59 protein-coding genes (2 of these 59 only partly in view) are annotated in these 57,272 nt (G+C 68.8%); 35 read left to right on the top strand and 24 right to left on the bottom strand.

Annotation, left to right across the window (positions count from 1 at the left end; genetic code table 11):
- Positions 1-377 carry the 5' portion of an amino acid ABC transporter ATP-binding protein gene (locus PV646_RS43390; protein ID WP_189159489.1) on the bottom strand. Its footprint begins 352 nt before the window's first position, so only the first 377 of its 729 coding nucleotides appear in the window; it begins with the start codon at positions 375-377; its stop codon lies beyond the left edge, outside the window.
- 160 nt (positions 378-537) lie between these two features.
- Between PV646_RS43390 and PV646_RS43385 the strand changes: the two genes are divergently transcribed.
- Together PV646_RS43385 and PV646_RS43380 are read left to right on the top strand one after the other, a co-directional pair.
- The gene (locus PV646_RS43385; RefSeq protein ID WP_500348862.1) at positions 538-1,212 is read left to right on the top strand and encodes a response regulator transcription factor; all 675 of its coding nucleotides are present in this window, start codon (positions 538-540) and stop codon (positions 1,210-1,212) included.
- Positions 1,213-1,269: 57 nt separating this feature from the next.
- On the top strand, positions 1,270-2,655 hold the full coding sequence (locus PV646_RS43380; RefSeq protein WP_500348861.1) for a sensor histidine kinase: 1,386 nt from the start codon (positions 1,270-1,272) through the stop codon (positions 2,653-2,655).
- On the opposite strand, the gene PV646_RS43375 is transcribed toward PV646_RS43380, so the two are convergent.
- Positions 2,656-3,570 carry a TAXI family TRAP transporter solute-binding subunit gene (locus tag PV646_RS43375; RefSeq protein ID WP_500348859.1) on the bottom strand — a complete coding sequence of 305 codons (915 nt, stop codon included), beginning with the start codon at positions 3,568-3,570 and terminating at the stop codon, positions 2,656-2,658.
- Positions 3,571-3,700: 130 nt separating this feature from the next.
- Here PV646_RS43375 and miaB point away from each other — a divergent pair, with 130 nt between their 5' ends.
- Positions 3,701-5,182 (top strand): tRNA (N6-isopentenyl adenosine(37)-C2)-methylthiotransferase MiaB, encoded by a 1,482-nt coding sequence (gene miaB / locus PV646_RS43370; protein WP_500348858.1) that lies wholly within the window; start codon positions 3,701-3,703, stop codon positions 5,180-5,182.
- 26 nt (positions 5,183-5,208) lie between these two features.
- Entirely contained in the window at positions 5,209-5,658 is a 450-nt protein-coding gene (locus PV646_RS43365) for an Rv2732c family membrane protein (RefSeq protein ID WP_500348857.1), read from the top strand.
- Positions 5,659-5,794: 136 nt separating this feature from the next.
- Here the strand turns inward: PV646_RS43365 and PV646_RS43360 are convergent, their stop codons facing one another.
- A complete protein-coding gene (locus PV646_RS43360) occupies positions 5,795-7,144 on the bottom strand; it encodes a DUF349 domain-containing protein (protein WP_500348856.1) in 1,350 nt (449 codons plus the stop codon).
- Positions 7,145-7,314: 170 nt separating this feature from the next.
- Between PV646_RS43360 and PV646_RS43355 the strand changes: the two genes are divergently transcribed.
- Genes PV646_RS43355 through dapF form a run of 3 tightly spaced genes read left to right on the top strand, consistent with a single transcriptional unit; the run spans position 7,315 to position 9,694 of the window.
- Positions 7,315-7,995, top strand: a complete 681-nt coding sequence (locus PV646_RS43355) for a class III extradiol ring-cleavage dioxygenase family protein (RefSeq protein WP_500348854.1) — start codon at positions 7,315-7,317, stop codon at positions 7,993-7,995.
- On the top strand, positions 7,980-8,900 hold the full coding sequence (gene miaA, locus PV646_RS43350; protein ID WP_500348989.1) for a tRNA (adenosine(37)-N6)-dimethylallyltransferase MiaA: 921 nt from the start codon (positions 7,980-7,982) through the stop codon (positions 8,898-8,900). The genes PV646_RS43355 and miaA overlap by 16 nt, the downstream gene beginning before the upstream one ends.
- Complete coding sequence (dapF, locus tag PV646_RS43345; RefSeq protein ID WP_500348853.1) at positions 8,888-9,694, top strand: diaminopimelate epimerase; 807 nt, start codon at positions 8,888-8,890, stop codon at positions 9,692-9,694. The genes miaA and dapF overlap by 13 nt, the downstream gene beginning before the upstream one ends.
- Before the next feature lie 30 nt (positions 9,695-9,724).
- Here the strand turns inward: dapF and PV646_RS43340 are convergent, their stop codons facing one another.
- Both PV646_RS43340 and PV646_RS43335 read right to left on the bottom strand, forming a co-directional pair.
- Positions 9,725-10,606 carry an SMP-30/gluconolactonase/LRE family protein gene (locus PV646_RS43340; protein ID WP_500348851.1) on the bottom strand — a complete coding sequence of 294 codons (882 nt, stop codon included), beginning with the start codon at positions 10,604-10,606 and terminating at the stop codon, positions 9,725-9,727.
- The gene (locus PV646_RS43335; protein WP_500348849.1) at positions 10,599-11,840 is read right to left on the bottom strand and encodes an MFS transporter; all 1,242 of its coding nucleotides are present in this window, start codon (positions 11,838-11,840) and stop codon (positions 10,599-10,601) included. Before PV646_RS43335 ends, PV646_RS43340 begins: the two co-directional genes overlap by 8 nt.
- 58 nt (positions 11,841-11,898) lie before the next feature.
- Here PV646_RS43335 and PV646_RS43330 point away from each other — a divergent pair, with 58 nt between their 5' ends.
- The 3 genes from PV646_RS43330 to PV646_RS43320 are packed head-to-tail and all read left to right on the top strand — an operon-like array spanning position 11,899 to position 14,838.
- Positions 11,899-12,399, top strand: a complete 501-nt coding sequence (locus PV646_RS43330) for an ArsR/SmtB family transcription factor (RefSeq protein ID WP_500348847.1) — start codon at positions 11,899-11,901, stop codon at positions 12,397-12,399.
- A 25-nt stretch (positions 12,400-12,424) separates the two neighbouring features.
- Positions 12,425-13,885: a GTPase HflX gene (gene hflX, locus PV646_RS43325; RefSeq protein WP_500348845.1), complete on the top strand. Its 1,461-nt coding sequence runs from the start codon at positions 12,425-12,427 to the stop codon at positions 13,883-13,885.
- Positions 13,882-14,838, top strand: coding sequence for an SdiA-regulated/phytase-like domain-containing protein (locus PV646_RS43320; RefSeq protein WP_500348844.1), 957 nt, complete (start codon positions 13,882-13,884; stop codon positions 14,836-14,838). Before hflX ends, PV646_RS43320 begins: the two co-directional genes overlap by 4 nt.
- 24 nt (positions 14,839-14,862) lie before the next feature.
- Here the strand turns inward: PV646_RS43320 and PV646_RS43315 are convergent, their stop codons facing one another.
- Positions 14,863-15,972: a cytochrome P450 gene (locus PV646_RS43315; RefSeq protein ID WP_500348843.1), complete on the bottom strand. Its 1,110-nt coding sequence runs from the start codon at positions 15,970-15,972 to the stop codon at positions 14,863-14,865.
- Positions 15,973-16,082: 110 nt separating this feature from the next.
- On the opposite strand from PV646_RS43315, the gene PV646_RS43310 reads away from it, so the two are divergent.
- On the top strand, positions 16,083-16,823 hold the full coding sequence (locus PV646_RS43310) for a GbsR/MarR family transcriptional regulator (RefSeq protein WP_500348842.1): 741 nt from the start codon (positions 16,083-16,085) through the stop codon (positions 16,821-16,823).
- On the opposite strand, the gene lexA is transcribed toward PV646_RS43310, so the two are convergent.
- On the bottom strand, positions 16,807-17,451 hold the full coding sequence (gene lexA, locus PV646_RS43305; RefSeq protein WP_500348987.1) for a transcriptional repressor LexA: 645 nt from the start codon (positions 17,449-17,451) through the stop codon (positions 16,807-16,809). The two genes, PV646_RS43310 and lexA, sit on opposite strands and share 17 nt — an antisense overlap.
- A gap of 255 nt (positions 17,452-17,706) precedes the next feature.
- Between lexA and PV646_RS43300 the strand changes: the two genes are divergently transcribed.
- From PV646_RS43300 to PV646_RS43285, 4 genes are all read left to right on the top strand, one after another.
- The gene (locus tag PV646_RS43300; RefSeq protein ID WP_452254443.1) at positions 17,707-17,991 is read left to right on the top strand and encodes a hypothetical protein; all 285 of its coding nucleotides are present in this window, start codon (positions 17,707-17,709) and stop codon (positions 17,989-17,991) included.
- Positions 17,992-18,252: 261 nt separating this feature from the next.
- On the top strand, positions 18,253-18,723 hold the full coding sequence (nrdR, locus tag PV646_RS43295) for a transcriptional regulator NrdR (RefSeq protein WP_089924179.1): 471 nt from the start codon (positions 18,253-18,255) through the stop codon (positions 18,721-18,723).
- Between the two features lie 65 nt (positions 18,724-18,788).
- A complete protein-coding gene (locus PV646_RS43290; RefSeq protein WP_500348840.1) occupies positions 18,789-21,620 on the top strand; it encodes a vitamin B12-dependent ribonucleotide reductase in 2,832 nt (943 codons plus the stop codon).
- Positions 21,621-21,688: 68 nt separating this feature from the next.
- Positions 21,689-22,288 (top strand): hypothetical protein, encoded by a 600-nt coding sequence (locus PV646_RS43285; protein WP_500348838.1) that lies wholly within the window; start codon positions 21,689-21,691, stop codon positions 22,286-22,288.
- On the opposite strand, the gene PV646_RS43280 is transcribed toward PV646_RS43285, so the two are convergent.
- The gene (locus PV646_RS43280; protein WP_500348837.1) at positions 22,275-22,796 is read right to left on the bottom strand and encodes an HNH endonuclease; all 522 of its coding nucleotides are present in this window, start codon (positions 22,794-22,796) and stop codon (positions 22,275-22,277) included. The genes PV646_RS43285 and PV646_RS43280 overlap by 14 nt on opposite strands.
- A gap of 98 nt (positions 22,797-22,894) precedes the next feature.
- Here PV646_RS43280 and PV646_RS43275 point away from each other — a divergent pair, with 98 nt between their 5' ends.
- The 5 genes from PV646_RS43275 (at position 22,895) to PV646_RS43255 (ending at position 27,711) form a co-directional block, all read left to right on the top strand.
- Positions 22,895-23,446, top strand: a complete 552-nt coding sequence (locus PV646_RS43275) for a hypothetical protein (protein WP_500348836.1) — start codon at positions 22,895-22,897, stop codon at positions 23,444-23,446.
- 95 nt (positions 23,447-23,541) lie between these two features.
- Positions 23,542-24,438, top strand: coding sequence for an ADP-ribosylglycohydrolase family protein (locus PV646_RS43270; RefSeq protein ID WP_500348834.1), 897 nt, complete (start codon positions 23,542-23,544; stop codon positions 24,436-24,438).
- A gap of 88 nt (positions 24,439-24,526) precedes the next feature.
- Entirely contained in the window at positions 24,527-26,899 is a 2,373-nt protein-coding gene (locus PV646_RS43265; RefSeq protein WP_500348833.1) for a PEP/pyruvate-binding domain-containing protein, read from the top strand.
- A complete protein-coding gene (locus tag PV646_RS43260) occupies positions 26,889-27,026 on the top strand; it encodes a PEP-utilizing enzyme (protein ID WP_500348832.1) in 138 nt (45 codons plus the stop codon). The genes PV646_RS43265 and PV646_RS43260 overlap by 11 nt, the downstream gene beginning before the upstream one ends.
- Positions 27,013-27,711 (top strand): EcsC family protein, encoded by a 699-nt coding sequence (locus tag PV646_RS43255; protein WP_500348830.1) that lies wholly within the window; start codon positions 27,013-27,015, stop codon positions 27,709-27,711. The genes PV646_RS43260 and PV646_RS43255 overlap by 14 nt, the downstream gene beginning before the upstream one ends.
- Here the strand turns inward: PV646_RS43255 and PV646_RS43250 are convergent.
- Positions 27,708-28,466: a bestrophin-like domain gene (locus tag PV646_RS43250; protein WP_500348828.1), complete on the bottom strand. Its 759-nt coding sequence runs from the start codon at positions 28,464-28,466 to the stop codon at positions 27,708-27,710. The two genes, PV646_RS43255 and PV646_RS43250, sit on opposite strands and share 4 nt — an antisense overlap.
- 316 nt (positions 28,467-28,782) lie before the next feature.
- On the opposite strand from PV646_RS43250, the gene PV646_RS43245 reads away from it, so the two are divergent.
- The 3 genes from PV646_RS43245 (at position 28,783) to PV646_RS43235 (ending at position 30,721) form a co-directional block, all read left to right on the top strand.
- On the top strand, positions 28,783-29,751 hold the full coding sequence (locus tag PV646_RS43245) for a DUF6923 family protein (RefSeq protein ID WP_500348826.1): 969 nt from the start codon (positions 28,783-28,785) through the stop codon (positions 29,749-29,751).
- Between the two features lie 193 nt (positions 29,752-29,944).
- Complete coding sequence (locus PV646_RS43240) at positions 29,945-30,148, top strand: hypothetical protein (protein ID WP_500348824.1); 204 nt, start codon at positions 29,945-29,947, stop codon at positions 30,146-30,148.
- A gap of 144 nt (positions 30,149-30,292) precedes the next feature.
- Complete coding sequence (locus tag PV646_RS43235) at positions 30,293-30,721, top strand: CBS domain-containing protein (RefSeq protein ID WP_500348822.1); 429 nt, start codon at positions 30,293-30,295, stop codon at positions 30,719-30,721.
- A gap of 16 nt (positions 30,722-30,737) precedes the next feature.
- On the opposite strand, the gene PV646_RS43230 is transcribed toward PV646_RS43235, so the two are convergent.
- From PV646_RS43230 to PV646_RS43220, 3 genes are all read right to left on the bottom strand, one after another.
- A complete protein-coding gene (locus PV646_RS43230; RefSeq protein ID WP_500348820.1) occupies positions 30,738-30,905 on the bottom strand; it encodes a hypothetical protein in 168 nt (55 codons plus the stop codon).
- A 381-nt stretch (positions 30,906-31,286) separates the two neighbouring features.
- Complete coding sequence (locus PV646_RS43225; protein WP_500348818.1) at positions 31,287-31,823, bottom strand: SRPBCC domain-containing protein; 537 nt, start codon at positions 31,821-31,823, stop codon at positions 31,287-31,289.
- A complete protein-coding gene (locus PV646_RS43220; protein ID WP_500348816.1) occupies positions 31,816-32,163 on the bottom strand; it encodes an ArsR/SmtB family transcription factor in 348 nt (115 codons plus the stop codon). The genes PV646_RS43225 and PV646_RS43220 overlap by 8 nt, the downstream gene beginning before the upstream one ends.
- A gap of 77 nt (positions 32,164-32,240) precedes the next feature.
- On the opposite strand from PV646_RS43220, the gene PV646_RS43215 reads away from it, so the two are divergent.
- The gene (locus tag PV646_RS43215) at positions 32,241-33,206 is read left to right on the top strand and encodes a DUF3500 domain-containing protein (RefSeq protein WP_500348814.1); all 966 of its coding nucleotides are present in this window, start codon (positions 32,241-32,243) and stop codon (positions 33,204-33,206) included.
- A complete protein-coding gene (locus PV646_RS43210) occupies positions 33,184-33,849 on the top strand; it encodes an endonuclease V (RefSeq protein WP_500348813.1) in 666 nt (221 codons plus the stop codon). The genes PV646_RS43215 and PV646_RS43210 overlap by 23 nt, the downstream gene beginning before the upstream one ends.
- On the opposite strand, the gene lspA is transcribed toward PV646_RS43210, so the two are convergent.
- The 3 genes from lspA to PV646_RS43195 are packed head-to-tail and all read right to left on the bottom strand — an operon-like array spanning position 33,821 to position 36,126.
- Entirely contained in the window at positions 33,821-34,306 is a 486-nt protein-coding gene (gene lspA / locus PV646_RS43205; protein ID WP_500348812.1) for a signal peptidase II, read from the bottom strand. The genes PV646_RS43210 and lspA overlap by 29 nt on opposite strands.
- A 49-nt stretch (positions 34,307-34,355) precedes the next feature.
- Positions 34,356-34,823 carry a YybH family protein gene (locus tag PV646_RS43200; protein ID WP_500348810.1) on the bottom strand — a complete coding sequence of 156 codons (468 nt, stop codon included), beginning with the start codon at positions 34,821-34,823 and terminating at the stop codon, positions 34,356-34,358.
- Between the two features lie 4 nt (positions 34,824-34,827).
- Positions 34,828-36,126, bottom strand: coding sequence for a 6-phospho-beta-glucosidase (locus PV646_RS43195; RefSeq protein ID WP_500348809.1), 1,299 nt, complete (start codon positions 36,124-36,126; stop codon positions 34,828-34,830).
- Positions 36,127-36,415: 289 nt separating this feature from the next.
- Between PV646_RS43195 and PV646_RS43190 the strand changes: the two genes are divergently transcribed.
- Positions 36,416-38,440, top strand: a complete 2,025-nt coding sequence (locus PV646_RS43190) for an ATP-dependent DNA helicase (RefSeq protein ID WP_500348808.1) — start codon at positions 36,416-36,418, stop codon at positions 38,438-38,440.
- Here PV646_RS43190 and cutA read toward each other — a convergent pair.
- Positions 38,423-38,734, bottom strand: a complete 312-nt coding sequence (gene cutA, locus PV646_RS43185; RefSeq protein WP_500348807.1) for a divalent-cation tolerance protein CutA — start codon at positions 38,732-38,734, stop codon at positions 38,423-38,425. The two genes, PV646_RS43190 and cutA, sit on opposite strands and share 18 nt — an antisense overlap.
- On the bottom strand, positions 38,731-39,732 hold the full coding sequence (gene add / locus PV646_RS43180; protein ID WP_500348806.1) for an adenosine deaminase: 1,002 nt from the start codon (positions 39,730-39,732) through the stop codon (positions 38,731-38,733). The genes cutA and add overlap by 4 nt, the downstream gene beginning before the upstream one ends.
- 143 nt (positions 39,733-39,875) lie before the next feature.
- Between add and PV646_RS43175 the strand changes: the two genes are divergently transcribed.
- A complete protein-coding gene (locus tag PV646_RS43175) occupies positions 39,876-41,639 on the top strand; it encodes a Xaa-Pro dipeptidyl-peptidase (protein WP_500348804.1) in 1,764 nt (587 codons plus the stop codon).
- A 174-nt stretch (positions 41,640-41,813) separates the two neighbouring features.
- The gene (locus PV646_RS43170; protein ID WP_500348802.1) at positions 41,814-42,854 is read left to right on the top strand and encodes a DUF4192 domain-containing protein; all 1,041 of its coding nucleotides are present in this window, start codon (positions 41,814-41,816) and stop codon (positions 42,852-42,854) included.
- On the opposite strand, the gene PV646_RS43165 is transcribed toward PV646_RS43170, so the two are convergent.
- From PV646_RS43165 to PV646_RS43150, 4 genes are read right to left on the bottom strand one after another with little or no spacing between them, the layout of a single operon-like run.
- Positions 42,824-44,827, bottom strand: coding sequence for a S9 family peptidase (locus PV646_RS43165; protein ID WP_500348801.1), 2,004 nt, complete (start codon positions 44,825-44,827; stop codon positions 42,824-42,826). The two genes, PV646_RS43170 and PV646_RS43165, sit on opposite strands and share 31 nt — an antisense overlap.
- A 6-nt stretch (positions 44,828-44,833) precedes the next feature.
- Positions 44,834-45,796: a UDP-glucose 4-epimerase GalE gene (galE, locus tag PV646_RS43160; protein ID WP_500348800.1), complete on the bottom strand. Its 963-nt coding sequence runs from the start codon at positions 45,794-45,796 to the stop codon at positions 44,834-44,836.
- Positions 45,797-45,832: 36 nt separating this feature from the next.
- Positions 45,833-47,008 (bottom strand): galactokinase, encoded by a 1,176-nt coding sequence (galK, locus tag PV646_RS43155; protein ID WP_500348798.1) that lies wholly within the window; start codon positions 47,006-47,008, stop codon positions 45,833-45,835.
- On the bottom strand, positions 47,005-47,700 hold the full coding sequence (locus PV646_RS43150) for an iron-dependent transcriptional repressor DtxR (RefSeq protein ID WP_189159431.1): 696 nt from the start codon (positions 47,698-47,700) through the stop codon (positions 47,005-47,007). Before PV646_RS43150 ends, galK begins: the two co-directional genes overlap by 4 nt.
- A gap of 78 nt (positions 47,701-47,778) precedes the next feature.
- Here PV646_RS43150 and PV646_RS43145 point away from each other — a divergent pair, with 78 nt between their 5' ends.
- Positions 47,779-48,630, top strand: a complete 852-nt coding sequence (locus PV646_RS43145) for a sulfurtransferase (protein ID WP_500348797.1) — start codon at positions 47,779-47,781, stop codon at positions 48,628-48,630.
- Between the two features lie 16 nt (positions 48,631-48,646).
- Here PV646_RS43145 and PV646_RS43140 read toward each other — a convergent pair whose 3' ends face one another.
- Complete coding sequence (locus PV646_RS43140) at positions 48,647-49,252, bottom strand: DUF3558 domain-containing protein (protein WP_500348795.1); 606 nt, start codon at positions 49,250-49,252, stop codon at positions 48,647-48,649.
- A 61-nt stretch (positions 49,253-49,313) separates the two neighbouring features.
- Between PV646_RS43140 and PV646_RS43135 the strand changes: the two genes are divergently transcribed.
- From PV646_RS43135 to PV646_RS43110, 6 genes are all read left to right on the top strand, one after another.
- The gene (locus PV646_RS43135) at positions 49,314-50,486 is read left to right on the top strand and encodes an acetoin utilization protein AcuC (protein ID WP_500348793.1); all 1,173 of its coding nucleotides are present in this window, start codon (positions 49,314-49,316) and stop codon (positions 50,484-50,486) included.
- Positions 50,487-50,491: 5 nt separating this feature from the next.
- Positions 50,492-53,146: a bifunctional acetate--CoA ligase family protein/GNAT family N-acetyltransferase gene (locus tag PV646_RS43130; RefSeq protein ID WP_500348791.1), complete on the top strand. Its 2,655-nt coding sequence runs from the start codon at positions 50,492-50,494 to the stop codon at positions 53,144-53,146.
- A gap of 174 nt (positions 53,147-53,320) precedes the next feature.
- Positions 53,321-54,154, top strand: a complete 834-nt coding sequence (locus tag PV646_RS43125) for a glutamate ABC transporter substrate-binding protein (protein WP_500348790.1) — start codon at positions 53,321-53,323, stop codon at positions 54,152-54,154.
- A 31-nt stretch (positions 54,155-54,185) separates the two neighbouring features.
- Positions 54,186-54,953: a GntR family transcriptional regulator gene (locus tag PV646_RS43120; protein WP_319978268.1), complete on the top strand. Its 768-nt coding sequence runs from the start codon at positions 54,186-54,188 to the stop codon at positions 54,951-54,953.
- 425 nt (positions 54,954-55,378) lie between these two features.
- Entirely contained in the window at positions 55,379-55,540 is a 162-nt protein-coding gene (locus tag PV646_RS43115; RefSeq protein ID WP_500348788.1) for a hypothetical protein, read from the top strand.
- 153 nt (positions 55,541-55,693) lie between these two features.
- Positions 55,694-56,035, top strand: a complete 342-nt coding sequence (locus PV646_RS43110) for a hypothetical protein (protein ID WP_093599595.1) — start codon at positions 55,694-55,696, stop codon at positions 56,033-56,035.
- Between the two features lie 69 nt (positions 56,036-56,104).
- Here the strand turns inward: PV646_RS43110 and PV646_RS43105 are convergent, their stop codons facing one another.
- Both PV646_RS43105 and PV646_RS43100 read right to left on the bottom strand, forming a co-directional pair.
- The gene (locus PV646_RS43105) at positions 56,105-56,728 is read right to left on the bottom strand and encodes a hypothetical protein (protein WP_500348787.1); all 624 of its coding nucleotides are present in this window, start codon (positions 56,726-56,728) and stop codon (positions 56,105-56,107) included.
- Positions 56,721-57,272, bottom strand: the 3' portion of a protein-coding gene (locus PV646_RS43100) for a hypothetical protein (protein WP_500348785.1). 36 nt of this gene lie beyond the right edge of the window; 552 of the gene's 588 nt are visible here — the last part of the coding sequence; its start codon lies beyond the right edge, outside the window; it ends in the stop codon at positions 56,721-56,723. The genes PV646_RS43105 and PV646_RS43100 overlap by 8 nt, the downstream gene beginning before the upstream one ends.

Raw genomic sequence — 57,272 nt, 5'->3', positions numbered from 1 at the left:
ATCCCGACTCGCTCCAGCAGCTCCATCGCGGTCTTGCGGGCGTCGGCGGCCGGAGTCTTGCGCACCTTCATGGGCGCGAGCATCACGTTCTCGCCGATGGTCTTGTGCGCGAAAAGGTTGAAGGACTGGAACACCATGCCGACATCGGCACGGAGGCGGGCCAGTTCTTTTCCTTCGGCGGGAAGTGGTTGCCCGTCGACCTCGATGACGCCCGAATCGATCGGCTCGAGGCGGTTGATGGTCCGGCACAGGGTCGACTTACCGGAACCCGACGGCCCCAGCACGACCACGACCTGCCCCTTCGGCACTTCCAGCTGCACGTTCTTGAGCACGTGCAACGGGCCGAAGAACTTGTCCACACCCGCCACACGAATCATCGGCGGGGCAGAGGCGGCAGTCATCCAGTCCTCCATTTGGGGGTCGTCGGCGTTGGCGGAAACCTAGGTGTCCGCCACCACACCAGTCCAGGACATTGAGCAAGACTTAGGGTCTCAACTCTGTCACAGGCAGACATCGGTTGCCCGGGAGGTAGCGAAAGTGCGCGTGCTGCTCGTCGAGGACGACGACAGGGTCGCCGAGGCCTTGGTCCCAGCCCTGACCAGACGGGGTTTCCACGTGGACCGGCAGGCCACGGGCCGCGGCACGCTCGACCGGCTCGCCGGCGTCGACGTGGTGCTGCTCGACCTCGGCCTGCCCGACATGGACGGAGTGACGCTGTGCCGTGCCATCAGGGCCGCGTCGGACGTCGCGATCATCGTGGTGTCCGCGAGAGGGGAGATCGACGACCGGATCCTCGGCCTGCACGCCGGGGCCGACGACTACCTGGTCAAGCCTTATGACGTGGGAGAACTCGTCGCGCGGGTGCACGCCGTGAGGCGTCGCCGCGGTGCCGATCCGGTCGGTGTGGGCGCGGTGTCCACAGAGGTGTTCGAGACCGGTGACGTGCGGGTCGACCTGGGACGTCACGAGGTCACGGTCGCGGGGCAGTCGGTCGCCCTGTCCCGCAAGGAGTTCCAGGTGCTCGCCCTGGTCATGGCCGCGGGTGGCGCGGTGTGCACGCGGGAGCGGATCCTCGCGGAGGTGTGGGGCCGCACGTGGTCCGGCGCGAACCGCACGCTCGACGTGCACGTCGCCACGTTGCGGACCAAGCTCGGCAGGCCCGCGTTGCTGGAGACCGTGCGGGGCGTCGGATATCGGCTGGGGCAGGTGTGATCTCGATTGGGTGATGTTCTTCCGTCGGCGTGTCGCGACCGGGTGGGGTGACGGGCTGTGAGGTCTCGGCTGCTGGGCGTGGTGCTCGCGCTCATCGTGCTGGTCCTGGTGGGACTGGGCGTGCCGCTGGGCCGCGGCGTGGCTTCCGCGGAACAGCAGGAGATGTTCCTCGACCGGCTCACCGACACCAGCCGGTTCGCGTCGCTGGCGCAACGGCCGTTGATCGACGACAGCCCGCACCTGCTCCGGCCGGAGCTGGAGCGCTACGACGAGCTGTACGACATCGGCGTCGCCGTGGTGGCCCGCGACGCGCCGACCGTGCCGCTGGTGGCGTCGCGCAACGACCTGGCACTCGGGGACAGCACCGTGCAGGACCTGGTCAGCAAGGCGCTGGCCGGGCGCCTGCCGGTCGCTCCGCCGCTGTTCATGCCGTGGAGCGACACGATGGTCGTGCTCGCCGAGCCGGTGCTGGTCGACGGTGAGGTGCGGGGCGCGGTGATCACGTTCTCACCGACGGCCAAGACCCGGTTCGAGGTGCTCGCGTGGTGGGCCCTGCTGCTGGCCACGAGCCTGCTGGTGCTGGCGCTCGCGGTGCTGCTGGCGCTGCCGGTGGTGCGCTGGACGCTGCGGCCGGTGCAGGCGCTCGACGACGCGACCGGGAAGCTCCTCGCGGCGGTGGTGTCGGGCCGGCCGGTGCCTCCGGTGGGCGCGGAGTCCGGGCCGCCGGAACTGCGCCAGCTCTCGCGGTCGTTCGACCAGATGGCCGCGAACGTGAGCGACGTGCTTGCCGCGCAACGGGCCTTCGTCGCCGACGCCTCGCACCAGCTGCGCAACCCGTTGACGGCGCTGAAACTCCGGCTGTCCAATCTGGAGGGTCACGTCGACGCGGAGGCGGAGGTGCACCAGGTCGAGGCGCTGAGCGAGACCGACCGCCTCAACCGCATCCTCGACGAGCTGCTCTCCATGGCGCGCGCCGAGTCCAGTTCCGTGGACCCGGTCCCGGTCGACGTCGACAAGTCCGTGGCGGCACGGCTCTCGGCGTGGTCGTCGGCCGCGGCGGCGAAGGAGGTCCACCTCGTGCTCGACGGGGAACGGGTCGGCATGGCCCTCGTCCCGCCGCGCGGGGTGGAGACGATCCTGGACGCGCTGCTCGACAACGCGCTCAAGTTCACCGCGGAGGGCACGCTGATCGTGGTCGACGCCCGCAAGACCGGCGGGATGGTCCGGCTCTCCGTCGCCGACCACGGGCCCGGCCTGCAGGCCGACGAGCTCGAACGGGCCACCGACCGGTTCTGGCGCAGCCCGGCTCACCAGAACGTGCCGGGCTCCGGGCTGGGGCTGTCGATCGTGCGGCTGCTCGTCGAACGCGTCGACGGCACCGTCGACCTCGAATCCCCCGCGGACGGCGGGCTGAAGGTCGTGATCACGCTCCCGGCGGTCTGATCAGACCTTGGCCTCGCGGTAGTAGCGCATGGCGCCGTTGTGCAGCGGCACCGGCGACGTCTCGATCGCGGATCTCTGCTCGATCGTGCGCGCCGCCGAGTGCGCCTTCACGAGATCGGGCTGACCGTCGAAGAGCTGCCGCACCAGCGCCTCGGCCACGTCGTCGGGCATCGACTCGGTGACGAGCAGGAAGTTGCGCACCACCAGCGTGATGACCGGGCCGGAGCGCAGGTTGTAGATCGAGGCGGGCAGCGTCGCCGACCCGTACACGGGGTACTGCTGGCGGAACGCCGGCAGCTCGTCCTTCAGGTCGAGCATCCGCACGCCGAGGCCCTTGGTGAGGTCGGTGATCCGGCCCGTCGGCAGGCCGCCCGACCAGAAGAACGCGTCGATCCTGCCCTCCTGCATGGCCTGCGCCGAGTCGTCGAGGCCGAGGTTCACGGCCTGGGGCGTGACGTTGCGGGCCCGCAGCAGCCGGCTCGCGATGATCTCGACACCCGAGCCCGTCGCGCCGATCGACACGCGCAGCCCCGACAGTTCGCCGAGCTTCGTCACCGGCAGGTCGGCGCGGACGATGACCTGCAGGTAGTCGTCGTGCATGCGGGCCAGCGCGCGCAGCTTCGACGCGCCTTCCATCCCCTCGACCGCGTCGGCCTGCGAGAAGCCGACCTCGGCCTGGCCGGTGACGAGCCGGGTGACGTTGTCCTTCGACCCGTCGGTCCGGACGACCTGGGGCCGCGCGATGCCGAGACGGCCGCTCCAGATGTCCGCGAGGCCACTGCCGAGCGCGTAGTAGACGCCGGTCTCGCTGCCCGTCGCCATCGTGATCTTGATGTTCGACACCGAGCTGCTACAGCCCGTCAGGACCGTTGCGGCGGTCAGCAGGCTCACGGCGACATGCACTCGTCCGAACACCAGCGCATCGTGCCACGGGGGCGGGCCGGGCCTGCACCCGACGAAGGTCCTGCCTGGTCAACGCGCGGATGGGGCCGCCTTTGCCCGGTCCGCGAGACTCGGGCGTGTGACCAGGGGTTATCGTGTTCCTGTGAGTACCGCGCAAGTTCGCAAAAGCTTCCAGATCCGCACGTTCGGGTGTCAGATGAACGTGCACGACTCCGAGCGGCTCGCCGGTCTGCTGGAAGACGCGGGCTACGCGCGTGCCACCGAGGACGAGCAGGCGGACGTCGTCGTCTTCAACACCTGCGCGGTCCGTGAGAACGCGGACAACAAGCTGTACGGCACGCTGGGCCACCTGGCCCCGCAGAAGACGGCGAATCCGAACATGCAGATCGCCGTCGGCGGCTGCCTCGCGCAGAAGGACCGCAGCGAGATCGTCCGGCGCGCGCCGTGGGTGGACGTCGTGTTCGGCACGCACAACATCGGGTCGCTGCCGGTGCTGCTCGAACGCGCCCGCCACAACTCCGAGGCACAGGTCGAGATCCTCGACTCGCTGGAGACGTTCCCGTCGTCGCTGCCGGCCGCGCGCGACTCCGCCTACTCGGGATGGGTGTCGATCTCGGTGGGCTGCAACAACACCTGCACGTTCTGCATCGTGCCCTCGTTGCGCGGCAAGGAGAAGGACCGCCGTCCCGGCGACGTGCTCGCCGAGGTGCAGACGCTCGTCGACGAGGGTGTGCTGGAGGTGACGCTGCTGGGGCAGAACGTCAACTCCTACGGCGTCGAGTTCGGCGACAGGCTGGCGTTCGGCAAGCTGCTGCGCGCCTGCGGCGAGATCGACGGGCTGGAGCGCGTGCGCTTCACCTCCCCGCACCCCAAGGACTTCACCGACGACGTCATCGCCGCCATGGCCGAGACGCCCGCGGTGTGCCCCAGCCTGCACATGCCGCTGCAGTCCGGTTCGGACCGTCTGCTCAAGGCGATGCGCCGCTCGTACCGCACCGAGAAGTACCTGGGGATCATCGAGAAGGTCCGTGCCGCGATGCCGGACGCCGCGATCACCACGGACATCATCGTGGGCTTCCCCGGCGAGACCGAGGAGGACTTCCAGGGCACGCTCGACGTGGTGCGCCAGGCGCGGTTCTCCTCCGCGTTCACGTTCCAGTACTCGAAGCGCCCCGGCACCCCGGCCGCCGACCTGCCGGACCAGTTGCCCAAGGCCGTCGTGCAGGAGCGCTTCGACCGGCTCGTGGCGCTGCAGAACGAGATGACGCACTCGTTGAACATCGAGCAGGTCGGCCGCACGGTCGAGGTCCTCGTCGCGACCGGTGAGGGCAAGCGCGACGCCGAGACCCAGCGGATGAGCGGCCGTGCGCGCGACGGCCGTCTCGTGCACTTCACTCCTGGCGCGACGGCTCCGCGTCCCGGCGACGTCGTCGAGACCGTCGTGACGTACGCGGCCCCGCACTACCTCGTCGCGGACGGCGAACCGCTGACGTGGCGCCGCACCAAGGCCGGCGACCGCTCCGAGGCCGGCATCAAGCCCAAGACCGCGGGCATCGGCCTGGGTCTGCCCTCGTTCGGAGCGCCCGCGCCGTTGCCCGCTGTCTCGGGGTGCGCGGCTCAGTGAGTGATCCAAGAGAATCGGACGACTTCTTGCGCAAGGAAATCGACTCGGTGGAGCACGAAGCGGCCAAGCGCATCGATCCCGGTCAGGGCGCGCTGACGATCTCGATCGCGGTGCTCGCGATCCTGGTGTCGCTGGTCCTGCCGTGGATCGGCGAGTACACGGGCCTGCAGGTCGTGCTCGGCGAGTCGGCGCTGTTCCTCCCGAAGCTGTTCTCGTACCTGGCTCTCGGCTTCGGCGTCGTCGGTTCCGGCGTCACGCTCGCGGTGCGGCGCTGGGGCCTCACGTGGGTGTGCTCGCTGGGGCTGTTCGCGGGGTCGATCATCGGTGTGCTGTCGATCTGGACGCAGCAGACCACGACGAGCAACAAGACGATCGGTCCCGGCCCGGGGCTCGGGCTGATCATCGCGGTGATCGCCGTGATCGTGCTGCTGGTCAAGTGGGTGAAGATCGCGGCCTCGCGCCCGCCCCAGCTGTGATCGGACCGCTGTGAGAACGGCACCTGGCTGATCGGTGTCGCTGCTCGGCGGCGACGACCAGAAGTGGCGAACTTCCCGCTGAGAACGTCTGAGGGCCCCTCTCCACTGGGAGAGGGGCCCTCAGACGTTAGAACCTCTAGCGGGTCGCCAGCGCCTGCTCAGCGGCGGCGAGCCACTCACGCCACTGGGCGGCCTGAGCCTCGGCCTGCTCGGTGCGGCGCTTGTCGCCCGCGGCACGGGCCTTGGCGGCCTGCGCCTCGAACTGCTCCACGCGCTCGCGGAACTGGGCCACGCGGGCCTCGGCCTCGGGGTCGGACCGGCGCCACTGGGCGTCGACCGCGCCGCGGACCCGCTCCTCGATGGAGCGGAGCTTGCCCTCGAGGTCGCGGATGCGCTCACGCGGCACCTTGCCGATGGCGTCCCAGCGTTCCTGGATCTTGTAGAGGGCGTTGCGGGCCGCCTCGAGGTCACCCGACGGGTCGATGCCCTCGGCCTCGGCGAGCAGCTCCTCCTTCAGCTTCGCGTTGGCCGAGAACTCGGCGTCCCGCTCGCTGAACGCCTCGGAACGCTTCTGGAAGAACGCGTCCTGCGCCGCCCGGAACCGCTGCCACAGCGCGTCGTCGGCCTCCTTGGGCGCACGCCCGGCGGCCTTCCACTCGACCATCAGCTCCTTGTAACGACCGGCCGTGGGGCCCCAGTCGTCGGAGTCGACGAGCTTCTCGGCCTCGTCGACGAGCGCCTGCTTGGAGCCCTTCGCGACCGAACGCTGGCGGTCGAGGTCCGCGAAGTGCGAGCCGCGACGGCGGTTGAACGCGTCACGGGCCTTCGAGAACCGGCGCCACAACTGCTCGTCGGTCTTGCGGTCGACGCCGCGGATGGTCTTCCACTCGTCGAGGATCTGGCGCAGCCGGTCGCCCGCGACCTTCCACTGCGTCGACTCGTTCGCGATCGACTCGGCCTCGTCGACGAGCGCCTGCTTGCGCGCCACGGACTGGGCTCGGGCGGCCTCCTTGGCCTCCTTCGCCTTCTCCATGCCGGCCTCGGCCTGCACCAGCACGTGCTCGACACGGGCGGCCAGCGCCTTCAGGTCGCCGACGACGGCGGCCTCGGCGAGCTGCTCCTTGACGTGCTTCGCGCTGGTGAGGGCGTGCTTGGGGTCGCCGGCGCCGGACTTGAGCCGCGACACGAGCAGCTCGACCTCGGTGCGCAGGTCGTCGAAGCGCCGCGCGAAGTGCGCGAGACCCTCGACCGGCTCACCGGCCTGCCACGACCCGACAGCACGTTCGCCGTCCTCGGTCTTCACGTACACGGTGCCGTCGGCGTCCACGCGCCCCCAGCGGTCAGGGTGGTCCGACGCCACGGGGACGGCCGGAGGCGACGCCTGCGGCGGGGTCTCCTTCGGCGTTTCCTCGACCCCGCCCTCGGCTGCGACCGCCACTGGAGCGGTCTCGGCCACGGCCTCCGGTGTGCTGTCCTGCTCCGACATCGCCGGTTCCTCCCATCTGACGCCCGTGCCTGCCACGGGCGCCCCGCCAGAAGCGGGGCCGATGCAATACGGGCGCTGGAGGGTCTCCCGTCCCCAGTTCCCCGCGCGCATTCAAACAGGTCAGAGCTCGACTCGGTACTGGGAGTCCACGATAGGTAGCCTGGTTCGTTGTGATCACCCGCGCTGTGGTGGTGCCGCACCCACCTCTTCTGGTGCCAGAACTGGTCGTGGGAGCCGCCGCCGAAACCGAGTCCGTGCGCGCCGCAACCCTTGCCGCAGCAGGAAAACTGCCCGGTCCGTGGGTCGCGGTGGCAGTGGACGACGGTGGCCGTGCGACCTACGTGCCTCCGTTGTCGGGAAGTTTTCTCGGTTATGGGGTCGATCTGCCCGCGTCACTCGGCGGTGACCTGGCCCCGGACGCCCGGATTCCGTTGCCAGTGCTAATCACCGCGTGGCTTCGGGAACGCTGCGCAGTCGAGGTGTCACGCGTCGAACTCGTACCGCGTGACCTGCCCGTCTCCGATTGTGTCTCGTTTGGACAACAACTCGCGTCCGAGGACGCCGGCCTCCTCGTTCTGGGCGACGGCTCGACCCGGCACGGCCCGCGCTCACCCGGATCGGACGACGAGCGTTCGGGACCTTTTGATTCTTTGGTCCACACTCTGCTTGCCGCGGCCGACGTGGACGGCCTGCTCGCCCTCGACCTCGACCTCGCCCGCGAACTCGGCGCGCAGGGCCGTGCGGCGTGGCAGGTCCTCGCCGGCGTGCCCGGACCGTGGCGTTGCGCCAGTGCCGAGTTCTTCGCACCGTTCGGCGTGGGCTACCACGTCGCTGTCTGGGAGCGCCCGTGATCACCCCCATCGCAGTCGTCGGACCCACCGCGACCGGCAAGTCCGACCTGGCCGTCGCGCTCGCGGAACGGTTCGGGGGAGAGGTCGTCAACGCCGACGCCATGCAGCTCTACCGCGGCATGGACATCGGCACGGCCAAGATGCCCGTCGCCGAACGCCGGGGCGTGCCGCACCACCTGTTCGACGTCCTGTCCGTCACGGAGACCGCGTCCGTGGCCGCCTACCAGCGCGAGACGCGGGCCGTCGTCGAGGACCTGCTCGCCGCGGGCCGCACCCCGGTGCTCGTCGGTGGTTCGGGGCTCTACGTGCAGGCGGTGCTGGACGACCTGAAGTTCCCCGGCACCGACGACGCCGTGCGCCTGCGCTTCGAGGCCGAACTGGCGTCCTCGGGCTCCGAGGCGTTGCACCGGCGCCTGCAGGAGCTCGACCCGGCCGCCGCGATCGCGATCCTGCCGTCCAACGGCCGCCGCATCGTGCGCGCGCTGGAGGTCATCGAGCTGACGGGGCAACCGTTCTCGGCGAACCTGCCCAAGCCCGGCCCCGCCCGGTACGGCACCGTCCAGATCGGCGTCGACCGCGAGGTGTCCGAACTGGACTCCCGGGTCGACCTGAGGGTGGACCAGATGTTCGCGTCCGGCCTGGAGGCCGAGGTGCGCGCCCTCGTCCGGATCGGCCTGCGTGACGGCAAGACCGCGTCCCGCGCCCTCGGCTACCAGCAGGTGCTGTCCGCAATGGACGGAGCCTGCACGATCGACTTCGCCGCCGAGGAGACCAAACGCGCCACCCGCCGGTTCGTGCGGCGGCAGCGGTCGTGGTTCCGGCGTGACCAGCGCATCACCTGGCTCGACGGTGCTCGCCCGGATCTTTTGGACGCCGCCGGTAGCCTTGTCCCGTGGAGTTCGTGAAGGGGCACGGCACGGAGAACGACTTCGTCATCCTGCCCGACCTCGATGACCAGCTGGACCTGACCGTCGCGCGCGTGCAGGCGCTGTGCGACCGGCAGCGCGGCCTGGGCGCCGACGGCGTGCTGCGCGTCGTCCGGTCCGATGGCACCTCCGGCGGCAAGTGGTTCATGGACTACCGCAACGCCGACGGCTCCATCGCCGAGATGTGCGGCAACGGCCTGCGCGTCTTCGCCCGCTACCTCGTCGACGCGGGCCACCAGCCGCAGGGCGAGTTCGTGGTGGGGACCCGCGCCGGTGACCGGACGGTGACGACGCACCCGGACGGCTCCGTCACGAACGACATGGGTCCCGCACGCGTCACCGGCACGTCCATCGCCGCGGTCGACGGCGCCGGCATCGGCGGCTTCGCGGTCGACGTGGGCAACCCGCACCTGGCGTGCGTCACCGACGTCCCGGTCGAGGGCTTCGACCTCACCGTGCCGCCCGGCTTCGACCCGGTGATGTTCCCGCACGGCGTGAACGTCGAGCTCATCAACGTGATCGGCGACGCCGCGCTGCGCATGCGCGTCTACGAGCGCGGCGTGGGGGAGACCCGCTCGTGCGGCACCGGCACCGTCGCGTCCGTCGCCTCGTGGCTCGCGGGCCAGGGCAGGACCACCGGCTCGGCGACCGTCGACGTCCTCGGCGGCCAGGTCGTCGTGACCATCGAGCCGACGACGTCGACCCTCACCGGACCTGCCGTGCTCGTCGCGCGCGGCGAGCTCGACAAGTCCTGGTGGGACGCCCTCGCCTGAGCTTTGAGGCGCTAACTGATATATCGCATATCAGTGCAGCGGGTAGACCTCGATCTTCCCGAGCCGCTCGGGCTTGACCACGGACGGGTTCGAGTCCGGCGCCGTCAGGCACACGAGGTGGTCGTCGACGACGGCGACGGCGAACACCGTCTGCGTCGTCTCGACCCGATGTGTGATCTTGCCGCCCTCCGTCACCCGGAACGCCGCGGGCTGCAACGCCGGCGCCACCCACACGCCGTCCCCGTCACCCGCGATCCCGTCCGGCGCGATCCCGAACTCCTTCACATCGGCCCACACCCTGCGGTTTTGCAACGATCCGTTGCGGTCGACCGAAAACGAAGTGAGCTGAAACGCAACGGTCTCGGCGACGACGAGGATGCTGCCGCTCTCCGACTCGCCCGTCGGGTCGGGCAGCAGCGCCATGCCGTTCGGGAACTTGAGGTCCTCGGCGACGACGCTGACCGAACCATCGGGCTGAACGAGTGCCAGCGCGGCGCCCTGCGGGTCGAAGTCCGGTTCGAGCAGTCGCGGGATGCCGACCTCGTCGATCAGCCCGTGCAGGTCGAAGCCGAAGTTGCCGACGTACGCGCGGCCCTCGCCGTCGACGAGCATGTCGTTGGCGTGGAACGTCGCGATATCCGATATATCAGCGTGCAGGACGAGGTCGTCGCCTTCGAGACGGCGGACCGTGCGGTCGAGCATCGAGACGACCAGCAATCGGCCGTCGGGCAGCCAGCCGAGGCCCGAGGGCTGACCGTCGAAGGCCACGACGACCTCGTCGTCACCGGTCGTCAGGTCGAGGGCGTGCACCTCGCCCGCGTAGAAGTCGGAGTAGTAGAGGCGGCCGTCGGGACCGCGTCGCGGCCCCTCGCCGAAGTGGAGACCTTCCCGCACAACCCTCGTGTCAGCCATGGGCCTCGACGCTAGACGCGGCCGGCAGGTCCCGCATAGTCCGCAACGGCGAGAACAGCACCCACAACATCCCGGCCACCGAGCCGATCAGGGACACCCACAGCGTCGGCACGATCCCGATCCACGTGCCGAGCCCGCCGCCCAGCAGCGCGCCCAGCGGCGTCGCGCCCCACACCACCCAGCGGATCGAGGCGTTCATCCGGCCCAGCAGGTGATCAGGGCAGATCGCCTGCCGGTAGCTCACCTGGCCGACGTTGTAGACGACGACGCCGAACGCGCTGATCGCGAGCCCTGCCATCGCGAACGTGATGCCCCAGCCAGGCTTCGTGAGCGGCATCAGCAGCACGAAAGGCCAGGTCAGCATCGGCACGAGCCAGATCAGGCGAGCCTGTCCGATCAGCACGCCGAGTCGGTGCGCGACCATGGCGCCGAGCACGCCGCCGACACCGCTGGCGCTGAAGACCAGACCCGCCGTGCCCTCGCTCAGCCCCGCGACCCGCAGCAGGAACAGCACGCTCACGGCGTTCTGGATACCGTGGAAGAAGTTCGACGTACCGGTGCAGGCCACGATCTTGCGCAGGGTGGGGTTGCCGAAGACGAACCGCAGCCCCTCCATGATCTCGCGCCGCAGGTGCGGGTCGGGGTGGCGTTCCGGCGTGGTCTCCACCGTCCTGATCCGGAACAGGAAGAACGCCGAGCTCAGGTAACCGAGGCCCGTCGCGAGCACGCCGTTGGCCGCGCCGAGGAACTGCGCCACGTACCCGCCGATCGCCGGTCCCGACACGTCCGCCACGGACATGCTGGCCTGCAGTTTCGAGTTGCCCTCGACCAGCTGGTCGCGTCCCACGAGCGACGGCAGGTACGACTGGTACGCGACGTCGAAGAAGACGGTGCACACGCCGATCGCGAGACTCACGACGATCAGCTGCGGCAGGTCGAGCACACCCATCCACCCCGCGACGGGCACGCTCAGCATCAGCGCGGCGCGGGCGACGTCCATCGCGATCATCAGCGGCTTGCGGTGCATGCGGTCGACCCAGACGCCCGCCGGAAGCCCGATCAGCAGGAACGCCACGGTGCTCGCGGCGGCGAGCAGTCCCATCTCGAACGGTGTCGCGTGCAGCGCGCCTGCCGCGAGCAGCGGGATGACCGTGATGCCGATGCTCACACCGAACTGGCTGATCGTGTCGCCGATCCACAGCCGGCGGAAGTCGTGATGCCCCCAAAGCGTCATGGCGGGGAGTCTGCGCCGAGTGATTGGAAACTGTCAATCACTCAACTAGACTGGGCCCGTGCCACTCTCCCGGAAGCGACGTCCCGCGACGAGTCAGGAAGCCGCCGCCCTGAGCTCTGACCTGCGGTTGCGGATGATCCGCATGACGTTCGAGCGCCCGCTCACCAACAAGGAGCTGGCGCAACGCCTGGGCAAGGACCCGGCCACGACGCTGCACCACGTGCGCAAGCTCGTCGCCGCCGGATTCCTGGAGGCGATGCCGTCACGCGCGGGCAACCGGGGCGCGAAAGAGATCCCCTATCGGTCGACAGGGCTGTCCTGGCAGCTCGACAACAGCGAAAATGCGGTCGCCGTCGGCGAGGCGATGTTGCACGCTTTCCTCGGCGAGGTCGCCGACATCGGGCTCAGTGACGTGGATCAGAGCCGTCTGGTCGTGACCGTCGACCCGGAGGAACTAAAGCAGCGGCTCGCTTCGTTGATGGATGAGCTGGCCGCGCAACCGGTCAATCCGGATGTTCCCCGTGTGGCGATCTACCTCGCGGTGTATCCGGGGGACTAACTGTCCGTGGGACGATGAAGGGCAAATGACGGAAAACATCCAGAGCACAGAGTTCGACCCCGAGTTCGACACCACCTGGGAAGAGGAAGAACTCTCCACCGGTGACTTCGAACGCGTCGAGCGCGCGGCATTGCGCCGCGTCGCGGGGCTGTCCACCGAGCTCGAGGACGTCACCGAGGTCGAGTACCGCCAGCTTCGCCTGGAGCGGGTCGTGCTCGTCGGGGTGTGGACCGAGGGCACGGCAGCGGACTCCGACGCGTCGATGGCCGAGCTCGCGCGCCTCGCCGAGACCGCCGGCTCCGAGGTGCTCGAAGGCGTGGTGCAGCGCCGTGACAAGCCGGACGCGGCGACGTACATCGGCTCCGGCAAGGTCTCGGAGCTGCGGGACGTCGTGCAGTCGACCGGCGCGGACACGGTGATCTGCGACGGTGAGCTCTCGCCCGGCCAGCTGCGTCAGCTGGAGGAGAAGCTCAAGGTCAAGGTCATCGACCGCACCGCGCTCATCCTGGACATCTTCGCGCAGCACGCGCAGTCCAAGGAGGGCAAGGCGCAGGTCGAGCTGGCCCAGCTGCAGTACCTGATGCCGCGACTGCGCGGTTGGGGTGAGTCGCTGTCGAGGCAGGCCGGCGGTCGTGCCGGTGGCGGCAACGGCGGCGTGGGTCTGCGCGGTCCCGGTGAGACCAAGATCGAGACCGACCGCCGACGGATCCGCGCGCGCATCGCCAAACTGCGCCGCGAGATCGCCGCGATCGGCGTCGTCCGCGAGACCAAGCGGGGCCGCCGCACGGCGAACGAGATCCCGAGCATCGCGATCGCGGGCTACACCAACGCGGGCAAGTCGTCGCTGCTCAACGCGCTGACGGGCGCCGGTGTACTGGTGGAGGACGCGCTGTTCGCCACCCTCGACCCGACGACGCGCCGCGCGCTGACGCCCGATGGCCTGCCGTACACGCTGACGGACACGGTCGGCTTCGTCCGGCACCTGCCGCACCAGCTGGTCGAGGCGTTCCGCTCCACGCTGGAGGAGGTCGGCCAGTCCGACCTGCTCGTGCACGTGGTCGACGGTTCCGACGGCATGCCGGAGAAGCAGGTCAAGGCCGTGCGGGAGGTCCTCGCCGAGATCAACGACGAGTCCGGCACGCCGATGCCGCGTGAGCTGCTCGTCGTGAACAAGATCGACGCCGTGGGCGACCTGGGCATGGCCCGGCTGCGGCACCTGTTCCCGGACGCCGAGTTCGTGTCGGCGCACTCGGGCCTCGGCATCGAGGAGCTGCGGGTCCGCATCGCCGAGCTGATGCCACGTCCTGAGGTCGTGGTCGAGGCCCTCGTGCCGTACGCGCGCGGCGAGGTCGTCGCCCGCGTGCACCGCGACGGCGAGGTGCTGTCCGAGAAGCACACGGAGTCGGGCACTCTGCTCAACGCCCGTGTGCGTCCGGACCTCGCCGGCGTGCTCGAGGAGTTCGCGACGAACGGGACGCCTGCTTGATCCTCCCGCCTCCACCGGTGGACGTGTGCCCGGTAGCCATGCAGGAGCTCTCCGGGCTCACGTCCGACGGCAAGCAGTTCTTCGCCGTCAGCGACAGCGACAACGGGACGCTGCGCATCCAGGTCATGGGCCGAGACTGCGTGGTGACACGCACGATCACCGCGCCCGTCGACCCGTACGACGTCGAGGACCTGGCGATGACGCCGGACGGCACCCTCTGGGCGTCCGACACCGGCGACAACGGCAAGTCCCGCTCCACGGTCGCCCTGCACAAGGTCTCGCCTTCGGGCGCCGTGGAGCGGTTCCGCGTCACCTACCCGGACGGCAAGCACGACGCCGAGGCGCTGCTCATCGACAAGTCCGGAACGCCGTACATCATCACCAAGGAACCTCTCGGTTCCGCGCTGGTATATCGCCCGACGGCCCCGCTCCGAACTGATATATCGGTGCCGTTGGAGCAGGTCACCCGCGTGTCGCTGTCGTCGACGGACACGCCCGGCGGCCCGTTGGAAGGCACCCTCGACTCGCGCCTGGTGACCGGAGCGGCCTCCATGGCCGACGGCTCCGTCATCGCCCTGCGCACCTACACCGACGCGTACCTCTACCCGGTCCCCGACGGTGACGTCGTCAAGGCCCTGTCCGGCGACCCGGTCCGCGTCCCGCTGCCGAACGAGCCCCAGGGCGAGGCCATCGCCTTCGACCCGGACGGCACCCTGCTCTCCGCCTCCGAAGGTGCGGGCACCCCGATCCGCGCCGTCGCGGGCGCCGCGGCCCTGGCCCAGCCACCACCGCCGACGGCCACGACGCCACCAGCGGCCGCCGACCAGCCGGAGGCCGCGCCGTCGGACTCGTCAGGCGGCGCGTGGCAGAACTGGCCCCTGGCACTGAGCCTGGGCGGCATCGTGCTCGTCGTCGCCCTGGTCATCGGCCTGCGCTTCCGCCGCCGTGCCTAATTCTGGGGCCTGATATCCGATATATCAGTCCCAGGCGACGGGCATCCGCTCCAGCCCGCCGATCACCAGGCTCGCCCGGTGCGGCAGCTCGTCCTCGGCGACGGCGAGCCGCAACTTCGGGAACCGAGTGAACAGCCCGGGATAGGCGATCTTCAACTCGATCCGCGCCAGGTGCTGCCCGATGCACTGGTGGATGCCGTGCCCGAACGCGAGATGCCCCGCCGTACCCCGAGCCAGGTCCAGGACATCCGGGTCGGCGTAGCGAGCCGGATCCCGGTTCGCCGACCCCAGCTCGACGAACACGGTGTCTCCCGCACGCACGACGACACCCTCGATCTCGGCGTCCTCGACCGCGGTCCGCGCCGTAGCGGGCGTCAGACTGATATATCGCAGCAGCTCCTCGACGGCCGCCCCCGGATCAGCGAGCATCGCCTCCACCCGAGCCGGCTCGCGCAGCAGTTCCAGCGTCCCGAGCGACAACATGTTGGTGGTCGTGTCGAGCCCGCCGCCGAGCAACGCCATGCCCATCGTGGCCATCTCGTCGTCGCTCAGGTCGTGGTCCGCGTTGACCAGATCGCTGAGCACGTCGTCAGTCGGCCGCGCCCGCTTGGCCGCGACCATCTCCAGCATGAACAACTGAAGCCGTTCGAACGCGGCGAACATCGCGGCAGCCTCGTCGGCCTCCGCGCCGCTGGCCCCGGTCAGCAGCATCGCGTCCTGCTGGAACTCCGTCCGCCGCTCGTACGGAACCCCGAGCAGCTCGCAGATCATCAGCCCGGGCACGGGCACCGCGAAGTGCTCGACCAGGTCGGCCGGCGACCCCTGCGCGGCCAGCGAGTCGAGGTGCTCGCCCGTGATCACCTCGAGCCGCTCGGCGAGCAGCCGCATCCGCCGCACCGTGAACTGACCGGTCAGCCTGCTCCGGTACCGCGTGTGGTCCGGCGGGTCGTGATCGGTGAACGCACCGGGCGGCGACGGCGGCGCGTCCCCAGGGCTGCCCGGCCCGAACGGGTTGTGCATCAGATCCGGCCGGATGCTGAACCGGCCGTCCGCGAGCACCGCGCGGACAGTCGCGTGGTCGTGCGCCCGCCAACCGGCGTGCCCGTCCGGGAACGTCATCGGACTCAGTGGCATTGCTCCCCCTTTGCAACGAGTTCGTTTCCCCTCCCCGCAAGCTAAAAACGTTTGCGGACGAAGTCAAAAGACTCATTGCAATGGCTTGAAGCGCAAGGCACCATGGGGTTGTGCCTGGTAAGCGGCTAGACGAAGAAGAACGGCAGCTCATCGCCCAGTTCCTCTGGGACGGGCTGGGGTACTCCGAGATCGGCAGGCGGTTGCAAAGGCCTGCCTCGACGATCCAGCGCGAAGTCGCCCGCAACGGTGGCCACAACAGCTACCGGCCGGGCGCCGCGCACCGTGCGGCGAGCGAGCGGGCGATGCGCCGGATGCCCTCCGTCGACGACCTCGACATCGACGAGGAGGCGTACTCGTTCGACCGCAGTCCGGTGAAGGTGCAGGAGTTTCACCTGAGGCTGCTCGCGGTCTTCCGCCAGACCGGACTGTCGCGCACAGCGGCGCGGATCCTCGCCGAGATCTTCATGACCGACAAGGGCAGCCTGACCGCGACCGAACTGGTGCTGCGGCTGTCGGTCAGCCCGGCGACGGTCTCGCGGTCGACGGCCTACCTGCAGGAGATCGACCTGCTGCACAGCGAACGCGACGGCAAACGCGTGCGCTACTACCTGGGCGACGACCTCTGGTACCGGGCGTGGCTTTCCAGCGGGCAGCGCAACGCGACCTGGGCGGACACCGGACTGGACGGTGCCGAGATCTTCGGTCTCGACACGCCGGTCGGTGCCCGCCTCAAGGACATGGGGCAGTTCTTCGCGTTCGTCGTCGTGGACATGGACGCCACGCGCGAGAAGTGGCTCGACTTCTTCGACAAGAAGAAGCGGGCCCGCGGAGAAGTTACGGGAGACGCCTGAGCACGGTCACGACCTTGCCCAGGATGGTGGCCTCGTCGCCGTTGATCGGCTGGTAGGCCGGGTTGTGCGGCATCAGCCACACGTGGCCGTCCTTGCGCTTGAACGTCTTCACGGTCGCCTCGCCGTCGATCATGGCGGCGACGATCTCACCCTGGTCGGCCGTGGGCTGCTTGCGGATCACGACCCAGTCGCCGTCGGTGATCGCGGCGTCGACCATCGAGTCACCGACGACGCGCAGCAGGAACAGCTCACCCTCGCCGACGATCTCACGCGGCAGCGGGAACACGTCCTCGATCGACTCCTCGGCCAGGATCGGGCCACCGGCAGCGATCCGGCCGAGCATCGGCACGTACGCGGGCGTCGGCTTGGACATCGGGTCGAGACCGGCGTCGATCTCGTTGGGCAGCATCCCGACCGCGCGCGGGCGGTTCGGGTCGCGGCGCAGGAAGCCCTTCCGCTCCAGCGCGCGCAACTGGTACGCGACGGACGAGGTCGACGTGAGGCCCACGGCCTCGCCGATCTCGCGCACGCTCGGCGGGTAGCCGAAACGGTCGACCCAATCGCGGATCACGTCGAGCACCTTGCGCTGACGCAGAGTCAGGCCGGCGTTCCCCGCGATCTCGTTCATCTGTGTCTCCACAAGAGCGGGATCCGGGTCGATCGTCTTGCCTGCCACGGTCGCTGTCCTCCTCGCCGCCCCCAGTTCGAATGGGATTCCGGCCTCCGTCGATCTTCGTGCTCGACGGTAGTCGTGTTTGCTGCACAGATCAAACACCTGTTCGAGGTATTTGGGCGCGTGTTGTGGCGTTCGAAGAGCGGGTCTGGTAGAAATTCGCACGGACGTTCGATCGAACCCCTGTTCGATCAAGGTGTTTGACCTGCGATGGAGGTCGTGATGGCGGTGCTCGTCGAGAAGCGGTTGCGCGTTGTCGAGGACGCGGATGTCGCAGCGGGACGTCCACTCCGTTCGGGGCCCAGGGTCATGCCGCGCCGCCCGGCGACGAGGCCGCATCCGGTCGTGGTGCCTGCCAGGCGCGAGTCCAGCTCGTGCGAGGTCCGGCCGAAGCGCGAGTCGCTGTTCGAACTCGTCGCCGTCGGTGTCCTGAGCGCTCTGACGGTCGTCGCGCTCGGTGTGCTCTACCTACAGCAGGCGGGGGTCACCCCGTAGGCCTGCCCCTACATCTTGTGTTTCGGTGCCCGCCGTGACGTGAACGCTCCGTCACCGGCGGGCTTTTTTGCGTAATCGCCGCTGATCGGCGCAACGTTCCCCCGTTCGAGTGGTGTGTCGAGTTGCGTCCGCGTCGGTTGCGATCTAGGTTCTACCCCTACATCTAGTGGTTGCACCGTTGTAAGTAGTCCACAGGTTGTGGGTAACCCGACCAGTGAGGCTGCTGCGATGGGTGCTGCGCGGGGGAAGGGGTGAGGTGGCGTGCGGTGTCCGTTCTGCCGCCATTCGGACTCGCGGGTGGTCGACTCCCGCGAGGTCGACGAGGGTCAGGTGATCCGTCGTCGGCGCTCCTGCAACAGCTGCAGCCGCAGGTTCACCACGGTCGAAGAAGCGGTTCTCGCCGTGGTCAAGCGCTCCGGCGTGACGGAACCTTTCAGCCGCGACAAGGTCGTCGTGGGCGTGCGCAGGGCGTGCCAGGGCCGCCCGGTCGACGAGGACGCGTTCCAGGTGCTGGCACAGCAGGTGGAAGAGTCGATCCGGTCGACGGGGTGCGCGGAAATCGCCAGCCATGAGGTGGGGCTCGCCATTCTCGGCCCCCTGCGTGAGCTCGACGAGGTCGCTTATCTGCGCTTCGCGAGCGTTTACAGGTCCTTCTCGTCCGTCGAGGACTTCGAGAAGGAAATTCTTGATCTTCGCACTGCGAGAGCCGAGGAAGCACCGGCCGAGCAGTGATCCGCGCGCACCAAAGCGCGTGAGGCAACCATCTTTTCCAAGCACCTGCACTAGGGAGATCCACCGTGACCGAGACCGTCGGCGGCTCAGCCAAGAAGACAGCCGCACGGGCGGCTGCGAAGCCTGCCGCGCTCAAGATCCAGCGCGTCTACACCACCGAAGGCAGCCACCCCTATGACGAGGTCACGTGGGAGCGCCGCGACGTCGTCATGACGAACTGGCGCGACGGCTCGGTGAACTTCGAGCAGCGCGGTGTCGAGTTCCCCGCCTCCTGGTCGGTGAACGCCACCAACATCGTCACCAGCAAGTACTTTCGCGGGGCCGTCGGCAGCGAGGTGCGCGAGCAGTCGCTGCGCCAGCTGATCGACCGCGTCGTGAAGACCTACGTGGGCGCCGGCAAGGACCACGGCTACTTCACCGGCGAGCAGGACGCAGAGATCTTCGAGCACGAGCTCACCTACATGCTCCTGCACCAGGTGTTCAGCTTCAACTCGCCGGTGTGGTTCAACGTCGGCACGAGCTCGCCGCAGCAGGTCAGCGCGTGCTTCATCCTCGCGGTCGACGACACCATGGAGTCGATCCTCAACTGGTACCGCGAGGAGGGCCTGATCTTCAAGGGCGGCTCCGGTGCCGGCCTGAACCTCTCGCGCATCCGTTCGTCGAAGGAGCTGCTGTCCTCCGGCGGCACCGCGTCGGGCCCGGTGTCGTTCATGCGTGGCGCCGACGCGTCCGCGGGCACCATCAAGTCCGGTGGCGCCACCCGCCGCGCGGCCAAGATGGTCGTCCTCGACGTCGACCACCCGGACGTCGTCGAGTTCATCGAGACCAAGGCGCGTGAAGAGGACAAGATCCGCGCGCTGCGCGACGCCGGGTTCGACATGGACCTCGGCGGCGCGGACATCGTGTCGGTGCAGTACCAGAACGCGAACAACTCGATCCGCGTGTCGGACGAGTTCATGCACGCCTACGAGTCCGGCAACGACTTCGGCCTGCGCGGCCGTCAGACCGGCGAGGTCATCGAGCGCGTCGACGCCAAGGAACTGTTCGGCAAGCTCGCCAAGGCAGCCTGGGAGTGCGCCGACCCCGGCATCCAGTACGACGACACGATCAACGACTGGCACACCTGCCCCGAGTCGGGCCGCATCACCGCGTCCAACCCGTGTTCCGAGTACATGCACCTCGACAACTCGAGCTGCAACCTCGCGTCGCTGAACCTCATGAAGTTCCTCGGTGACGACGGCCGCTTCGACGCCGTCACGTTCGCCAAGGCCGTCGAGCTGATCATCACCGCGATGGACATCTCGATCTGCTTCGCGGACTTCCCGACCGAGCCGATCGCGGACACCACCCGCAAGTTCCGCCAGCTCGGCATCGGCTACGCCAACCTCGGCGCACTGCTGATGGCGACCGGCCACGCGTACGACTCCGAGGGCGGCCGCGCGCTTGCCGCGACCATCACCTCGCTGATGACCGGTGTCTCGTACCGCCGTTCCGCCGAGCTCGCGGGCATGGTCGGCGCGTACGACGGCTACAAGCGCAACGCCACGGCTCACCAGCGCGTCATGCGCAAGCACGCTGCCGCGAACGACCTGATCCGCACCTACAGCGCGAACGACTCGGCCACGCACAAGGTCGCGACCGAGGCGTGGCAGCAGGCGCTGGAGATCGGCGGGAAGAACGGCTGGCGCAACGCCCAGGCGTCCGTGCTGGCCCCCACCGGCACCATCGGCCTGATGATGGACTGCGACACCACCGGTATCGAGCCGGACCTGGCCCTGGTCAAGTTCAAGAAGCTCGTCGGCGGCGGCTCCATGCAGATCGTCAACCAGACGGTGCCGCGCGCCCTCAAGGCCCTCGGTTACCTGGACGAGCAGGTCGAGGCGATCGTCGAGTTCATCGGCGAGCACGGCCACGTCGTGGACGCGCCGGGCCTGCGCCGCGAGCACTACGAGGTCTTCGACTGCGCCATGGGCGAGCGTTCCATCGCGCCCATGGGCCACGTGCGGATGATGGCGGCCACTCAGCCGTTCCTGTCCGGCGCGATCTCCAAGACCGTCAACATGCCGGAGACGGCGACGATCGCGGACGTCGAGGAGATCTACTACCAGGGCTGGAAGCTCGGCCTGAAGGCGCTCGCGATCTACCGCGACAACTGCAAGGTCGGCCAGCCGCTGTCCGCGGGCAAGGGCGCCAAGGCGACCGAGGAGAAGAAGGCTTCGGACACGGTGGTCGAGTACCGCCCGGTCCGCAAGCGCCTGCCGAAGAAGCGCCCGTCGCAGACCGTGTCGTTCACGGTCGGTGGCGCCGAGGGCTACCTGCACGCCGGCTCCTACCCGGACAACGGCCTCGGCGAGATCTTCGTCAAGCTGGGCAAGCAGGGCTCCACGCTCGCCGGCGTGATGGACGCGTTCTCCATGTCCATCTCGGTGGGCCTGCAGTACGGCATCCCGCTCGAGTTCTACGTCTCGAAGTTCCAGAACCTGCGCTTCGAGCCGGCGGGCATGACCGACGACCCGGACGTCCGCATCGCGACGTCGGTGCTGGACTACCTGTTCCGCCGCCTGGCGCTGGACTACCTGTCCTACGACAAGCGCGCGCAGCTCGGCATCTTCACCGCCGACGAGCGTTCGGCACAGGTCGCGGGCGAGTACGGCGGCCCGGCGACGTCCGATGTGGACCTCGAGGGTCTGCGCGGATCGGTGGAGGCCGCTCCGAAGCAGGTCGACGCCGCCGTCGAGTCCGCTCCCAAGCAGGTCGGCAGCTCGACCGAGCTGCTGGAACTGCACCTGGGCAAGGCCGCGGACGCGCCGCTGTGCATGACGTGTGGCACGAAGATGCGTCCGGCCGGCTCCTGCTACCTGTGCGAGGGCTGCGGCAGCACCTCCGGCTGCAGCTGATCCAGCTGAAGTAGCGTGATCGAAGCCGGGGCGACCGTGGTCGTCCCGGCTTCGGCACGAACGGGGGCGTGGTGGACACCGAACGGCTGTTGGCGGGGTATCTGGTGCTCTCGCGCACTGCCTGGCAGGACTGGCAGGACGCGGGACTGCCGAGCGGTCCACTGATCTCGATGAGCGGCTGCGTCACGGACCTGGTGCCGGCGATGCGGGACGGCTGGGACGACTGGTTCGACGACCCGGTCTCGGCCGGACGGGCACGCACCCGCGAGGAGCTGCGCGTGCTCGCCGTGGGCTTCGCCGCCGCTGACGCACCGGCCCTGCTCCAGGACATGGTCATGCGCCCGGAGCACGGTGGGGTGGCGGCACGCCTGGCGCGCGGCGAGGTCTTTCCCGCCGAGCACTCCGGTCCTGTGCGGGGTTTCGAACTGGTCGGACACGACCACGGCATCTGGCACACCTGGACCTGCCTCGACGGCCTCGTCGACGACGTCGGTCAGGCGACAGGCGTGCGGCCGGGAGCCTGGGGACTGATCGAGGACGAGCAGCAGGCGCGCCGGGCCGCCGAGTGGCTCACGGAATCCGGCCTCGGCGACCCGAAGGTCGACCTGTGGGCGGCCGCCCTGGTGGTCGACGTGACCGACGAGGGGAGCGGCGTCACGGCAGCGTGATGCCGTGACGGTCCGCCAGCTTCTTCTCGATCTCCGCGATCACGCACGCGATCGTCGACGGGTTGAGCCGCCCCTCCCCGAAACGCACCACGGTCCGCGCGAACTCGTCCGCCGCGAGCGCCCGGCACTCGGCGTTCAGCGAACGGTGGTTGATCGCGGCCTCCTTGAAGCACTCCAGCGGCTTGCGGCCGAAGATGACCTCGAACTCCTCCCAGCCCCGCAGCGTCCAGTACGTGTCGAACGACGACACGGAGGTCGCGCGCAGCCACCGCCACAGGTACTGCGGGTCCTGGTGGCTCGGCGACTCGCTGACGCACCGCCCGCACAGCAGCACGACGTTGTCCGTGGTGCGACTGCCACCCATCGACGCGGGAACTACGAGGTGTTGCTCCAGTGAGGACCTGTAACCGCAGCGCCAGCACCGTTCGTGAGCAGTGCTCCAGTCGATGACGAGGTCGACCTCGTGCTCGACCCAGTACGCGACGATCTGCCGGTTGCTGGTGCTCATGTGATCCTTCCCCAGTCGTTGCCTCCCCTGTCGGTCGTCAAGGCGATTCCGTTTCGCCCACCCGCAACTGATAGAACATCTCGCATTAAGGGGGAGAGATGCCTTCGTTCGACGACTTACGCCGGTACCTGCTCGGTCAGCTCAACGCCGCTGTCCGGCGACCCGGCATGTACGGCGGTGAGGCGGTGATCCTCACCCTGCTCGACGCGCTGGCGTTCGCCGACGACCGCACGGACCGGTGGCAGACCGAGCTCGAGGCGTTGGTCAAGCGCGGTGCGGCGAACGCGGCGATGGTCAGCGGCGCCGTGCACGAGGCGCTTGGACACCGCAGCGAGGACGTCATGGCGTCGGTGTACGCGGATCTCGCGCACCGGCAGGGCTGGCTGAGCCTCGACGCCGACAGCCGCATCCCCGGGGTGCTGGGGGAGCGGGACTGCCTGCTCGACGACGTGATCGCCGAGTACGGCGAGCCGCCGTTGTGGCTGGGCGGCACGAATCCCAAGTACTCGAAGACGCTCGGCTACCCGGACCGGTCGGGGTCGCTGGTGTTCTTCCACTTCATGCCGGAGATGCGGTTGATGGCGACGAGGCGCGGCGAAGGAGGCTTCCGCGACAGCTTCGTCTTCACACCTGCCGGGCTGTCGCGATGAACTCGGTGAGCGCCGGTGTCTGCCGGTGCCTCCGGAGCTTCCGCAGGTCCGAAATCAAGTGACCAGCCCAGGCCAAACCGGTAAAATCGCAGGTGATGCGCATAGTTCTGCACACTCGTGCGCGCCTGGACCTCGCATACGCCTCGCTCGACGGGCTCTCCGTCGGCGACGCTCTGGGCGCTCAGTTCTTCATGGTCGGCCGCTCGTTGCCCGACCTCGTGGCCGGCAAGCCGCCACGGGGCCCGTGGGAGTGGACCGACGACACCGAAATGGCCTGCAACCTCGTCGCCGAGCTCCGTGATCACGGTGACGTCGACCAGACCCGGCTCGCGGCGACGTTCGCCGACCGCTGCGAGCCCTACCGCGGTTACGGCGCGGGAGCCTTCACCATCCTGCGCAAGATTCGCCAAGGCACGCCGTGGAAAGAGGCGGCCTCCAGCGCGTTCGACGGCCAGGGTTCGTGCGGCAACGGTGCCGCGATGCGGATCGCACCACTGGGCGCCTACTTCGCCGACGATCCCGAAACCGTTACGGCGCAAGCGATCCGCGCGAGCGAGGTGACGCACCAGCACCCGGAGGGCGTCATGGGCGGCCTCGCGGTGGCCCACGCGGCCGCCGTTGCGGCCAGAGCCCGGCTGACGGGCGTGCCCCCGCGAGACCTGCTCGGGACGGTCCTCGACCACCTCGAGGACTCGTTCGTGCGCAAGGGGATCGACAAGGCGCGCGGGATCAGCGACGCCGAGGAGGCCGCGTACGTCCTCGGCAACGGCTCGCGCGTGACGGCGCAGGACACGGTTCCGTTCACGCTCTGGGTCGCGGCCCACCACCTCGGCGACTACCGCGCCGCCATCACGGCATGCGTACGGGCCGGTGGTGACGTCGACACCACGGCCGCGATCGCCGGCGGCGTCATCGGGAGCCCGCCGGAGGAGTGGCGGCAGGCTCGCGAGCCCCTCCCTGACTGGGTGAGTCGCTCTGAGCAGGACTTGTGAACCCGGTGACGTGATTTATTCATCACGTGTTGAGTTTTTGGCTGAACGCTCGTAACCTCCTCTTCAGGCGGAACCTGGAGGGGTAACCATGGCGCTCACCATCGGCTTCAAGTCCATCGACGGCACGATGCTCGCCATGGTGGGCGGCAAGGCCGCGAACCTCGGTGAGCTCACCAGCGCCGGCCTGCCGGTGCCGCAGGGCTTCTGCGTCACCACGGACGCCTACCGCGCCGTCGCGCGGGCCGACGAACTGGCCGGCACCACTCCGGAGAACGCCCGCCGGACGTTGCTGGACACCGCTGTGCCGCAGGAGATCCGGGACGCGATCGTCGCCGAGTACCGCAAGCTCGGCGACGACACGCCGGTCGCCGTGAGATCCAGCGCCACGGCCGAGGACCTCCCGTTCGCGAGCTTCGCGGGCCAGCAGGACACGTTCCTCAACGTCGTCGGCGAGGACGCGGTGGTCGACGCCGTCCGCCGGTGCTGGGCGTCGCTGTGGACGGACCGCGCGGTCAGCTACCGCGAGACGAACGGCATCGACCACACCACCACCTACCTGGCCGTTGTCGTGCAACGGATGGTGCAGTCCGCAGTGTCCGGCGTGATGTTCACGGCCAACCCCGTCACCGGCAAGCGCGACCAGATCGTCATCGACGCGAGCCCCGGCCTCGGCGAGGCGGTCGTGTCCGGCGCGGTCAACCCCGACCACTTCGTCGTCGACGGCCGCGAGATCGTCGAGAAGCGACTGGGGGACAAGAAGTTCGTCATCCGCTCGCTACCAGGCGGCGGCACCGAGCACGTCGAGGTCGGCGAGAGCGACGACCAGTGCCTCACCGACGGCCAGATCCACGCGCTCGCCGTCCTCGGCCGCAAGGTGCAGCAGCACTACGGATCGCCGCAGGACACCGAGTGGGCGATCGACGACGAGGGCGAGCTGCACCTCACACAGGCGCGGCCGATCACGACGCTGTTCCCGTTGCCGGACAACGCGGACGGCAACGCACACGTCTACTTCTGCTTCAGCCTCGCACAAGGTCTCGAACGCCCGATCACACCGATGGGACGTGCGGTGTTCCGGGAGATCTCCAAGGCCGCGCTCGAGATCGTCATCGGCGACCCGAAGAGCAAGTCCTATGTGGAGAGCGGCGAGCGAATCTTCTTCGACGTCACCAAGGTGTTGCAGAGCAAGGTGGGCCGCGAGTTCATCACGCGCCTGCTCGGCGTCATGGAGGCGCGTTCCTCCGAGGTGCTGCGAGGCTTGTTCGACGACCCGAGGTTCGCGATCAGGACGTCCTCGCCGACGCCCGCGGTGAAACGCGTGCTCAGGCTCGCCCGCCGGTTCCGCCTGCCGGTGACAGCGGTGAAAGCGCTGGTGAATCCCGAGAAAGCCGTGCGCACCGCGTTGCTGATGGAACGCGAGGTGCTGGAGAAGGCCGCGGGCCTTTCGATCGAGCAGGCGCTGCAGCAGTGCACCGTGCCGGTGCTGCCCAGGCTCGCGCCCACCGCGCTGATCGGGTTCGCGATGCTCGGCCTCGTCGGCAAGGTCGTGAAGACCAAGCCGGGGGAACTGCAAACCGTCCTGCGCGGCCTGCCCAACAACATCACCACCGAGATGGACATGGCGATGTGGGATCTGGCGCAGGAGATCCGCCACGATCCCGAGGCGCTGCGGCAGTTCCGCAACGGCGAACGCCCCGCCGCGCTCGACCGCTTCCTCGCGCGGTGGGGTCACCGCGCCGTCGCCGAGATCGACCTCGGCCTGCCCCGGTGGTCCGACGACCCGGCGCACGTCATCGGCGTCGTCAAGAACTTCCTGCGCCTCGAAGACGGCCAGGCCCACCCCGACGCGGTCTTCGCGCGGGGCGCCGCCGAAGCCGAGGCGATGATCGAGACGCTGGCCGGACGGGCCTGGGGACGTGGCTGGTTCGTGCGCTTCGCGTTGCGCCGCACCAGGTTGCTCGCCGGTCTGCGGGAGTACCCGAAGTACCTGATCATCACGTTGTTCGGCGCGCTGCGGAAGCGCGTCGCCGAGATCGGAGCCGAGCTCGTCGCGGCCGGCCGCCTCGACGTCCGTGACGACGTGTTCTTCCTGAACTTCGAGGAAATCCGCTCTGCGCAAGGAGATCTGCGCGCGCTGGTGGCTGAGCGCCGTGAGGTCTACGACCGTGAGATGCGACGCAGGCACATCCCGCGCGTGCTGCTGTCGGACGGCACGGAACCCGAAGCGGTGCACCACGGCGGCCCGGTGGAGGGCGACCTCGTCGGCACCCCGGCGTCGGCGGGCACGATCACCGGCATCGCGCGCGTCGTCATGGACCCGGTCGGCGCGCACCTCGAACCCGGCGAGATCCTCGTGGCGCCGTCGACGGATCCGGGGTGGACGCCGCTGTTCCTGACGGCGGGCGGCCTCGTGATGGAGATGGGCGGGGGCGAACTCCCACGGCGCGGTCGTGGCGCGTGAGTACGGCATTCCGGCGGTCGTGGGCGTGCGTCAGGCCGTGACGCGGATCAAGACCGGCGAGCGCATCACCGTCGACGGCAGCACCGGCGCGGTCACCACGCTGGAACCGCCTGTTGACATCTCGTGACGCCCTCCGGACGCGTAATGTCGGGATTGTGGCTGAGTCCAAAGGTGAGCTGAACAAGGTCCAGCAGGGCATCGCCGACTACCTGCTGCGCGCCGGCGTCGACGGCTTCGGCCCGTTCAAGAGCGCCCGCGAGTCCGCGTCCGAGGCGCTCGCCAAGAAGGGCGACGAGACCGACGCGATCAAGCACCTCATCCGCAAGCACGTCGCGCTGGCAGGCGCGCAGGGCTTCGTCACGAACCTCGGTGGCCTGATCACACTGCCGGTCTCGCTGCCGTCCAACATCGCGGCCACGTACGTCATCCAGACGCACCTCATCGCGTCCATCGCGTCGTTGCGCGGCCACGACGTGGACAGCGAGGAGGTGCAGATGGCCATCCTGCTGTGCCTGCTCGGGAATGCCGGAACCGAACTGTTCAAAAAGGTCGGCATCAAGCAGTTCACCAAGAAGGCCGCGTCCGCACTCATTACAAAATACGGTACAAAGAAACTCGGTACCGTCGCGGCGAAGGGTGTTCCGCTGCTGGGCGGCGTCATCGGGGGTGGCGTCGACGCCGCCTCTACCAGGGCGGTCGGAGCATTCGCAAATCGCTACTTCACTCACACGGACGTATTGCCGAAGGTCATCGACGGTGAAGTGCTGTCCGTGGAGATCGAGGAAGCGGGCGGAACGGCCGATTCGCGCTAACTCAGCCTGTCCAGCGCGGAGCTGAACGCGTCCGGCGGGATGAGCACGCCGCCGCTGAACGGGTTCTGCAACTGGTAGATCGCGAACAGCAGCAGGACCAGCGTCGAGCTCAGCGTGATCGTGATCAGCAGCTGCGACGTCAGGGTCGGGCCGCGGAACAGGTACGGGAACAGCAGCGAGAGCCCGGTGCCGATCAGCAGGGCGAGCCACACGACAGGGTTGACCCCGTTGTCCGCCGCGTCCAGCCGTTCCTGCCTGGCCTGGTAGACCTCCCACAGCTGGTTCGCCGCCTCGGCCTTGCGGTCCTCCTGCCAGCCGCCGTCCGGCGCCGCCGTCGAGATCGTGTCCTTGAGCTGGTTCAACGTGGTCCAGCCCTGGTTGCCGACCTCCTCGCCGTCGCGCATGCGCGGCCACTCGTCGTCGACGACGGTCGACACGTAGTCGCGGATCAGCTGGTCGACCTTCGTCTTGGCGGGCTCCGGCAGCGAGTCCGAGGACCAGTTCACGGCGACGAGCGCGTTCGCCTCCTTCTGCACCTGTTCCTCGGCGCCGTTGGCCGAGTCGAACAGGGAGATGAGGATGAACGCGGCGAGCACCGCGTGCAGGCCGGCGACGATGCTGAACACCGAACCGCCCGCGCCGAGGTTCTTCTCGCCCACTTCCTCCGAGCCGAACCGGCGGGTGATGACGACGAGAACGGCGGAGATGGCGGCGGCACCGAGAACCCAGAGCGTGCCAGTGAGGTAAATGCTCAATTCGGCTCCTTTCTTGGTGTGGGATTAGACCACGGTCTACTGTGACCGGTACAGCACGGTGGGGTTGACGAGTAATGGTCAGGTGGGAATGCGCGGCAACAGCGAAAATACCCGGTTGTCGTATTGGGCTACTCCATACCGGTGGCGGCGTGATTCGCTCATGTTGAGCGCGGTCTCGTCGCTATTGGTGCTTTCCACGCCGTTCACCAGCGCTGTTGCTCAGGCGGCGGCACCGAACTGTGACGCTTATCAAGTGCGTTCATCCCATCGTGGCGACTTCTCGATGTTCACGAAAGTGGACGTTTCATCCGGTGGGGTGACGGAAGTGGCCCGCCTGGACTACGCGCTGAACGCACTGGGGTACTCGGCGACGCTGGGCCGTCTGGTCGGTCTCACCTCGAAGGGCCATCGCTGGTGGAAGAACCCGTCGCACGTCGTGCTGATCGACACCAAGGGCGTGGTCAACGACCTCGGACCCGTTGACGCGCACTGGTTCCGCACCGACGACGTCTCGGCGGGCGCGGTCGTCGGCACCACGTTCTACGTGCGCGACAACGCGCGGCTGCACGCCATCGACATCGATCCGGACAGCCCGTCGTACCTCAAGATCGTGCGCACCGTCGTGCTGGGCTGGCCCGCCCTCACACTCGACGACTTCACCGTCGCCCCGGCGACCGGGAAGCTGACCGGGGTGTCGGCCGCGGGCGGGGGACCGAGCGAGGTCGTGACGTTCGACCCGGTGTCCGGCCGGGTGCTGGGCAAGACGGAGATCGCCGGCCTGCCCGGCAAGTCCACGTACGGCGCCGTGCTGATCGACTCGGCCGGCACCGTCTACGCCATCAACAACGGCTACAAGGGCCACAGCCGCTTCTACCGCATCACCGGCGGCACGGCGGAGGAACTCTCGGCCGGTCCGCAGATGGGCATGATCGACGCGGCGGGCTGCCTGCCGACCCCGATGCCGCCGCGCGTCGAACCTCCCGCGCCCCGCCCCGAAGTACCGCCGCCCCCACCGCCTCAGGCCCCGCCCGCCCCGACCACGACGGCGCCGCCGGTACCCGTCCCGGTCGTACGGCAGCCCGCGGTCGTCACGCCGCCACCGCCTCCCGCCCCGCAGCAGCAGCCGGTGCCGGTGCGTGCCGCGCGCCAGAAACCCGAGCTGCGCAAGGACCTCCCGCTCGACCCCGAGACGACACCGATGACCAAGTCCCGCAAGTGGGCGATGGTCACCGTCATCCTCGTGATGCTCGGCGCCGGCGCGGCCGCCGCTCGAACCCGCGGTTAATTCGGTTGGCACGAGGCGACGGCGTCGCTAGCGTTGCGGGCATGCTGTACATCTGATGAAGCCTGCGGCGCTCTCGGCGCTGCCCTCGCGACCTCGACGTCGCGCGCTTTCTCGGTGACCCATGCGCGGGTCCATCTCTCACGGCCGTCTTTCGCCGTACCCTTGCACGCCCTCTTCGCGAGGAGGCTTTCGCATGCCCGACACCAGCCAACCCCAGCCCGAAGCGCACCCCGAAGCGCACCCCGAATCTCACGCCGAGCCGGTCAACCGTGCCGCGCGACGTGCGCAGAAGCGGGGCAAGCAGGACCAGAACACGCACTTCCAGCTGCCGCAGCAGCGGGTGCCGGTGGTCCAGCCGCGTCAGTTCGCGACCCGTCGCCGCGGAGGAACCGCGTAGCCGACGCCGAACCAGGCGCGACACCAGCAGGGGACGTGGCCGATCGGCTACGTCCCCTGCTCCCTTCGTGGGCTCGATCTCCCGTTCTGTCCGAATCCGATCTAGCCTGAGTTGCTACCGGACCGACAGGATCGGAGGCGCCAGATGAGGATCGCTGACGTTTTGCGCACCAAGGGATCGGCGGTCGCGACAATCGCCCCGGACGTCCCAGTGTCCGAACTGCTGAGAGCGCTCGCCGAACACAACGTCGGCGCGATCGTCGTCGTCGGCTCTTCCGGCGTGGCGGGGATCGTGTCGGAGCGCGACGTGGTGCGCCGACTGCACGAAGTGGGCGTTGACCTGCTGTCTTCTCCCGTGTCGGCGATCATGACCGCCGATGTCTTCACCTGTTCGCCGTCGGACACGGTGGACAGCCTCACGGTCGTGATGACCGAACGGCGCTTCCGGCACGTGCCCGTGCTGTCCGACGGGCAACTGGTCGGGATCGTCAGCATCGGCGACGTGGTGAAGAGCCGGATCGGCCAGCTCGAACAATCGCACGACCAGTTGCAGGCCTACATCGCCCAGGGCTGACCGGCACCGGGACTACTCACTTCGCCGGATCGGGTGAAACCTTCACCTGACCGGCCCGGCTCGTCCCAGAACCGGTGGGGGCCGCACCACGGTCCATGGCCGCGTCCATCTCGACGGGGCCATCGACGATCGACCGCACCTGCGCTGTCGTCGGCTCGAACGACACGCTGCTTCTTGTGGACACCGACACCACCGAGGCACGCACCAAGCGGTGCTCGCCTCGGTGGCGTCGGTGTGCCCGTTGACCGGGTCCTCGCGGGCGTGCCCTCAGCGACCTGGCCGCCAGAGCGATCTACCTCTAAGCGCTGGCTTCGTCTTGCTCGCCACTGCAGGTCACCCACACAGGCCGTTCGCATCGCGGGGGAGTAGCGCTTCGAGCCGTGGCGAGACGCGGAACGCGACGGACTCCACGCCCCTGGTCAGACATGACAGAGCTTCACAGTGACCTCGTCACGCACGCTGGCCAACCAATATATTGCCTGTCGCGCCCTCTCTGACCTGCTGCTTAGCAATGAGTCTTTGGACTTCGACGTCCAAAGACTCATTGCTAAACCAGGTTTCACGTTTAGACGGCCCGGTCGATGCCAGGCGGTTCGGGCACGTTCTTGGTCTTGGTCCCCGACGGCATCGCCCACATGAAGGCGCGCATCATCGCGTACTGGAACCTCAGGCCGGCGCCGACATCGCCGGACTCCACGACCTGCTTGAGCGCGGCGAGGATGCCCTTCCAGGTCGTGTCGACCTTGTCGAGCCGCTTGACGCCCTCGGGCCAACCGGAGTTGCGCAGCGTTACCCGCGTGCCGCCGTCGACCTCTTCGAGCTCCCACGAGACGACGGTCCACGGATCGTCGCGCATGGTGAGGCGTTGCGTGTGGGAGAGCAGCCGGGGCGGATCGACCTCGACGACGCGGCCGACGACGAAGACCCGCTTGCCATCGGTCGACCGGTAGTACAGCGGCGCGCCCGGTTCGAGCGCGGAGTCGAGCACCGCGTCCATCATGGCGCGCTGCTTGCCGTCGAGTTTGGTGATCTCCGCCCACACCTTCTCGATGGGCGCGGCGATCACGATGCTGTGCAACAGCTCGGTGCCGGGTTCAGCCAACGTCCTCATCCTCCTGTTGGGCGCTCTCGACCGTGAGCTTCAAGCCGACCAGCGCCTCTGCCCAGTTCTGCTCGTAGTGCGCGACCCACCGCTGATGGATCTGCTGGATGGGCACGGGATTCAGGTGGTTGACCCGCTTCCGGCCCCGCGGCTCAACGAGGACCAGATCGGCCTCGCGGAGCACACCGAGGTGCTGCATGACGACATGCCGGCTGGTCTCCAACTCCTCGACCAGTTCGCCCGTGGTGCGCGGACCCTTGCGGAGGACGTCGAGAATCGCGCGCCTCAGGGGGTTCGCGAGGGCGCGCCAGATGGCGTCGTCATCATGTGGCAACTTCATTACGTAAGGTTTTTAACACCTGTCGACGGATGTGTCGAGCAGCTGCTGCGTGACCTCATGGCCTATAGGTTCGAATCATGCTGCACGACGTCGCTGACGCCACGCACCGATATATTAGTTTGCTCGCCGCTGACCAGCACGAACACGCGATACGCGAGGTCACCGACGACGACCTGAGGCACCGCTGGGCGTATACACCCGGTACACGTCCCGGACTCGCCTTGGGCGAGCTGCGGAGAGACCAGCGCAAAGCAGTGCACGGCATGCTCGCGACCGTGCTAAGTCCACACGCCTACGCACAAGCCGCCGCGGTGATGGCGTTGGAAGACGTGCTCGACCACCGCGAAGGCGGACACCGTGATCGGCACAGCGGCGACTTCTCGACGGTGCTCTTCGGTACGCCAGGTGGTGACGCCCCCTGGGGCTGGCGCGTCGAAGGACACCACCTGTCGGTGAATGTCGTCATCGCCGACAGCCGTGTCTCGGCCACACCGTTCTTCCTGGGGGCGAACCCGGCCCGCGTCATCTATCGCGGCCGCGTCGTGGGCCAGCCCCTACGTCTCGAAGAGGAACTGGCCCGCGAACTCCTGGACCGCATGGGCCCGACCGCCCGTCGCCTGGCCGTCGTCTCGGACACCGCTCCTCAAGACATTCGCACAGGGAACTTGCCGAGGATCAGCCCGTCGGAACCGGTGGGCGTGACGCCGGCCCAGCTCGGCAAACCCGCGGCGGAGCTGCTTGTCGACATCGTCCGCTTCTACCTCGACCGGCTCTCCTACGAACTGGCCGACGAGGAGTTCGCCCAGATCGACCCGGAACGCCTGCACTTCTCCTGGGAAGGCTCGCTGCGTCGGGGCGAAGGCCACTACTACCGCGTGCAGGGCCCCGAACTGCTCATCGAGTACGACAACACGGCCAACGAGGCAAACCACGTCCACACGGTCTGGCGTCGCCATTCAGGTGACTTCGGCGACGACCTGCTCGCCGCCCACTACGACGAGTCACGGCACACTGTCGTCCGTGGAGTGGCCCAGAACGGTTGACGACGCCGTCGCGATGCAAGAGCGCCTGCGCACCCAGGTGATCACTACAAGTGCGCCTGACCTGCGCATAGACACCGTCGCAGGTCTGGACGTCGGCTACCGTAGCAATGACACGGTTGCGGGCGTCTGCGTGGTGTTCGATGCAAAGACGCTGTTTGTCCTCGATGAGGTCATCGTCGAGGACACGACGGACTTCCCGTACATCCCCGGGCTCTTCGCGTTCCGCGAGATGCCGGTCCTGCTGCGTGCCCTCGATCAGGTGACCGTCGCGCCGGACCTGTTGGTCGCGGACGGTCAGGGCCTCGCACACCCGCGCCGGTTCGGCTTAGCGTGTCATCTCGGGGTGCACACAGGCATCCCGAGCATCGGCGTCGCGAAGAACGCGATGGGCACGTTCGAGCAGCCCGGCCATGCCCGCGGATCGATGAGCGACCTCGTCATGGACAGCGACGACGGCGACGAGGTCGTCGGCCGCGCCCTGCGAACGCAGGACGGCGTGAAACCCGTCTTCGTGTCGGTCGGCCACAAGGTCGACCTGGACCGGGCGTGCGCCGAAGTGCTGCGCCTGGCCCCGCGCTACCGGCTGCCCGAGACGACCCGCCGCGCCGACACGCTCACTCGGCAGGTTGCTTCGTCGGGGTGAAGCTGAGCAGCACGAGCAGGATCGCGCCGCAGACCAGCGCGATGTCCGCGACGTTGCCGACGAACCAGCCGTTGTAGTCGAGGAAGTCGACGACGTGCCCACGTGCGAAGCCCGGCGGCCTGAACAACCGGTCGAGCAGGTGCGTCGTCGCGCCGCCCAGCATCAACGCGAGCGCGGCCGCCCGCAGCTTCGTCTGCGGCTGCATGCCGTACCGCGCGAGCAGCACGACGGCGACGGCCGCGACGATGGTGAAGATCCACGTCGACCCCGCGCCGATCGAGAACGCGGCACCGGGGTTGTAGAGGAGCCTGAACTGCAGGAACTCCCCGATCACGGGAATGGGCGCGCGGCCGGTCAGCGCGCTCTCGGCCCAGAACTTCGTGGCCTGGTCCAGCAGCAGCACGAGCACGGCGATGCCCATGACGAGTGGCACGCGGCGAGAGGTGGTGGTGTCCATTTGCGGACGAGCGTAGTTAAGAACCCCACCACTCGGCATCAGACCCTGGTCACTCTCTGAACGCGTCGACGTCGTCAACGTCGATCGCCGCGTGAAACTCCTCCTCCAGCGTGGCTGACCGCTCGTCCGTGTCGTAGTCGACGCAGATGCGCCACCGACTGTCCGCGCGTCGCGAATATGTGTGGAAGCGGCCATAGAACGTGCGCCCGTCGCCATCCGCACGCGTCGACACGAGCTGGAAGATGCCGCGCTCGCTCGCGACGTCGTCACTCGCGATGCGCTCGACAAACCGGAACGACACGCTCACCGAGCTGCCGCGATCAGCGAGCTCGGCGAACCACTTCTCCGTCTGGTCCGCGTACTCGGAGAACCCGGACACCTGCTTCGCCGGCCCGCCCGCGCGCAGCAACTCCGGCGAGTACAGGCTTAGGAACGCCGCCGAGTCGAGCCGAGCGTAGGCATGCCGGAACGGGTGCCAGACGTCGTCGTTGAGCTGCCGCAACAGGTCGGTGTCCACGACCTCAGAAGTTAGCGCGGAAGACACCGGACAGGAGCGGATGTGCGTCGACGATCTTCCGCGCGATGGTCACGGAGTCAACTAGCGGATGCAGCGCCAACGCTTTCACAGCATGCGCACGCTCACCGCTGATGGCCGCCTTGATGGTGGCGCGTTCGACGACCTTGAGCGCGGTGACGAGTCCGACACCCTCGTCCGGCACCTGGCTGACCGAGACGGGCCGCGCGCCGTTCGCGTCGACAAGGCTCGGCACCTCGACGATGGCGTCCGCGTCGAGACACGCCAACGTCGTCCTGTTCGGCACGTTGAGGATCAAGGTGGCTCGCTTGTCGGACGCGATGGCGTGCATCAGGTCGAGGGCCACCCGCTCGTAGCCGCCGCCGTCGAGGTCGTCGTTGTCGCGTTCGTCGGTGCGGGTCTCGGCCATGTACGTCTGCTCGCGCTCGAGACGGGTACGTTCCCAGCTGTCCCACGAAGGCGCCGCGTAGAACTTCTTCTGCTGCTCCAGCAGGAACGCCCCCCGTGACGCGCCGGACGCCACCGCCTCACGCGTGAAGTAGTAGTAGTGCAGGTACTCGTTCGGAATCGCGCCCAACGTCCGCAGCCACTCCGAGCCGAAGAGCTTGCCCTCCTCGAACGACTCGAGCCGCCCGGTGTCCGCGAGCAGGTCCGGCAGCACATCACGCCCACGCACGTAGACGCCCCGCAGCCAGCCGAGGTGGTTGAGACCGGCGTAGTCGAGCCATGCGTCCTCGAGATCGGCGCCGACCGCCCGCACGACCCGCTTGCCGAGCCCGACGGGGGAGTCGCAGATGCCGATGACGCGACTACCGAGGTGCGCCGACATCGCCTCCGTGACCATGCCGGCCGGATTGGTGAAGTTGATGACCCACGCGTCCGGAGCGTTCACCGATATACGGCGTGCGATGTCGAGCGCGACGGGCACGGTACGCAGGCCGTATGCGACTCCGCCGGCGCCGACTGTCTCCTGCCCGAGCACACCGCAGCCCGCCGCGACGCTCTCGTCGGCCGCGCGCCCGTCGAGCCCGCCGACGCGGATCGCGGAGAACACGAAGTCCGCGCCTCGCAACGCCCCGTCGAGGTCCGTCGACGTCGTCACCACCGGCGCGTCCGGCACATCAGTCGCGAGTTCGGCGAGAACGCCGCCGATCGCGGAGAGCCGCGCGGCGTCCAGGTCGTGCAGCACGACCTCGGTCACGCGGCCAGGAGAGCGGTCGGCGAGCAGCGCGCGATAGACGAGAGGTACGCGGAAACCGCCGCCGCCCAGGATGACCAGCTTCATGCCTCGACCACGTCCATTCCGGCTCTTCCGCGTCATCGACCGTTTCGTCGAATCCTACATTTCCACGTGCGGTCGACGGCGAATCAGCGGAGGTCGGGTAGTGGAACCACAACTTAGGTGTCCTGAGAGCCTGAGTCCGGTCGTCTGAGCCGCTGACCAGCCAGATCATTTTCATCGCGGGCTCTCGCAAAGGGTGCCACGCACGACTGAAGTGTGATAGAAAGAATGGCTTTGTATTTTCGGAATGAATTTTCCGGGAAGATAAGAAGATTGTATCACAGGGGGCAAGGTGTTGGCGAGCGAACAGGCACGGATCACCTCTCTGTATGAAAAGCTCGACAAAGAACGGAACAAAGCGGTCGCCGACCTTGCGGCCGCACTGCGGGACACGGTCACCCCGCGGCTCGACCGGGAGGCCCATGTCGAGATGCTGACCAGGGATGTGGGCAAGTACCGCGCGGCGGAAGCGGGGCTGTGCTTCGGCCGCATCGACTCGGAGAACGGCGACTGCACCTACATCGGACGCGTCGGGCTCTTCGACGACGACTTCGAACCGCTGCTGCTGGACTGGCGCGCACCGGCGGCGCGGCCGTTCTACACGGCGACAGCCGCGAACCCGGAGGGTGTCGTGCTGCGGCGGCACTTCCGCGTTCGTGACCGGGAGCTGTGCGACTTCCACGACGACGAACTGCTGACCGACACGACGGCTCTGCTCGACGCCCTCGACGCGCCGCGGACCGCGACGATGCGCGACATCGTCTCGACCATCCAGGCCGAGCAGGACGAGATCATCCGGTATTCGGGCCCCAGCGTGCTGGTGATCGAGGGCGGCCCCGGCACCGGCAAGACCGCGGTGGCCCTGCACCGCGTGGCATACCTGCTGTATACGCGTCGTGAACGCCTGTCGCGCCACGGAGTCCTGATAGTCGGCCCGAACACAGGCTTCCTCCACTACGTCGGCGACGTCCTGCCGTCGCTGGGCGAGACCGACGTCGTGTTCGCGACACCCGGCGAGCTGTACCCCGGCGTCGCGACCGGCGTCGAGGACGCCCCGTTGTTGCAACGGCTGAAAGGCGATATATCAGTTCTGGACCTGCTCGCCGTCGCCGTCGCCGACCGGCAGGAGCTTCCCGACGAGCCCGTCGAGATCGAGCTGGAGGACGTCGTCGTCCCGCTCGACGCGCACGTCGCCGCCGTCGCGCGGGAGAAGACGCGCTACTACGGGCTCCCGCACAACGCCGCGCGCAAGTACTTCTTCCTCGCGCTCGCCGAGGAACTCGTCGCGCCGGCGTTGCGGCTGATCGGCGTCGACTGGCCGGAGATCGAGGAGGACGTCCGCCACGAACTCCGGAACAGCTCCGCGTTGCGCGATGCCGTCGACAGGCTGTGGCCGCTGCTCACGCCGGAACAGCTGCTCGCCGACCTGTACGAGGGCCGCTGCTTCCGGATCGGCGCACCGGAGCTGTACCGGCCCGACGCCGGGGCGTGGACGGTGTCCGACGTGCCGTTGCTGGACGAGCTCGCCGACCTGCTCGGATCCGACGGTGCCGCGGAGCGCGCGGCGAGACGTGAAGAGGAGGAACAGCTCGAATACGCGCGTGGTGTCATGGACGTCCTGTCGATCGACAAGCGCGCGGATTCCGACGAGTACATCGTCACGGACTTCGTCAACGCCGACGTCCTGGCCGCCCGGCACGAGGTCCGTGACCAGCGCACTCTCGCCGAACGAGCCGCCGACGACCGCACGTGGACCTACGGTCACGTCGTCGTGGACGAAGCGCAGGAGCTGTCCGCGATGGACTGGCGCGTCCTCCTGCGCCGATGCCCGAACAAGTCCATGACCGTCGTCGGCGACCTGGCGCAGCGCCAGGCGGCGAGCGGCGTCCGGAGCTGGGGCTCGGTGTTCGACCGGTTCACCTACCGCCGGCTGGAGGTCAACTACCGCACACCCGGCGAGATCATGGCCGTCGCCACCCCGGTGCTCAAGCTCGTCGACCCCGACGCGTCGGCGCCGGTGTCGGTGCGCGAAGCCGGTGTACGTCCGTGGGCTCGCCGCGTGACTGATATATCGGCGGCCGTGTGCGACGAGCTCGACGCGCACGCGGATGCACACGACGAACGCACGATTGCTGTCATCGGCGAAGGTTGGATGCCGCCTCGCGCGTCGAAAGGGCTGGAGTTCGACGTCGTCCTCGTCGTCGAACCGCAACGCATGTCACCCAGTGAGCTCTACGTGGCGTTGACGAGGGCGACGCAACGGCTCGGGGTCCTGCACACCGAGCCGTTGCCGCGTCACCTAAGAGGTCTCCTCTAAGACCCACGCGAGGTAGTCGTCGTTGCCTCCGGCCACTGGGGTGACGACGACCTCCGGCACGTCGTAGGTGTGGTGCGTCTTGATGTGCGCGACGAGTTCGTCGACGCGGGTGGTGGACGTCTTCACGACGCACTGCCATTCCGCGTCGACGCGCACCTCGCCGTCCCATCGGTAGACGCTGCGGATCGGCACGATCTGCACACACGCGCCAAGCCGCGCCTCGACGATGCCCTTCGCCAGCGACTCCGCGGCCTCCTCGGAGCCGACGGTCGTCGTCACCACGCTCACACTCACAGGGCGTCGATCTCCTTCAGCAACTGGTCCTTCAACTGGGCAGGCGCGTACGACGCCCGCACCGAGGCTTGTGCGAGGCCGGCGAGTTCGTCGCGGCCGAACCCGAACCGCTCGTGGCACAGCAGGTACTCGCGGTCGAGATCGGTGTGGAACATGCCGGGGTCGTCCGTGCTGATCGTCACGGGCACACCGGCCTCCACGAGCCGTGGCAACGGATGCTCGTCCAGCGACGCCACCGCGCCAGTGCGGATGTTCGACGTCGGACACACCTCGACGACAACGCCCTCGTCGGCGAGATGCCGCACCAACTCGAGGTCCTGCACCGCGCTGACGCCGTGCCCGATCCGTTCTGCGCGCAGGTCGCGCAGCGCGGCCCAGATCTCGCTGGGCGGCGTCGTCTCACCGGCGTGCGGCACCATGTGCAACCCGGCGTCGCGCGCCATCGCGAACGCCTCGCGGAACTTCGCCCTCGGCGAGTCCGACTCGAACCCGCCCAGCCCGAACCCGACCAGTCCCTCGGGCCGGTACTCGGTCGCGAACCGCGCGCTCGTCACGCCCCAGTCGCGATCCCAGGTGCCGGGAACATCGAAGATCCACTGCAACGCGACACCGTGCTCTGCGAGCGCCTCGTCCCGGCCCGCCTTCAACGCCTCGACGAGTTCGTCGGGTGCGATGCCCGCCCGCAGGTGGCTCGTCGCGCTGATCGTCAGCTCCGCATAGCGGATGTTGGTCCGTGCGGCGTCACGTGCGTATCCGACGATGAGCGTGCGGATGTCCTCACCGGTGGTGACGAGGTCGTTGACGATGCCGTAGACATTGATGAAATGCCGGAAGTCCCTGAACTCGTAGAACTTCCGCAGAGTGGCCTCGTCGGTCGGCACCCGCCCGCCGGGATGGTTGCGCGCGAGTGCGAGGACGGTGTCGACGGAGGCCGCGCCCACGAGGTGGACGTGCAGCTCGGCCTTCGGCAACGCGTGGACGAAGTCGGAAATGTGCACGGTCCATGCTCTCAGGTCAAGGGCCGTTCGACGGGTGACATGTCTTGCAGTCAAAGGAGAGGGTGCAGGGCGATCCCTGTCTCTGGCTTCCGCATTGGGGGTGCCTCGTGAGGGGCGCACGAAGAGTTGCACTGCTGACAGCGGTGCTGGTTCTGCCATTCCTGCCCGTGACGGCCCAAGCCGCCGAAGGGCCGGTGTTCAAGGACGGCGAGGCGCAACCCGTCTTCGATCCGAAGGACGTGGTGAAGGAGAGCCTCTGGGTCCGGGCACCGGTCGACAGCGACCGCGACGGCAAGGACGACGAGGTCTACACCGAAGTCGTCCGGCCACGTGCCACCGAACGCGGTCTCAAGGTCCCCGTCGTCTACATGGTCAGCCCGTACTTCTCGGGCGGTAACGACGTTGCCAACCACAACGTCGACGTCGAGCTGTACGTGCCGGACAAGCGCAACGGCCGGTTGCTGAAGTCCTCCTCCGACGAACGCATCACCGCCGCTCTCGGCCCGAACCCGATCACGTCGGGTCGCTACGAGGCCTACTTCATCGCGCGTGGGTACGCCGTCGTCTACGCCGAGTCGCTCGGCACCGGCAAGTCCACGGGCTGCCCGACCACAGGCGACGTCAACGAGACGATCGGCGCACGTGTCGTCGTCGACTGGCTCAACGGCCGTGCGACCGCACGTACCGCCACAGGCGAAGCCATCAAGGCGACCTGGTCCACCGGCAAGACCGGCATGATGGGCGTCTCCTACAACGGAACGCTGCCCAACGCCGTCGCGTCGACCGGCGTGCGTGGCCTCGAAGCCATCGTGCCGATCGCCGCCATCTCCAGCTGGTACGACTACTACCGCGCGGACGGTGCCGTCGTCGCACCCGGCACGTTCCAGGGTGAGGACGCCGACGTGCTCGCGGAGTACGTCTACACGCGCGCGGACAGGGAGATCTGCAAGCCGATCATCGCCGAGATCGCGAAGGACCAGGACCGCGTCACCGGTGACTACAGCCGGTTCTGGGACAAGCGCAACTACATGAACGATGTCCGCAAGGTCCGCGCGGCCGTGCTGGCGGTGCACGGGCTCAACGACTGGAACGTCAAGATGACGCACGTCGAGCAGTGGTACTCGGCGTTGAAGAAGGTCGGCACGCCGCACAAGATCTGGCTGCACCAGTCCGGGCACACAGACGCCGACACGCTGCGTTCGGTCGAGTGGCGGCGCACGCTCAACCGCTGGTTCACCCAGTACCTGTGGGGTCACCGCAACGGCATCGACAAGGAGCCGAAGGCGACGCTGCAGCGCGAGGACAAGACGTGGGTCGACGAGAAGGACTGGCCGGCTCCCGGCACGTCCGACGTGCGGCTGCGGCTGTCCGCGGGCGGCTCCACCAAGGGCGGCCTCGGAATCCTGCCCGGCCGCGGCGTCGAGCAGTTGACCGACGACGCGACCAAGACGGCCGAATCGTTGATCGACCTGGCGACTTCACCGAACCGCCTCTCCTACACCTCGGAGCCGGCGAAGAAGCCGGTGCGGTTGTCGGGCAAGTCGACGGCCAACCTGCGGGTCGCGTTCGACCGGCCCGCGGCGAACGTGTCGACGCTGCTCGTCGACCGTGCGGCGGACGGCAGGTCGCACGTCATCACGCGCGGCTCGACCGACCCGCAGAACCGGGACCGGCCTGACAGGACGTCGCCGATCAAGCCCGGCAAGTTCTACGACGTCGAGGTCCCGATCGTGCCGGACGACTACGTCCTGCAGGCCGGTCACCGGCTCGAGTTCGTCGTGATCTCCAGCGACTACGACTACACGCTGCGCCCGAAGCCGGGTGCCGGCCTGTCGCTGGACCTCACCCGGACGTCGGTGGAACTGCCGGTCGTCGGTGGCTGGGGCACCGTGTTCCAGTCGTTCTGATGTGACGCCGCGCTTCGGTCTCCCGGGACCGAAGCGCGGCAACCTAGCACCCACCCCCGACAAAACCCCGCTCCCGGGCACCTCAAGATCTCAACCTGTTCACAACCGCCGAGTTGTCCACAACCTCACACCCAACCCGGCTCACCACCCGGCCCCACCGCCCACAGTGAGCCCATGCCCTCAACCCTCTCGAAGCCGATCCGAGTGCGCGACGCCGGCGATCTCTACGCCGCCATCCCGCACCTGATGGGGTTCCACCCGACAGATTCGCTGGTCGTGCTGGTGCTGAAAGACCATCTGGTCAGCATGACCATGCGCGTCGACCTTCCACGCCCACGACATCGAGGCCAGCTCGCGGCCCAGCTGGAAGGTCCGCTACAAGAACAAGACGCGTCCGAGGTGATCCTCGTCGTCGTGTGCCCGCCGTCCGAACACATGCCGGAGCAACTGCCGCACGAGCCACTGGTCAAGGTCCTCAGACATCAGTTGGGCGGCGTGGGCATCGACGTCGTGGAGGCCGTGTGGCTGCCGTCGTGCGAGAAGGACGCGCAATGGCTGTGCTATCTCGACATCGACTGCCACGGGACGTTGCCGGATCCCCGGTTGTCCGCTGTGGCAGCCGCGTCGGCACACGAGGGCAACGTGACGTTCGAGTCGCGCGCGGCCATGGCCGCGATCCTCACGCTGGACCCGCCTGAGGCACTGGAACGCAGATCCACCTTGCTCGACGAGCTCATCACGGCCTCTGCCGATGCCGACGCCACGACCGAACTGCGCCGGGTGAGCGATGCGATCGATGCCGTGGAGCACCGCGCGGGACCGTTGCCGGACAAGGAGATCGTCGCTCTGGCGAGGGCGCTGGCGGATCCCGAGGTGCGCGACGCGAGCATGGGATTCGCGGTGCAGCCCCGATCCAGGCTCGCCGAACGCCTGTGGCTCGAGCTCACCAGGGCCTGCCCTGCACCGGAACGTGCGGAACCCGCGTGCCTGCTCGCGTTCTACGCCTACCAGCGCGGCGATGGTGGGATCGCGTCCATCGCGCTCGACGCCGCCGAGGAAGCCTGTCCCGGCCACGCGCTGAGCAAGCTCGTCCGAGCCGCCGTCAGTGCCGCGTTCCCACCGTCAGAGATGCGGGCGCTGTCCGTGAAATACCTGGACAGCGCCCGTGAGCTGCTCGGCCGCGATCAGAGCAGTTCGGGCCGCTCCCAGCCCTGATCCAGGACGTGCTCGGCCAGGAACGCCCACACCGTCTCGTACCAGACTCGAGAGTTCCCGGGGGTGAGGATCCAGTGGTTTTCGGTTGGGAAGTAAAGGTATTTCGCATTGACCCCGTGTCGGACGAGGTCGAAGTACAGGCGATGCCCTTCACCGATGGGAACGCGGTAGTCCTTGTCCCCGTGGATGACGAGCATCGGGGTCTTGATGTCAGCCACCCGCAGGTGCGGGGAGTTCGCCAGGATCCGCTCCGGCTGCGTGAGGGGGTCGCCCATCTCCCGCATCCAGAAGTAGGAGCTGTCGGTGCTGCCGGAGAACGCGTCGATGTGCCACAGGGAGGCGTGGGTGACGATGGCGCGGAACCGGTCGGTCTGGGTGGCGATCCAGTTGGCCATGTAGCCACCGAACGATCCGCCCATCGCGGCGGTCCGGGAGGCGTCGATGTCGGCTCGCTCGACGGCGACGTCGGTGATGGCCATGAGGTCGGTGTAGGGCTCGGCGCCCCATCGGCCCCAGCCGGCCTTGATGAAGTCGGGCCCGTACCCGGTCGACAGGGCCGGGTCCGGCAGCAGGATGGCGTAGCCGCGGGCTGCCATCAGCCACGGGTTCCACCGCCAGGTCCAGCCGTTCCAGCTCATGACCGGGCCACCGTGGACCCACAGGACCAGCGGCGCGGGGGAGTCGGCGGACGCGCCTTCCGGCAGCACCAGCCAGGATCGGACCGTCCTGCCGTCGGCGACGACCGTGGAGATCTCGGTGAGGGTGCCGGGCACGGAGTCGAGGGCACCGGGCGCCCGCAGCCGTTCCGGATCCTGGTCGGCTCCGGTGGCGGCGAGTCGCACCGGCTGAGGCGGGTGGTCGATCGAGTTGCGAAGGGCGTACAGCGTCTTGCTGTCCGGGCCCACGACCAGATCGCTGTAGTAACCGGAGACCGTCAGTTTCGTGATCTCGCCGCTCGCGAGGTCCAGCCGCCACAGCGGCTGGTGGCCGAGGTGGCTCGCGGTGAAGAAGACCGCCGACCCGTCCGGGCTCACCACGGGGTGGTCCGGTTCCTCCTGGAAATCGGGCGCCAGTGGCGTGATCGAGCCGTCCGCCAGTTCGACGCGCACCAGGTCACGCCGGTGAGGGGCGTCGGTGGAGGAATCACGGAACCGGATCGCGATCACGGCGGAGGAGTCGGGCGTGAACGTCGCACCGTGGAAGGAGAAACCTTCCGCGGAGGCGATGGTCCGTGCCTCGCCGCCATTCGTGGACACGACCCGGAGTTCGGTGCGGCGACCGTAGGAAGCGCTGACGTCGGCGTTGTGGCCGTAGACGGCCCACTGCCCGTCCGGGCTGAGCGCGACGTCCTCGTCACTGAGCCGGCTTTCGGCGTCCTCGCTCAGACCGGAGATCGTCCCGGCGGTGACGTCCGCGAGCGGGGCCGCGAACAGCCTCGGGTAGGCCGGGCCGAGGTCCGAGTCCCAGTACCGGATCGGGTACGACTCGTGCAGGATCGCTGTCACGCCCGCGTCCTCGCGAGCCTTGCGCTTGGCGTCGTCCTCGTCGCCGAACTCCGTGAAGCGGTACGCCGACGACGTGAACAGCACCGTCTCGCCGGCGGCGCGCAGTTGACCGACTCCGCCGCCCGGCCGCAACACCTCGGCGGCCTCGCCTCGGACCGGAAGCCGCCACAGCGCCTTCTTGTCCTTGGACTCGCCCGGTTTCGCGAGCGGGTCCGGGCGAGCCGAGAGGAAGAGCAGCGACCCGTCCGGCGCGAACACGGGGGAGGAGTCGCCCTTGGCGGAGCGGGTGAGCCGGACGGCCTCCCGCTCCCCGGTGGGGTCGACCTCCCAGAGAGCGCCCTGCCACGTCTTGCCGTCCGGCGCGAGCGTGGACACGACCGTGACGAGCCGGGTGCCGTCCGGGGACAGCGCGAGCGACGCGAGCCGCGCGGTGGCGTTGTAGCTCTCGAAGGAGGCGAAGTCGGTCATCCCGGCTCAGGCCTCGTGCCGGGCGCGGGTGAACTCCCACGCGTCGCGGACGATGCCGGTGATGTCGGCGCGCTCGGGCTTCCAGCCGAGGTCGGCGCGGGCCCGCTCGGCGGAGGCGACCAGGACGGCCGGGTCGCCGGCGCGCCTCGGGGCGACGACGGCGGGGATCGGGTGGCCGGTGACCTCGCGGCAGGTGTCGATGACCTGCTTGACCGAGAAGCCGGTGCCGTTGCCCAGGTTGTAGATCCGGTGCTCGCCGGCGGTGGCGTTCTCGAGTGCGAGGAGGTGGGCGTCCGCGAGGTCCAGGACGTGGATGTAGTCGCGGACGCAGGTGCCGTCCTCGGTGGGCCAGTCCTCGCCGTAGATCGAGATGTGGTCGCGCTGCCCGAGCGCGACCTGCAGCACGAGCGGGATGAGGTGGGTCTCGGTCGCGTGTCGCTCGCCGATGCTGCCGTAGGCGCCGGCGACGTTGAAGTACCGCAGGCTCGTCGCCGCCAGGCCGTGCGCGGCGGCGTACGACGTGATCGCGTGGTCGATGGCCAGCTTGGTGGCGCCGTAGGTGTTGGTCGGCGCGGTGGGGGCGCTCTCGGGGATCGGCACCTCCCGCGGCTCGCCGTACGTCGCGGCAGTCGAGGAGAAGACGAGCTTCGGCGTGCCGTGATCCTTCATCGCGTCGAGGAGACGAATCGCGGTGAGGACGTTGCCCGTCCAATACTTGCCTGGGTCCTGCATGGATTCGCCAACGAGGGACTTCGCCGCGAAGTGAAGAACACCGTCGAACCCTTCCGCGAGGACATCGCCGATCACCTCGGCGATGTCGCCCCGGATGAAGCGCGCTCCCGCGGGGACGGCGTCCTCGTGGCCGGTGGAGAGGTCGTCCAGGACGACCACCTCGTGTCCGGCTTCGAGCAGCCTGGCGGCGCACACGCTGCCGACGTACCCGGCCCCGCCCGTGACGAGCAGCTTCACCACAGTCCTCGCATTCCTGGTCAAGATCGTTCTTGGCTACCGGTCCCTGCCCGCACCCGCGGACGGAACCGCCGTGAAGAGCCTCGGCCGCGTGAGCGAGCGCGAGGCGAAACCGGCGAGCACGGACCGCTCGACCTCGTCGTGCCGTTCGACGGGCACGAGGGCGATGGCCGAGCCACCGAAACCGCCACCGACCATCCGGGCGCCCAAGGCGCCGGCCGCCATCGCGGAGTCGACGGCGACGTCGAGCTCGAGGCACGAGACCCGGTAGTCGTCCCGGAGGCTCGTGTGGGAGCCGGACAAGAGAGGGCCGACCTCGGCGAGCCGGCCCGTGCGGAGCAGCTCGACGGTGCGCAGAACCCTGTCGTTCTCGGTCACAACGTGCCGCACCAGCGGACGCAGCTCTTCGGGCAGCCGGACGAGCGTCTGGTCGAGCTCGGCGATGTCGACGTCGCGCAGCGCCGGAACGCCGAGGATGCCGGCCGCACGCTCACAGCCCGCCCTCCGGGCGCCGTAGCCGCCGTCGACGAGAGCGTGGCTGGCACGGGTGTCGATGACGAGGACCTCGAGCCCGCTGGCAGCCGCGTCGAACGCGACCTGCTCCGGCTTGCCGGAGCGCACGTCGTAAAACAGGGCGTGCGCTTCGATGCAGCACAGCGATGCCGTCTGGTCCAGGATGCCGGTCGGTGCGCCCACGAAGTCGTTCTCGGAGTGCTGCACCCAGCGCGCGATGTCAGGCCGCTCGGCCTCGACGCCGGCGAGGCCGAGCAATGCGAGCGCGACGGCGCATTCCAGGGCGTGCGAGGAGGACAGACCAGCCCCTGCGGGCACGTCGCCCGCGATGACGAGATCCGCCCCGCCGAGAACGGGGATGCCCTGCTCGCGCAGGGCCCAGGCGACGCCACCGGGGTACGCGGCCCACCCCTTGACGGTGCCGGGGACTAGGTCGGCGACCACGACCGGGTCCGCCACCTGTACCCCGCCGTCGTCGCCCATCGTGCTGACGGTCATCACGCCGTCGGTGCGGGGCGACGCCGCGACCGCGATGCGGTGGGGCAACGCGAACGGCAGCACGTAGCCGTCGTTGTAGTCGGTGTGCTCGCCGATGAGGTTGACGCGGCCAGGCGCCGACCAGACTCCCTCGGGAGCGCGTCCGTGCTGGCGCTCGAACGCCTCCGCGGCCTTCTCCGCCGGTGTCGTCGCCTGGGTCACCGGGCGAGCACCAGGACGGCGTGGGCGACCGCGGGGTCGAGCTCTGCCGTGTTGCCGTTGCCGCCGCGCACCTGGATGACCTTGGCGCCACCGAGCGCCTCGACCTCCACGGTGCCGCCCGGCACGACGCCGGCGTCCTTCAACTCGGCCATGAGGTCCGGGTCGAGCTGGACGTGCTCGGCGATGCGGCGCACCTCGACGCGGCCCCCGCCGCGGCGGGCCACCTCGTCCACGCGCACCAGGTCCGCCTCGGCGGGCGGGGCCGGCTCGCCGTCGCCCAGCTTGTCGAGGCCGGGGATCGGGTTGCCGTAGGGCGAGGTGGTGGGGTTGCCGAGCAGCTTGATGAGCTTGCGCTCGACAGCCTCGCTCATGACGTGCTCCCAGCGGCATGCCTCGCTGTGCACGTGCTCCCATTCGAGCCCGATGATGTCCACGAGGAGGCGCTCGGCGAGCCGGTGCTTGCGCATGACGGCGATCGCGAGGTTGCGGCCCTGCTCGGTGAGCTCGAGGTGGCGGTCCTCCGCCACGACCACCAGGCCGTCGCGTTCCATGCGGCCGACGGTCTGGCTCACCGTCGGTCCACTTTGGCCCAGGCGCTCGGCGATGCGGGCGCGCAGAGGCACCACGCCCTCTTCTTCGAGCTCGTAGATGGTGCGGAGATACATCTCCGTGGTGTCGATGAGGTCGTTCACACCCGCTCCCCTTCGTATGGTGTCAATGGTAGTCGTGCCGGGGGACACAGGTGTCCGCGCGGGTGCAGGATGTGAGCCGTGCATCCCTTGATCACTCCTGAGGCCCTCGCCGACGCGCTGAGTGCGCGTCCGGCCACCGTCGTGCTGGACGTCCGGTGGCGTCTCGGTGGACCACCCGGACGCCAAGACTACGAGGTCAGCCACGTGCCCGGCGCGGTGTACTTGGATCTGGACACGGAGCTGTCCGCTCCGCCCGGCATCGGGGGCCGTCATCCGCTGCCGGATTCGGAGCGGTTGCAGGAGGTGCTGCGCGGTGCCGGTGTGCGCGAAGGTGCCCAGGTCGTGGCGTACGACGCGGGGGACGGGTCGGTCGCCGCGCGGGTGTGGTGGCTGCTGCGGTGGGCCGGGTTCGGTGAGGTCGCGGTCCTGGACGGCGGGTTCGCCGCGTGGGAGGCCGCTGGGCTGCCGGTGTCCGCGGACGTGCCGGAGGCGCTGAAGGGCGATGCCGCTGGTGACGTCGTGGTGCGGCCTGGGCAGATGCCCGTGCTTGACGCGGACGGGGCGGCGGCGCTCGCTTCGGAGGGGGTGCTGCTCGACGCTCGGGCCGCCCCTCGGTATCGCGGTGAGACCGAGCCGGTGGACCCCAAGGCCGGGCACATCCCGGGTGCGCTCAACGCGCCGACCACCGGTCATGTCGGAGCGGATGGCCGGTGGCTCGGCTCGGAGGAGCTGGCCGCGCGGTTCGGTGGGCTCGGGGTGTCGGGTGGTGTGGCTGTCGGCGCGTACTGCGGGTCGGGGGTGACCGCCTCGTCGGTGGTGCTCGCGCTGGAGGTCGCGGGGATCACGTCGGCCGAGAAGCCGGCGGCGTTGTACGCCGGGTCTTGGTCCAACTGGTGCGCGTTGGACCGGGAGGTCGCTACCGGCGACTGACCTGGTCCGGTGGGTGTCAGGCGCTGGGGATGCGGTTGAAGCCGTCGGTGGCCAGTTTGAGGGCGATGCCGCAGGTGTCCAGTTCCTCGACGGCCAGGACGCTCACCGAGAAGGCCGAGGTGATGGCGGTCGGGTCGTCGGTCAGCATGACGGTGACCTGGCAGTCGTCCTTGGCGGGGCTGACCTGCCACGCGGTGTTGCCACCGATCTCGATCTGCTTCTTCTCGCCGTCCTGGTCCGCCACCTCGGGAACCGTGACCATCTGGGTGATGACGGCGGACGGGCCGGTCGTGGTGTGGATGCAGCCGCCGTCCGCCGTGGACTTGCCGCCGGTGGCCGCCTCGATGTCCGAGGCCTTGAGGACGCCGCAGGTCTCCAGGCCGGTCGTCTTCTTCTTGGTGGTGATCTTCACGTCGCCCTTCTTCTGGGCGGTGGTGGGGCTCGCCGGCTTGGAGGTCGCGGTGCTGGCCGGCGGTTTCTTCGAGGTCGTGGTGGGGTCGGCGGGTTCTTGGATCGCGCCGGCGTCCGCTGTGGCGGTGCCCTTGACCTGTTCGGCGCAGCCCGAGATTGCGGCGAGGGTCAGGCCCAGTGCGAGGAGGATGGCCGCTGGTCTCAGGTGCATGTCGCCTCTGACCCCTGTTCGGTGAGATCGGTTCCGGGCCCGCGACTGTAGGTTGCTGGTCATGGGTAAGCCAGCCGCTGTTGTCTGGGACAGGTCCTTCCTCGGGTACGACCTCGGTGGCGACCATCCGCTGAACCCGGTCCGGCTCGACCTGACGATGCGGCTCGCCACGGCGCTCGGGGTGCTGGACGGCGTGGAGGTGCGGGCCCCCGAACCGGCCAGCGACGAAGAGATCGAGCTGGTGCACAAGCCTGGGTATCTGAGCGCCGTGCAGGCCGCGCCCACAGCCGGGTGGGACGTCGGGCACGGGCTCGGGACGGCGGACAACCCCGTGTTCGAGCGGATGCACGAGGCTTCGGCGTTGGTGGTGGGTGGGTCGCTGGCGGCGGCTCGGGCCATCGCGTCGGGGGAGGCGGATCGGGCCGTGAACATCGCCGGTGGGTTGCACCACGCGATGCCGGACAGTGCGGCCGGCTTCTGCGTTTACAACGACTGCGCGGTGGCCATCGAGTGGTTGTTGCGCAGCGGGGTGGAGCGCATCGCCTATGTCGATGTCGACGTGCATCACGGGGACGGTGTGCAGACGGCGTTCTGGGACGACCCGCGGGTGCTGACGATCTCGTTGCACCAGCATCCGATGAGCCTGTGGCCCGGTACCGGGTGGGCCGGTGAGGTCGGCGGTGCCGGTGCCGAGGGGAGCGCGGTCAACGTGCCGTTGCCCGCCGGGACTCGCGACGGTGGGTGGATGCGGGCGTTCCACGCGACGGTGCCGGCGTTGTTGCGGGCGTTCCGGCCGCAGGTGCTGGTCACGCAGTGCGGCGTCGACACGCACAAGGAGGACCCGCTCGCGGACCTGTCGTTGAGCGTGGACGGGCATCGGGCGATCTACCAGGCGTTCCGGGACCTCGTCGACGAGCACGGGTACAAGTGGCTCGCGCTCGGTGGCGGCGGGTACGAGCTGCTCAGGGTGGTACCGCGGTCCTGGACGCACCTGCTGGCCACGGTGCTGGACCGCGACGTCGACCCGAACCGGCCGTTGCCGGCGGACTGGGTCGCCCATGCGACACGGGTCGCACCGAACTGGCCTTTGCCTGCGTCCATGACTGATGAGTGCGACGCTGGGTACCAACCGTGGGGCGGGGACGCGGAGGAGCCGGTTGACAAGGCGATCCGCGAGACCCGGCGTGCGGTCTTCCCGTTGCACGGACTCGATCCCGACGACCCCAGGGACTGACAGAAGTGACCGACACCGTCGGAAACACCGCGCAAAGGGATCCGTTCGACTTCCCGAGGAGATGGGAGGCCGACGTCGTCCTGAGCGACGGCCGCACCGTCCACCTGCGCCCGATCACGCCGGACGACGCCGACGAACTGCGGGAGTTCCACGGGCGGCTGTCGGAACGGACGCGGTACTTCCGGTACTTCGGGCCGTACCCCCGGATCCCGCAGCGCGACCTCGAGCGGTTCAGCACCGTCGACCACCACGACCGGGTCGCGCTCATCGCGCTCCTCGGCGACGAGATCGTCGCGGTCGGCCGGTTCGATCGGCTCGTCGGCGAGGGCCATCGAGGGGACAGCGCGGAGGTCGCGTTCGTCGTCGAGGACGGGCACCAGGGGCGCGGGCTCGGCAGCATCCTGCTCGAGCACCTCGCCGCCGCGGCCCGGGAGGTCGGGCTGGCGCGGTTCGAGGCCGAGGTGCTCGCCGAGAACGGGCAGATGGTCCGGGTGTTCCGCGACGCCGGTTACCAGGTCAGCAGGGCGTTCGAGGAGGGCGTGCTGCACCTGGAGTTCGCGATCGACCCCACGGACGAGTCCGTCGCCGTCGCCAGGGCCCGCGAGCAGGCGGCCGAGGCCCGCAGCGTGCACAACCTGCTGCATCCGAGGTCGGTGGCGGTCATCGGCGCGTCCACCGACCCCACCAAGATCGGGCACGCGGTCCTCAAGAACCTCCTCGAAGCCGACTTCAACGGGCCCGTCTACCCCGTCAACGCCGAGCACCGGGCCGTCCGGGGGGTCCGGGCCTACCCGACCGTGCTCGACATCCCCGACGACGTCGACCTCGCCGTCATCGCCGTGCCCGCGGCCAGCGTCGACGAGGTCATGGACGGGTGCCTCGCCAAGGGCGTGAAGGCGCTCGTCGTCGTCAGTTCGGGCTACGGCGAGACGGGGCCTGACGGGCTGTCGGCCGAACGCAGGCTCGCGGCGGAGGCGAGAGCGCACGGCATGCGCGTCGTCGGTCCCAACGCACTGGGCGTGCTCAACCTGGATCCGAAGGTCCGCCTCAACGCGAGCCTCGCCCCGAAGCTGCCGCAACGGGGCCGCGCGGGCTTCTTCTGCCAGTCCGGCGCCCTCGGCACCGCCATCCTCGCCAACGCCGCCGGCTGGGGTCTCGGCCTGTCGACGTTCGTCTCGGCCGGCAATCGCGCCGACGTCTCCGGCAACGACCTGCTGCAGTACTGGGAGACCGACCCGGCCACGGACGTCGTCCTGCTCTACCTGGAGTCGTTCGGCAACCCGCGCAAGTTCGCGCGCCTCGCGAGAAGACTCGGTCGCACCAAGCCCATCGTCGCGGTGAAGTCCGGCCGCCACGCCGTCGTCCCCGGTCTCGCCGCCACCGGCGCGAAGGTCGACGAGGCGAGCGTCCAGGCCCTGTTCGAGCAGGCCGGCGTGATCCGGGTCGACTCGCTGGCCCAGCTGTTCGACACCGCGCTCCTGCTCGCCCACCAGCCGCTGCCCCAGGGCAAGCGCGTCGCCGTCGTCGGCAACTCCACCGCGATCGGCCTGCTCGCCGCCGACACGCTGCTCGCCCAGGACCTGGACCTCGCGTGCGACCCCGTGGACGTCGGCGCCCAGGCCACCCCGGAGGAGTTCGCGAAGGCCGTTCAACAGGCCCTGGACCGCGACGACACCGACGCCCTCGTCGTCGTGTTCGTACCCCCGATCGCCGTCCCCGGCGCCGCCTACGCCCGCGCGCTCAAGGAAGCCGCGCACCGCACGAAACCGATCGTCTCCACGTTCCTCGCGGTCGAGGGCATCCCGGACGAGCTGAAGATGCCCGGGAAGGGCTCCATTCCCAGCTACGCGAGTCCCGAACGCGCCGTGCTCGCCCTGGCCCGCACCGTCCGCTACGCCCGCTGGCGCGCGGCGCCGCAGGGCACCTTCGTGCGGCCCGAGGGCATCGACCTCGATCGCGCGAGGTCCATTGTGGACGACGTGACGAGCGAGGTCCGTCTCGACGACCGCAAGGCCGTCGAACTGCTGGAGTGCTACGGCATCGACGTCGTCCCGTTCCGCATCGCCCAGAGCGAGGAGGAAGCTGTCGAGGCGGCGGACGAACTCGGCTACCCCGTCGCGATGAAGGCCACCAGCGAACGCCTGCGCCACCGCACCGACCTCGTCGGTGTCCGCCTCGACATCGCCCAGCGCGAATCGGTCAAGGCCGCCTACCACGACCTCGCCGCCCTCTCCGGCAAGCCGGGCGTGTACGTGCAACGCATGGCGCCCAAGGGAGTCAGCTGCGTCCTGGGCCTGCAGGACGACCCGAGCTTCGGCACGCTGGTCTGGTTCGGACTGTCGGGACTCGTCAGCGACCTCCTCGGCGACCGGGCCTACCGGGCGGTACCCCTCACCGACACCGACGCGGCGGAACTCGTTGCCGCGCCGAAAGCAGCGCCTCTGCTCACCGGATACCGGGGTGACGAACCAGCGGACCTGAAAGCACTTCAGGAATTGGTACTCCGTTTGGCGGCACTGGCCGAGGACCTTCCGGAGGTGCGTTCGCTCAAGCTCGAACCCGTTCTTGCTTCTGCCGCAGGGGCTTTCGTGAGCAGCGCCCGCATCGTCATCGGCCCGCCCCCGTCCCTGCACGACGCCGGTCCGCGCCGTCTCCGGTGACCACGGGACTGATGAGTTACCGCAACGATTCCGATGTTTCATTCGCGTAGAAGTATGGACATGCGTCCTTTCGCCGCTTAGGTTTCCGGCATCACCGGGCAGCGCCGACCATCATGCGCAGGCGCGCGCCCGTGGAATAAACGCTGTGGTGGATGACCGCTGTAAGAGGGACGAATGACGCCGAGAGCACTTCTCCGCCTGGTCGCGGCAACATGTGCGGCCGTGCTCCTGCTCGCCTCGTGTGCGGGCGGCGGCGGGTCGGGCATGGCCGCCAAGGTCGGCTCGAGCGACCGCATGATCATCGCCGTGTCCTACGACCAGCCGGGACTGTCCGTGCGCAGGCTCGACGGCAGCTACCGCGGGTTCGACGTCGACGTCGCCAAGTACATCGCGAACGAACTGGGCGTCGCCGAGCAGGACATCACCTGGAAGGAAGCGCAGCCGGGCAACCGGGAGACGCTCCTGACCAGCGGTGAGGCCGACATGGTCGTCTCCACCTACTCGATCACCGACAAGCGCAAGCAGATCGTCGACTTCGTCGGCCCGTACTTCGTCGCCGGCCAGGACCTGCTGGTGCGCATGAACGAGAGCCGCATCGACGGCCCGAAGTCGCTCAACGCCAGCCTCCGCCTGTGCTCCACCGCCGGCTCCACGTCCGCCGAGTACGTCCGCGACCAGTTCGCGAAGGACGTGAAGATGGTCGAGTACGCCAAGTTCAGCGACTGCGTCACGGCGCTGCTCGCGGAGAACGTCGACGCCGTCACCACCGACGACGTGCTGCTCGCGGGTTACGCCGCCCAGAACCCCGAACTCCTGCGGGTCGTCGGCGACCCGTTCAGCAAGGAGGAGTACGGCGTCGGCCTGCACCGCGACGACCCGGGCAGCAAGGCCAAGGTCCAGGCCGCGATGCAGAAGATGATCGACACGGGCGCCTGGCGCAAGTCGCTGGAGCAGAACATCGGATCTTCCGGCTACAAGATTCCCGACCCGCCGAAGCTGGCCCCGTGATCACACGGGGCGTCACGTAGGCTCACGCCACGTGAACCGCGTCCCGCCGCACCGCGCTGATCGACCCGTTCGCGCGGGCATCCCCGAACACGGCCGAGTCCCGCGTTACTACGCGGTCAAGGCCGAGCTGTTCGACCTGGTCGAGAACCTCGGCGAAGGCACCGTCCTGCCGTCCGAACGCGAGCTCGCCGAACGGTTCTCCGTGTCGCGCGTCACGCTCCGCCAGGCCGTCAGCGAACTCGTGCTCGAAGGCAAGCTCATCCGCCGCCAGGGCAGCGGCACGTTCGTCGCGCCGCCGAAGCTCGTCCAGCCGTTGTCGCTGGTCAGCTACACCGAGGGCATGCGCAGGCAAGGCGTCGAGCCGAACCGCACGGTGATCACGGTCGAGGAGCTCGGCGCCGACGAGGGCCTGGCCCGCGACCTGATGCTCGAACCCGGCGACCCGATCGTGCACCTCGAACGCGTCCTGCTCGCCGACGACGAACGCATCGGCCTCGAATCGACGTACCTGAGCCTCGGCCGCTTCCCGGACCTGCTGGAGAAGCTCGACCCCGCCGGATCTCTCTACGCGTGCCTCACCGAACGCCTCGGCGTGCGTTTCGCCGAGGCCGAGGAGCGCGTCGAGACGGTGCTCGCCACGCCCCGCGAGGCGCTGCTGATCGGCACGAACCCGGCGCTGCCCATGCTGTTGCTGCACCGCGTCTCCTACGACGTCGACGGGCACCCGATCGAACGTGCCCGGTCGCTCTACCGGGGTGACCGGTTCAGCTTCGTCGCGAGGCTGCACGCCGACCGCTAGTCCGTCGTGACGCTGCTTGTGTTGCATGGACAGGGTTTCTGCCTCCGAAGCGGCACCCACTGCTTGCGGATGTCCAAGGTGGACGGAGTGCGGGGGCGACGGGAACCGGCTCGGCGGGCTCGGGCAGAGCCGCGACGTCACCCAGCCCACGCGCGTCGTGCTCGGCCCGTCCCGGGATCAACCGGCGGGACTCTCGAAGTCACCGCTGGGGTCGACCCGACCGGCCGGACGGATTTGGAAGACATCAAACGACTTGGCGCCGATCGGCGAGCCGGATCCCTAGCCGACGCAACAGAATCACGCGCGCAGAGCCTTCCTTTCGGGCCCCAACGGATACCTGCTGTTCGCCTATGACGCCGTCGGCGTTGTCGCGCCAGACCTCCGTTGGGGCGTCAAGGAAAACCCGCGATGAGGAGCTGTGCACTTTGCGTGACTTCCCGGGCGCGTCCGGGAGGCTGACGGTCGGCCGGACCGGAGCGAGCGGCACGTCCGGAGGCGACCCGGCCGACGAGCTGGTCGTGGGACAGATCGTCAAGCTGGACAACGGTTTCCACGTGTCTCAGTACGCCTCCCGCGAGGGAACGTGACGAGCGGGTGAAGTGACTGCGGGTCACCGGACCCCGTGCGGGTACAGGAAGATACCGCCCGTTCGCACTCGTTTCCCGTCCGAGTTGCGGAGGTACTGTTGTTGTCACGAACTTCAGGACGTCCGCAACGATGCGGTGGAGCGGGGGTGTGCCGTGTCCTTCAAGGCGGAGTTCCTCGCAGAGCTCGAAGACTGTCTGCGCGGCTACGGCGCGGTCCCGGTGAGCAATCCCGATGCGCTGGCGTTGTTCATCGAGTTCGTGCGAGCCCTTCCGGCGAGCGACCAACGGCTGCGCTGCCTCGAAGGTGTCGACCAGGGGTCCGGCTCGTTCTGGAACAACCCCGCGGTGTGGTGGGAGCAGGTGCCGAGGTTCGGCGCGGGACTGCCGCGGTGCGGGTCGGCGGAGTGCCGCAAGCTGCTGGACGACATGCTGGACGAGGCCATCAGCGACGAGATCGACGTCCTCGAGATGGAGATCCGCGAACTGCCCAGCTAGCCGGGCGGGTCCGGACATGCCTGCCGGCGCCGCCACCTGTTACGGCCACGGCGCCGGGGCTTCCAGCACTTATTTGACGGCGACCAGCGACTTGAAGAGTTCCCGATAGCGGTGGAGGGCCAGTCGCAGGTCCTCGGTCTGTGGATCACTGTTTCCCTCGAGCTGCTTGGTGAGGGAGCGGTGCCGGGTGTTCAGTTCCTCGATCGCGCGCGTCACGAGGTCGTCCGCCTTGCGCACGGCGGCCTTCGGGTCGTCGACGAACTCGTACTGCACCGCCTGCCACTCGTCCTCGAGCTTGCCGATCGACTGGTGGCCGGTGCGCTCCGGTTCGGAGCCGCGGTGGTCGGCGCGCTGGTGCTCGGCCCGCTGACCGTCGGTGCGCTGGGCCTCCGCACGCTGGGCATCAGTGCGCTGGGTGTCCGCGCGCTGCGTGGTCTCCGCACGCTGGGCTTCCGTGCGCTGCGTGTCAGTCCGCTGCGCGTCGGCACGCTGGCCGTCAGCTCGCTGAACATCAGTGCGCTGAGCATCGGTCCGCTGGGCCTCGCCCCGCTGAGTTTCACCCCGCTGGGCTTCGGCACGCTGCGTCTCGTCCGCGCGCTGCGACTGCTGCGGCATGCGCTCGGTGTGCTGAGACGTCTGCTGCGGCCTTGCCGGAGTGGGAACCCCAGCGGCGTGAGTCGGTGCTTCAGACATCGGTCTTCTCCTTCCGCACGGCTTCCCTGGTGTCCTTGCTCGGTCCCGCCCCGTGTTCGAGCAGGTCGGTGAACAACTCGCGGTAGTGCACCATCGCGGTGCGCAGGTCCTCGGTGCTCGCTTCGCCGATCTCCTGGCGCTCCGAGATGTCGTGCGCCTTGCGGTAGTGCTCCAGCGTCTTCGCGTGCTCGACGGACAGAACGCTCAGCTGCGCCTCGTAACCCTCGGTGGGGTATCCGCGCTCGGCCATCAGATCGGTCACCAGGCGGTCGGCGTCGGCGATGGCGCTCTCCGGCGAGTCGACGAACTTCGCCTGCACGGTCGCCCAGTGCCGGCGGTAACTGTCCTGCGCCGTCGGGGAAAGCGGCTTCAGGTCGAACTCGCTGTGGCGGTGCTCCCGCTCGGCGAGCTCCTTCTCCGCGGCCGTTCTGCTCTCGCTGTCCGTGACCGCGCGGTCGTATTCAGGGCCGAAGCGGTCGCGCAGCTTCTTGCGCTGCATGGCGGGCCTCAGCACGATCGCGAGGATCACCAATGCCGCGACGAT

Source organism: Streptomyces sp. ID05-26A (genome assembly GCF_033794685.1).
Taxonomy (GTDB): domain Bacteria; phylum Actinomycetota; class Actinomycetes; order Mycobacteriales; family Pseudonocardiaceae; genus Lentzea.
This window is presented reverse-complemented; position numbering and strand designations above follow the sequence as displayed.

Coding starts and splice junctions, on each gene's coding strand:
- PV646_RS43360 (WP_500348856.1), bottom strand. CDS start 7,144: ATGTCGGAGCAGGACAGCACACCGGAGGCCGTGGCCGAGACCGCTCCA.
- PV646_RS43340 (WP_500348851.1), bottom strand. CDS start 10,606: ATGGCTGACACGAGGGTTGTGCGGGAAGGTCTCCACTTCGGCGAGGGG.
- PV646_RS43335 (WP_500348849.1), bottom strand. CDS start 11,840: ATGACGCTTTGGGGGCATCACGACTTCCGCCGGCTGTGGATCGGCGAC.
- hflX (WP_500348845.1), top strand. CDS start 12,425: ATGACGGAAAACATCCAGAGCACAGAGTTCGACCCCGAGTTCGACACC.
- PV646_RS43315 (WP_500348843.1), bottom strand. CDS start 15,972: ATGCCACTGAGTCCGATGACGTTCCCGGACGGGCACGCCGGTTGGCGG.
- lexA (WP_500348987.1), bottom strand. CDS start 17,451: ATGAACGAGATCGCGGGGAACGCCGGCCTGACTCTGCGTCAGCGCAAG.
- PV646_RS43300 (WP_452254443.1), top strand. CDS start 17,707: ATGGAGGTCGTGATGGCGGTGCTCGTCGAGAAGCGGTTGCGCGTTGTC.
- PV646_RS43280 (WP_500348837.1), bottom strand. CDS start 22,796: ATGAGCACCAGCAACCGGCAGATCGTCGCGTACTGGGTCGAGCACGAG.
- PV646_RS43275 (WP_500348836.1), top strand. CDS start 22,895: ATGCCTTCGTTCGACGACTTACGCCGGTACCTGCTCGGTCAGCTCAAC.
- PV646_RS43270 (WP_500348834.1), top strand. CDS start 23,542: ATGCGCATAGTTCTGCACACTCGTGCGCGCCTGGACCTCGCATACGCC.
- PV646_RS43265 (WP_500348833.1), top strand. CDS start 24,527: ATGGCGCTCACCATCGGCTTCAAGTCCATCGACGGCACGATGCTCGCC.
- PV646_RS43240 (WP_500348824.1), top strand. CDS start 29,945: ATGCCCGACACCAGCCAACCCCAGCCCGAAGCGCACCCCGAAGCGCAC.
- PV646_RS43235 (WP_500348822.1), top strand. CDS start 30,293: ATGAGGATCGCTGACGTTTTGCGCACCAAGGGATCGGCGGTCGCGACA.
- PV646_RS43220 (WP_500348816.1), bottom strand. CDS start 32,163: ATGAAGTTGCCACATGATGACGACGCCATCTGGCGCGCCCTCGCGAAC.
- PV646_RS43215 (WP_500348814.1), top strand. CDS start 32,241: ATGCTGCACGACGTCGCTGACGCCACGCACCGATATATTAGTTTGCTC.
- lspA (WP_500348812.1), bottom strand. CDS start 34,306: ATGGACACCACCACCTCTCGCCGCGTGCCACTCGTCATGGGCATCGCC.
- PV646_RS43195 (WP_500348809.1), bottom strand. CDS start 36,126: ATGAAGCTGGTCATCCTGGGCGGCGGCGGTTTCCGCGTACCTCTCGTC.
- PV646_RS43170 (WP_500348802.1), top strand. CDS start 41,814: ATGCCCTCAACCCTCTCGAAGCCGATCCGAGTGCGCGACGCCGGCGAT.
- PV646_RS43165 (WP_500348801.1), bottom strand. CDS start 44,827: ATGACCGACTTCGCCTCCTTCGAGAGCTACAACGCCACCGCGCGGCTC.
- PV646_RS43140 (WP_500348795.1), bottom strand. CDS start 49,252: ATGCACCTGAGACCAGCGGCCATCCTCCTCGCACTGGGCCTGACCCTC.
- PV646_RS43135 (WP_500348793.1), top strand. CDS start 49,314: ATGGGTAAGCCAGCCGCTGTTGTCTGGGACAGGTCCTTCCTCGGGTAC.
- PV646_RS43125 (WP_500348790.1), top strand. CDS start 53,321: ATGACGCCGAGAGCACTTCTCCGCCTGGTCGCGGCAACATGTGCGGCC.
- PV646_RS43105 (WP_500348787.1), bottom strand. CDS start 56,728: ATGTCTGAAGCACCGACTCACGCCGCTGGGGTTCCCACTCCGGCAAGG.